Source organism: Arthrobacter sp. LAR12-1-1.1, assembly GCF_040676555.1.
Taxonomy (GTDB): domain Bacteria; phylum Actinomycetota; class Actinomycetes; order Actinomycetales; family Micrococcaceae; genus Arthrobacter.
In genome coordinates this window covers 1-55,433 of sequence record NZ_JBEGIG010000004.1, presented here as the reverse complement: position 1 = coordinate 55,433, position 55,433 = coordinate 1, and the positions used below count along the sequence as shown (strand labels likewise).

The 55,433-nt window shown below is 67.5% G+C and carries 53 protein-coding genes and 1 pseudogene (1 of these 54 running past the window's edge); 34 read left to right on the top strand and 20 right to left on the bottom strand.

Features of this window, described 5'->3' with window-relative positions:
- Positions 1-511: the 5' end (the start) of a LacI family DNA-binding transcriptional regulator gene (locus MRBLAR12_RS05435; RefSeq protein ID WP_364744152.1), read on the bottom strand. 521 nt of this gene lie to the left of the window's left edge; only the first 511 of its 1,032 coding nucleotides appear in the window; the start codon lies at positions 509-511; the stop codon falls past the left edge of the window.
- 172 nt (positions 512-683) lie between these two features.
- Here MRBLAR12_RS05435 and MRBLAR12_RS05430 point away from each other — a divergent pair, with 172 nt between their 5' ends.
- Positions 684-1,736, top strand: a complete 1,053-nt coding sequence (locus MRBLAR12_RS05430) for a Gfo/Idh/MocA family oxidoreductase (protein WP_364744149.1) — start codon at positions 684-686, stop codon at positions 1,734-1,736.
- Positions 1,737-1,767: 31 nt separating this feature from the next.
- Here the strand turns inward: MRBLAR12_RS05430 and arfB are convergent, their stop codons facing one another.
- Together arfB and MRBLAR12_RS05420 are read right to left on the bottom strand one after the other, a co-directional pair.
- Positions 1,768-2,190: an alternative ribosome rescue aminoacyl-tRNA hydrolase ArfB gene (arfB, locus tag MRBLAR12_RS05425; protein ID WP_364744146.1), complete on the bottom strand. Its 423-nt coding sequence runs from the start codon at positions 2,188-2,190 to the stop codon at positions 1,768-1,770.
- 163 nt (positions 2,191-2,353) lie between these two features.
- Positions 2,354-2,584, bottom strand: coding sequence for a hypothetical protein (locus MRBLAR12_RS05420; protein WP_229996181.1), 231 nt, complete (start codon positions 2,582-2,584; stop codon positions 2,354-2,356).
- A gap of 418 nt (positions 2,585-3,002) precedes the next feature.
- Between MRBLAR12_RS05420 and MRBLAR12_RS05415 the strand changes: the two genes are divergently transcribed.
- Positions 3,003-3,779, top strand: coding sequence for a hypothetical protein (locus MRBLAR12_RS05415; RefSeq protein ID WP_364744144.1), 777 nt, complete (start codon positions 3,003-3,005; stop codon positions 3,777-3,779).
- 92 nt (positions 3,780-3,871) lie between these two features.
- Here the strand turns inward: MRBLAR12_RS05415 and MRBLAR12_RS05410 are convergent, their stop codons facing one another.
- From MRBLAR12_RS05410 to MRBLAR12_RS05400, 3 genes are read right to left on the bottom strand one after another with little or no spacing between them, the layout of a single operon-like run.
- A complete protein-coding gene (locus MRBLAR12_RS05410; RefSeq protein WP_364744141.1) occupies positions 3,872-4,831 on the bottom strand; it encodes an aldose 1-epimerase family protein in 960 nt (319 codons plus the stop codon).
- A 2-nt stretch (positions 4,832-4,833) separates the two neighbouring features.
- Positions 4,834-6,033 (bottom strand): ROK family protein, encoded by a 1,200-nt coding sequence (locus MRBLAR12_RS05405; RefSeq protein WP_364744138.1) that lies wholly within the window; start codon positions 6,031-6,033, stop codon positions 4,834-4,836.
- Between the two features lie 43 nt (positions 6,034-6,076).
- A complete protein-coding gene (locus MRBLAR12_RS05400; RefSeq protein WP_364744263.1) occupies positions 6,077-7,336 on the bottom strand; it encodes an FAD-binding protein in 1,260 nt (419 codons plus the stop codon).
- Positions 7,337-7,589: 253 nt separating this feature from the next.
- On the opposite strand from MRBLAR12_RS05400, the gene xylA reads away from it, so the two are divergent.
- The 3 genes from xylA to MRBLAR12_RS05385 are packed head-to-tail and all read left to right on the top strand — an operon-like array spanning position 7,590 to position 11,446.
- Positions 7,590-8,780, top strand: coding sequence for a xylose isomerase (xylA, locus tag MRBLAR12_RS05395; RefSeq protein WP_364744135.1), 1,191 nt, complete (start codon positions 7,590-7,592; stop codon positions 8,778-8,780).
- Positions 8,781-8,799: 19 nt separating this feature from the next.
- Entirely contained in the window at positions 8,800-10,326 is a 1,527-nt protein-coding gene (locus MRBLAR12_RS05390) for a xylulokinase (RefSeq protein WP_364744132.1), read from the top strand.
- Positions 10,310-11,446 carry a Gfo/Idh/MocA family protein gene (locus tag MRBLAR12_RS05385; protein WP_364744129.1) on the top strand — a complete coding sequence of 379 codons (1,137 nt, stop codon included), beginning with the start codon at positions 10,310-10,312 and terminating at the stop codon, positions 11,444-11,446. Before MRBLAR12_RS05390 ends, MRBLAR12_RS05385 begins: the two co-directional genes overlap by 17 nt.
- Here MRBLAR12_RS05385 and MRBLAR12_RS05380 read toward each other — a convergent pair.
- The gene (locus MRBLAR12_RS05380) at positions 11,443-12,510 is read right to left on the bottom strand and encodes a LacI family DNA-binding transcriptional regulator (protein ID WP_364744126.1); all 1,068 of its coding nucleotides are present in this window, start codon (positions 12,508-12,510) and stop codon (positions 11,443-11,445) included. The two genes, MRBLAR12_RS05385 and MRBLAR12_RS05380, sit on opposite strands and share 4 nt — an antisense overlap.
- 287 nt (positions 12,511-12,797) lie before the next feature.
- Between MRBLAR12_RS05380 and MRBLAR12_RS05375 the strand changes: the two genes are divergently transcribed.
- The 7 genes from MRBLAR12_RS05375 to MRBLAR12_RS05345 all read left to right on the top strand — a co-directional run bounded on the left by MRBLAR12_RS05375 (position 12,798) and on the right by MRBLAR12_RS05345 (position 20,084).
- Entirely contained in the window at positions 12,798-14,117 is a 1,320-nt protein-coding gene (locus MRBLAR12_RS05375) for an extracellular solute-binding protein (RefSeq protein WP_364744124.1), read from the top strand.
- Positions 14,118-14,121: 4 nt separating this feature from the next.
- Positions 14,122-15,024, top strand: coding sequence for a carbohydrate ABC transporter permease (locus MRBLAR12_RS05370; protein ID WP_364744121.1), 903 nt, complete (start codon positions 14,122-14,124; stop codon positions 15,022-15,024).
- Complete coding sequence (locus MRBLAR12_RS05365) at positions 15,024-15,926, top strand: carbohydrate ABC transporter permease (protein WP_364744118.1); 903 nt, start codon at positions 15,024-15,026, stop codon at positions 15,924-15,926. The genes MRBLAR12_RS05370 and MRBLAR12_RS05365 overlap by 1 nt, the downstream gene beginning before the upstream one ends.
- A gap of 64 nt (positions 15,927-15,990) precedes the next feature.
- Positions 15,991-17,229, top strand: coding sequence for a Gfo/Idh/MocA family protein (locus MRBLAR12_RS05360; RefSeq protein ID WP_364744116.1), 1,239 nt, complete (start codon positions 15,991-15,993; stop codon positions 17,227-17,229).
- 11 nt (positions 17,230-17,240) lie between these two features.
- Positions 17,241-18,245, top strand: a complete 1,005-nt coding sequence (locus MRBLAR12_RS05355) for a sugar phosphate isomerase/epimerase family protein (protein WP_364744114.1) — start codon at positions 17,241-17,243, stop codon at positions 18,243-18,245.
- Between the two features lie 40 nt (positions 18,246-18,285).
- Positions 18,286-18,987, top strand: a complete 702-nt coding sequence (locus MRBLAR12_RS05350) for a ThuA domain-containing protein (RefSeq protein WP_364744111.1) — start codon at positions 18,286-18,288, stop codon at positions 18,985-18,987.
- The gene (locus MRBLAR12_RS05345) at positions 18,972-20,084 is read left to right on the top strand and encodes a Gfo/Idh/MocA family protein (RefSeq protein WP_364744108.1); all 1,113 of its coding nucleotides are present in this window, start codon (positions 18,972-18,974) and stop codon (positions 20,082-20,084) included. Before MRBLAR12_RS05350 ends, MRBLAR12_RS05345 begins: the two co-directional genes overlap by 16 nt.
- Before the next feature lie 160 nt (positions 20,085-20,244).
- Here MRBLAR12_RS05345 and MRBLAR12_RS05340 read toward each other — a convergent pair whose 3' ends face one another.
- Positions 20,245-21,000 (bottom strand): FadR/GntR family transcriptional regulator, encoded by a 756-nt coding sequence (locus MRBLAR12_RS05340; RefSeq protein WP_364744106.1) that lies wholly within the window; start codon positions 20,998-21,000, stop codon positions 20,245-20,247.
- 213 nt (positions 21,001-21,213) lie between these two features.
- Here MRBLAR12_RS05340 and MRBLAR12_RS05335 point away from each other — a divergent pair, with 213 nt between their 5' ends.
- The 6 genes from MRBLAR12_RS05335 (at position 21,214) to MRBLAR12_RS05310 (ending at position 27,486) form a co-directional block, all read left to right on the top strand.
- Positions 21,214-22,587, top strand: coding sequence for an MFS transporter (locus tag MRBLAR12_RS05335; RefSeq protein WP_364744103.1), 1,374 nt, complete (start codon positions 21,214-21,216; stop codon positions 22,585-22,587).
- Between the two features lie 96 nt (positions 22,588-22,683).
- A complete protein-coding gene (locus tag MRBLAR12_RS05330) occupies positions 22,684-24,447 on the top strand; it encodes a dihydroxyacetone kinase family protein (protein ID WP_364744100.1) in 1,764 nt (587 codons plus the stop codon).
- The gene (locus MRBLAR12_RS05325) at positions 24,444-24,914 is read left to right on the top strand and encodes a ribose-5-phosphate isomerase (RefSeq protein WP_229994700.1); all 471 of its coding nucleotides are present in this window, start codon (positions 24,444-24,446) and stop codon (positions 24,912-24,914) included. Before MRBLAR12_RS05330 ends, MRBLAR12_RS05325 begins: the two co-directional genes overlap by 4 nt.
- Positions 24,898-25,758, top strand: coding sequence for a triose-phosphate isomerase family protein (locus MRBLAR12_RS05320; RefSeq protein WP_229994699.1), 861 nt, complete (start codon positions 24,898-24,900; stop codon positions 25,756-25,758). The genes MRBLAR12_RS05325 and MRBLAR12_RS05320 overlap by 17 nt, the downstream gene beginning before the upstream one ends.
- 62 nt (positions 25,759-25,820) lie before the next feature.
- Positions 25,821-26,621, top strand: coding sequence for a sugar phosphate isomerase/epimerase family protein (locus MRBLAR12_RS05315; protein WP_364744260.1), 801 nt, complete (start codon positions 25,821-25,823; stop codon positions 26,619-26,621).
- Position 26,622: 1 nt separating this feature from the next.
- Positions 26,623-27,486: a phosphogluconate dehydrogenase C-terminal domain-containing protein gene (locus MRBLAR12_RS05310; protein ID WP_364744097.1), complete on the top strand. Its 864-nt coding sequence runs from the start codon at positions 26,623-26,625 to the stop codon at positions 27,484-27,486.
- A gap of 163 nt (positions 27,487-27,649) precedes the next feature.
- Here the strand turns inward: MRBLAR12_RS05310 and MRBLAR12_RS05305 are convergent, their stop codons facing one another.
- From MRBLAR12_RS05305 to MRBLAR12_RS05295, 3 genes are all read right to left on the bottom strand, one after another.
- On the bottom strand, positions 27,650-28,291 hold the full coding sequence (locus MRBLAR12_RS05305; RefSeq protein ID WP_364744094.1) for an NADPH-dependent F420 reductase: 642 nt from the start codon (positions 28,289-28,291) through the stop codon (positions 27,650-27,652).
- 222 nt (positions 28,292-28,513) lie between these two features.
- The gene (locus MRBLAR12_RS05300) at positions 28,514-28,663 is read right to left on the bottom strand and encodes a hypothetical protein (RefSeq protein ID WP_364744093.1); all 150 of its coding nucleotides are present in this window, start codon (positions 28,661-28,663) and stop codon (positions 28,514-28,516) included.
- 99 nt (positions 28,664-28,762) lie between these two features.
- A complete protein-coding gene (locus MRBLAR12_RS05295; RefSeq protein ID WP_364744090.1) occupies positions 28,763-30,145 on the bottom strand; it encodes an LssY C-terminal domain-containing protein in 1,383 nt (460 codons plus the stop codon).
- 110 nt (positions 30,146-30,255) lie between these two features.
- Here MRBLAR12_RS05295 and MRBLAR12_RS05290 point away from each other — a divergent pair, with 110 nt between their 5' ends.
- Complete coding sequence (locus MRBLAR12_RS05290; RefSeq protein WP_364744087.1) at positions 30,256-31,602, top strand: sensor histidine kinase; 1,347 nt, start codon at positions 30,256-30,258, stop codon at positions 31,600-31,602.
- The gene (locus MRBLAR12_RS05285; RefSeq protein WP_364744084.1) at positions 31,595-32,275 is read left to right on the top strand and encodes a response regulator transcription factor; all 681 of its coding nucleotides are present in this window, start codon (positions 31,595-31,597) and stop codon (positions 32,273-32,275) included. Before MRBLAR12_RS05290 ends, MRBLAR12_RS05285 begins: the two co-directional genes overlap by 8 nt.
- A 127-nt stretch (positions 32,276-32,402) precedes the next feature.
- Here MRBLAR12_RS05285 and MRBLAR12_RS05280 read toward each other — a convergent pair whose 3' ends face one another.
- Both MRBLAR12_RS05280 and MRBLAR12_RS05275 read right to left on the bottom strand, forming a co-directional pair.
- Complete coding sequence (locus tag MRBLAR12_RS05280; protein WP_364744081.1) at positions 32,403-33,851, bottom strand: S8 family peptidase; 1,449 nt, start codon at positions 33,849-33,851, stop codon at positions 32,403-32,405.
- Between the two features lie 120 nt (positions 33,852-33,971).
- On the bottom strand, positions 33,972-35,330 hold the full coding sequence (locus tag MRBLAR12_RS05275; RefSeq protein WP_364744079.1) for an ammonium transporter: 1,359 nt from the start codon (positions 35,328-35,330) through the stop codon (positions 33,972-33,974).
- A 377-nt stretch (positions 35,331-35,707) separates the two neighbouring features.
- On the opposite strand from MRBLAR12_RS05275, the gene MRBLAR12_RS05270 reads away from it, so the two are divergent.
- Positions 35,708-36,796: an LLM class flavin-dependent oxidoreductase gene (locus MRBLAR12_RS05270; protein ID WP_364744076.1), complete on the top strand. Its 1,089-nt coding sequence runs from the start codon at positions 35,708-35,710 to the stop codon at positions 36,794-36,796.
- A 49-nt stretch (positions 36,797-36,845) separates the two neighbouring features.
- Here MRBLAR12_RS05270 and MRBLAR12_RS05265 read toward each other — a convergent pair whose 3' ends face one another.
- The 3 genes from MRBLAR12_RS05265 to MRBLAR12_RS05255 form a co-directional block, all read right to left on the bottom strand.
- Positions 36,846-37,850, bottom strand: a complete 1,005-nt coding sequence (locus tag MRBLAR12_RS05265; RefSeq protein ID WP_364744074.1) for a CapA family protein — start codon at positions 37,848-37,850, stop codon at positions 36,846-36,848.
- Positions 37,851-37,882: 32 nt separating this feature from the next.
- Positions 37,883-38,125, bottom strand: a complete 243-nt coding sequence (locus tag MRBLAR12_RS05260) for a DUF2630 family protein (RefSeq protein WP_229994688.1) — start codon at positions 38,123-38,125, stop codon at positions 37,883-37,885.
- A 157-nt stretch (positions 38,126-38,282) separates the two neighbouring features.
- On the bottom strand, positions 38,283-40,157 hold the full coding sequence (locus MRBLAR12_RS05255; RefSeq protein ID WP_364744071.1) for a Na+/H+ antiporter: 1,875 nt from the start codon (positions 40,155-40,157) through the stop codon (positions 38,283-38,285).
- 173 nt (positions 40,158-40,330) lie between these two features.
- Here MRBLAR12_RS05255 and MRBLAR12_RS05250 point away from each other — a divergent pair, with 173 nt between their 5' ends.
- The 3 genes from MRBLAR12_RS05250 to MRBLAR12_RS05240 all read left to right on the top strand — a co-directional run bounded on the left by MRBLAR12_RS05250 (position 40,331) and on the right by MRBLAR12_RS05240 (position 41,812).
- On the top strand, positions 40,331-40,897 hold the full coding sequence (locus MRBLAR12_RS05250) for a type 1 glutamine amidotransferase domain-containing protein (protein WP_364744070.1): 567 nt from the start codon (positions 40,331-40,333) through the stop codon (positions 40,895-40,897).
- A gap of 180 nt (positions 40,898-41,077) precedes the next feature.
- A complete protein-coding gene (locus MRBLAR12_RS05245) occupies positions 41,078-41,491 on the top strand; it encodes a VOC family protein (protein WP_364744067.1) in 414 nt (137 codons plus the stop codon).
- A 102-nt stretch (positions 41,492-41,593) separates the two neighbouring features.
- Positions 41,594-41,812, top strand: a complete 219-nt coding sequence (locus MRBLAR12_RS05240; RefSeq protein ID WP_229994684.1) for a hypothetical protein — start codon at positions 41,594-41,596, stop codon at positions 41,810-41,812.
- Between the two features lie 177 nt (positions 41,813-41,989).
- On the opposite strand, the gene MRBLAR12_RS05235 is transcribed toward MRBLAR12_RS05240, so the two are convergent.
- Positions 41,990-42,724, bottom strand: a complete 735-nt coding sequence (locus MRBLAR12_RS05235) for a GAF and ANTAR domain-containing protein (protein ID WP_364744064.1) — start codon at positions 42,722-42,724, stop codon at positions 41,990-41,992.
- Positions 42,725-43,073: 349 nt separating this feature from the next.
- On the opposite strand from MRBLAR12_RS05235, the gene MRBLAR12_RS05230 reads away from it, so the two are divergent.
- Positions 43,074-44,438: a phosphoribosyltransferase gene (locus tag MRBLAR12_RS05230; RefSeq protein ID WP_229994682.1), complete on the top strand. Its 1,365-nt coding sequence runs from the start codon at positions 43,074-43,076 to the stop codon at positions 44,436-44,438.
- 4 nt (positions 44,439-44,442) lie between these two features.
- Here MRBLAR12_RS05230 and MRBLAR12_RS05225 read toward each other — a convergent pair whose 3' ends face one another.
- Together MRBLAR12_RS05225 and MRBLAR12_RS05220 are read right to left on the bottom strand one after the other, a co-directional pair.
- Positions 44,443-45,138, bottom strand: coding sequence for an SRPBCC family protein (locus MRBLAR12_RS05225; RefSeq protein WP_364744061.1), 696 nt, complete (start codon positions 45,136-45,138; stop codon positions 44,443-44,445).
- A 10-nt stretch (positions 45,139-45,148) separates the two neighbouring features.
- Positions 45,149-45,622 (bottom strand): universal stress protein, encoded by a 474-nt coding sequence (locus MRBLAR12_RS05220; RefSeq protein WP_229994680.1) that lies wholly within the window; start codon positions 45,620-45,622, stop codon positions 45,149-45,151.
- Positions 45,623-45,807: 185 nt separating this feature from the next.
- Between MRBLAR12_RS05220 and MRBLAR12_RS05215 the strand changes: the two genes are divergently transcribed.
- Both MRBLAR12_RS05215 and MRBLAR12_RS05210 read left to right on the top strand, forming a co-directional pair.
- Positions 45,808-46,680 (top strand): NAD-dependent epimerase/dehydratase family protein, encoded by an 873-nt coding sequence (locus tag MRBLAR12_RS05215; protein WP_364744058.1) that lies wholly within the window; start codon positions 45,808-45,810, stop codon positions 46,678-46,680.
- Between the two features lie 20 nt (positions 46,681-46,700).
- Positions 46,701-47,732 (top strand): aldo/keto reductase, encoded by a 1,032-nt coding sequence (locus MRBLAR12_RS05210; protein WP_364744055.1) that lies wholly within the window; start codon positions 46,701-46,703, stop codon positions 47,730-47,732.
- A gap of 34 nt (positions 47,733-47,766) precedes the next feature.
- Here the strand turns inward: MRBLAR12_RS05210 and MRBLAR12_RS05205 are convergent, their stop codons facing one another.
- Positions 47,767-48,516: a FadR/GntR family transcriptional regulator gene (locus MRBLAR12_RS05205; RefSeq protein WP_229994677.1), complete on the bottom strand. Its 750-nt coding sequence runs from the start codon at positions 48,514-48,516 to the stop codon at positions 47,767-47,769.
- Between the two features lie 140 nt (positions 48,517-48,656).
- Between MRBLAR12_RS05205 and MRBLAR12_RS05200 the strand changes: the two genes are divergently transcribed.
- The 7 genes and pseudogenes from MRBLAR12_RS05200 to MRBLAR12_RS05170 all read left to right on the top strand — a co-directional run.
- Positions 48,657-49,952: an ABC transporter substrate-binding protein gene (locus tag MRBLAR12_RS05200; protein WP_364744052.1), complete on the top strand. Its 1,296-nt coding sequence runs from the start codon at positions 48,657-48,659 to the stop codon at positions 49,950-49,952.
- 128 nt (positions 49,953-50,080) lie between these two features.
- Positions 50,081-51,034, top strand: coding sequence for a carbohydrate ABC transporter permease (locus tag MRBLAR12_RS05195; RefSeq protein WP_229994675.1), 954 nt, complete (start codon positions 50,081-50,083; stop codon positions 51,032-51,034).
- Positions 51,031-51,924 carry a carbohydrate ABC transporter permease gene (locus tag MRBLAR12_RS05190; RefSeq protein WP_229994674.1) on the top strand — a complete coding sequence of 298 codons (894 nt, stop codon included), beginning with the start codon at positions 51,031-51,033 and terminating at the stop codon, positions 51,922-51,924. The genes MRBLAR12_RS05195 and MRBLAR12_RS05190 overlap by 4 nt, the downstream gene beginning before the upstream one ends.
- Positions 51,925-51,931: 7 nt before the next feature.
- Positions 51,932-53,080: a galactonate dehydratase gene (gene dgoD / locus MRBLAR12_RS05185; protein WP_364744048.1), complete on the top strand. Its 1,149-nt coding sequence runs from the start codon at positions 51,932-51,934 to the stop codon at positions 53,078-53,080.
- A 52-nt stretch (positions 53,081-53,132) separates the two neighbouring features.
- Positions 53,133-53,804 (top strand): bifunctional 4-hydroxy-2-oxoglutarate aldolase/2-dehydro-3-deoxy-phosphogluconate aldolase, encoded by a 672-nt coding sequence (locus MRBLAR12_RS05180; protein WP_229994673.1) that lies wholly within the window; start codon positions 53,133-53,135, stop codon positions 53,802-53,804.
- Positions 53,804-54,838, top strand: coding sequence for a sugar kinase (locus MRBLAR12_RS05175; RefSeq protein WP_364744045.1), 1,035 nt, complete (start codon positions 53,804-53,806; stop codon positions 54,836-54,838). The genes MRBLAR12_RS05180 and MRBLAR12_RS05175 overlap by 1 nt, the downstream gene beginning before the upstream one ends.
- A gap of 78 nt (positions 54,839-54,916) precedes the next feature.
- Positions 54,917-55,433: pseudogene (locus MRBLAR12_RS05170) on the top strand (bifunctional D-altronate/D-mannonate dehydratase); the annotation flags it as partial.

Sequence of the window (55,433 nt, the reverse complement as noted above, 5' to 3'; positions counted from 1 at the left end):
CGTCAACCACGATGTCCGCTCCGGGCAGGGCGGGCTCCCGGGTGCCGGCGAGGACCACCGGCACACTGGCGATGGCGGCCTCCAGGGCGGCTTCCTCTGAGGTGGTGCCGACCACCACAATGCCGTCGATGCGCTGCTCCAGCAGGGTTTCCACGGAACGGCGGCCCACCCGGTGGTCGGTGTAGGAATCGACGAGGACGGGGGAGACGCCGGCTGCGTGCAGCGTCGCGCTCAGGCCCTCGAGGAGTTCGACAAACCAGGGATTCCGGAGGTCGTTGAGCAGCACGCCGACAGTGCCGCTGTGCGGGCTGGAAAGCCCGCGGGCAAGCTGGTTAGGCCTGTAGTCGAGCTCGGCCATCGCGTCCAGGACGGCCTGCCGGCGGCCGGCGCCGACGTTGGAGGATCCGCCCAGCACCAGGGACACGAGGGATTTGGACACCCCGGCGCGCTCGGCGACGTCGCGGATGGTGGGCCGGCGGGGCGGTTGGCCGGGGGCCGGCGGGTGGTTCATGGCGCTCCTCCTCTGGATGCCGTCCCAGCATAAGGGGTTGACGAGCGTCACCGACAAAGTCCATTATGGACCGGTCCAAGTGGTTGTCCAATAGTGTTTGTCCAGCAGTGAGGAATTGTTATGAGTGCACCACAGTCGCCGAAGCCGGCCCGCCCCGAGACAGGAGGCTGACGTGCTGCGCTTCGCCCTCCTGGGGGCCGGTTTCATCGGTTCCGTTCACGCCGCCAACCTCGCCGCCCATCCCGGCGTCGAATTTTCCCGCGCCTATGACATCGACCAGAACCGAGCCAAGGCCCTGGCTGACACGCACGGAACCCGCACCGCCCGGGACCTGGACGAGGTGTTCGACCCCGAACAAATTGACGCGGTCTTCATCGCCTCCTCCACCGACACCCACGCCCAGCACTTGGTCCGCGCCGCCGACGCCGGGCTGGCCGTATTGTGCGAGAAGCCGATTGACCTGGACCTTGACCGGGCCCGGGAGGCCGCCGCCCACGCAGCCGGCCGCGCCGTCCCGGTCATGGTCGACTTCAACCGCCGCTTCGACCGCGACTATGCCGAACTTAAGCGGGTCATCGACGCCGGTGAGATCGGCGACGTCGAACTCCTCCAGCTCACCACCCGCGGGCCGGCCCTGCCGCCGCTGTCGTACATCGCCACATCAGGCGGCCAGATGCGAGACCAGACCGTGCACTTCTTCGACCTCGCCCGCTGGCTCACCGGGCTGGACCCGGTGGACGTTTTCGCCGTCGGCTCCGCCCTGTCCGATCCCCGCCTGGCCGAGTACGACGACGTCGACACCTCCGCGGTCACGCTCCGGCTGCCCACCGGTGCGCTGGTACAGATCGACAGCGTCCGGCGCACGGGCTACGGCTACGACGAGCGGATCGAGGTCATGGGCTCCGCGGGCCTGGTCGAGGCAGGACGCCGCCGCACCGGAGCCGTGTCCAGGTACCGCGCAGGTCAGGTGGTGGACGACGGGCTGCACCCCGGCTGGTTCGAACGCGTCCAGCCCACCTACGCCGCCGCCCTGGCCCACTTCGTCGCCGCGGTGGAAGGCGGAACGACCCTGACGCCCTCGCTCGACGACGGGCTCAAGGCCCAGGCCATCGCGGAGGCCGCCACCCGCTCCCTGCACACGGGCCGCTCGGAGCGGATCGAGTACACGGCCATGACTGCCTCCGGGCACGTTAACGGCGCCCACCCCACGGCGGCCCGCTCATGACCGGGAACCGCTCGCTCTCGACTGGCCGGCGCTAATCGAGGGACGGCCGCTTTCGTTGCTGTTTCGTCGCCGCCCGCCGTTCCTTTGCGGCGAGGCGCCGGCGGTTCGAGCCCCTGGTCGGTTTGGTCGCCCGGCGTCGGGCAGCATCGGGAGCAAGACCCTCTGCCACGAGGTCGGCGAGCTTGGCCAGGGCGATCTCGCGATTGCGCAGCTGGGAGCGCCGCTCGGAGGCGGTCACGGTGATCACCCCGGTGATGAGGCGCGGTCCGAGACGCGTGACCAGCATCAGCCGTTGGCCGTCCGAAAGCGCCGCCGAGGCGGCGACGTTCCACGAGAGTTCGACGCGGCTGTCCGAGGTATTGACGTGTTGACCGCCTGGCCCGGACGAACGCGAGAACCGCCAACGCAATTCCGGCGCGGGAATCGTGAGCGCAGGCGATATCTCCAGATCCATGCAACTAGCGTCGCACGATATGGGCGCGATCGAAGCCCTCATCCCCGCGCAGGCTCAGCATGACCATCTCATGACAGTGCCCGTCCGCACGCTGAACTCCCAGAGAGCGATCCTGCGCTGTGAGCCGGTTTGGTGAACCTCAGCGGCACGGACCAGTCTCCGTCTATGAGCTCGCCGGCTCTTCACGCCGTTCGAGCGTCTGTCCGTACGGGACATCGCGGCTTACAGCGACGGTGTAGCTGGTGTATCCGTGCTGGGTAACGAGGATGCCGTGGCGGCATTCCTTCATGGCGTGTTCGCGGGCGATCTCTACGGCGGCGTTCAGGTCGTTTTCGACGGTATCCGGGTCGTGGGCGGTGATTTCCAGGACGACGTCCGAGTGGCGCTTGATCATCGTGGTCTCTTTCTAGGCGGGATGTGCCGGGGTCCTCAGCGGGCACGGGTTTCCGGGGTCCGGGCATACCCGGGGAGGCGGAAAGCGGTGGTTCCAGAGGGGTTGCCCGACATTCTCTAATGGGGCGGTGGCCGGCCGAAGTGTCTGGCGGGCTGGATCGGCGGAAGCAATCTCCTGCGGATCTGTAGCCAGTGTGGATGATCGGCGGACCGGGCGCAATACCAAAGTCCGAAAAAGTCGGCTGTGGCGGTTCCGTGCCCGCCCCTCCTTGAGTGCTGGCATTACGCAACGGCCGCTATCAGGAGGCCCAGGCAATTGCCGCTGCAACGTGCCGTGGCCTCGCGCGGGCAATCGGGGTAGCCTGCGCTTAGGCGCACACACTGCGAACCTGCACGTCGGCACGAAGCGGGCGATGCCCATGAAGAAGTTCGGAACACAAGACGGCCACAGCCCGCGGCCGGCGGCTTCGGCCGAGTCGGGGCGCCCGTCACCGCCCCGTGGCCCGTTGCGCCTTGCCGCCACGCTGGCGTTTGCCGGCTTCGCGGTGTCGGTGATTGCCGGGCTGCTCCATGCCGATACGGCCACCGCGAACGACCATCCGGCGACGTTCGCGGAGTACGCCCGCAGCGGCATCTGGACTGCCGTCCACTTGGGGCAGTTCGCTGGCATGGCGCTTCTCATCTCCGGGCTGCTGGTCCTGCTGGTGGTCCTGAAAGCGCCGGACGGAGCCTTGGCCTGGGCGGCCCTCTTCGGTGCGGTGGCAGCGGTCGCCGCACTGGCACTGTATGCCTCCCTCCAGGCCGTCGACGGGGTTGCCCTCAAGCACGCCGTGGACGCCTGGGCTGCCGCCGCGGAGCCGGAGAAAACCGCCCGGTTTGCGACCGCCGAGGGCATCCGGTGGCTGGAGTGGGGCATGCGCAGCTACCAGAGCTTCGTGCTGGGCGCGGCCCTGCTCCTGACCGGTGCCGTGGTTGTCGGGGCACGCCGCGTCTCCGCGCTGATCGGCTATCTCATGGCGCTCTCCGGGTTGGCGTACATTGCCCAGGGCTGGATTGTCGGGGCCGAAGGCTTCTCCTCGGCGAACACCACTCCCACGCTGGCCGGGATTGTCCTGATCCTGATGTGGTCCGTGTGGCTGCTGGTCAGCGCCTGGTTCGGGAAGGACGCGCAGGCCCGGAACCGGAGACGCGGGTAGCGGGCCCGCACCCGGCGAGTTCGCCGGAAACCTGCCCAGTCGCCGGAACATTCCGGCGAGCTCGCAGGCTTCCGGCGAACTCGCCGGGCCTCTCAGGGCAGCTGGTAGCGGATACCCCAGCTGAGACGCCACGTCTCGCCGGGGGCCAGCCAGCGCAGTCCTTTGCCGCTGTTCAAGGCATCGGCCGGGGCCGTCATGGGCTCCACCGCCACCGCTGTGACCAGGCCGCCGTCGGTTGGGAAAATGCGGGTCGTGAAGGCCTGGACATAGCCGAAGGACGCATCCATGAACAGTTGCACCTGGCTGCCGTCCGGGGCTTCCAGATAGTGAAGCGAGCTGCCGTCCGGTTCCCGGCAGACGTCGCTCCACGCATCATCGAGGGTGACGTCGCCCACACGTTGCCCTGCCCGGAAGTCGTGCCGGGTCCCGCGGACGGCTGCGGTGGCACCGGTCGGGTTCAGCCGCTCATCGACCTCGATGTGCGTGTCGGCATTGATGAACAGCGTCAGGTCTTCCGTGGGCACAGCGCCCAGCCTGAGGAACGGGTGCGCCCCGACGGCCACCGGGGCTGCCCGGCTGCCCGTATTCGTCAGGCTGTGGGTGACAAGAAGCCCGTCCTCCGCGAGTTGGTAGTGGACCGCCGTCGCGAGTTCAAAGGGGTAGCCCGGTGCGGGTGCGACATCGGCCGCCAGCGTGATGCTGTCCGCCGACCGGTGCGCGACCCTGTATGCGGCGCCGGACAGCAGCCCGTGCAGGGCGTTGCCGTTGACGGGTTCCGTGATCTCCAGTTGCTGCGGGACGCCGTCGTAGGTCCACTTTCCGTCCGCCACCCGGTTGGGCCATGGCACCAGGACCCAGCCCGCGCACGACGGCGGTCCGGCCGCGGCGGGGTAGTCCTGCAGGAGGGCGATGCCGTCGATTTCGAGGGCCCGCAGGCTGGCGGCGATTTCCGTCACGACTGCTCGTTGGCGGCGGCCTCCCAACACAGCCTGCAGTTCGTAGTTCTCGCCCATCGGTGCCAGGCTCTGGTGCTGCACTGTCTGGTTCTGCATAGTCAGCCTGTCTGGGACGTGGGTGCGGGCAGGGTGGCGGTGGTTGTGCCGATGCCCGCGGGATCGGCCAGGAACTGTGCGAAGGCCAGCTCTGCAGCCCCGATCATCATCAGATCGGATCCGAGCGCCGCACGGTAGATCTTGACCTGGCCCGCGGGACCGTCCATTGCCTGGGACAGCAGCGTTCCGATCAACGACGTCGGCGCGAGCGCATGCAGCGTCCCCAGGAAACCGTCCAGGACGATTGCCTCTGGGTTGAAAATGTTCACGGCATTGCGCAGGGCAATGCCCAGATACAGCAACTGTCGGGCGACTTCGTCGTTCACCTCGGCACTGCTGCTGTTCGCGAGGGCGTTTTCGAGGTCCGCGGTGTCGCCGCGGGTCAAGCCGGCCAGCTCGAGGAGGCGGGATTGGGAGACTTCGGTTTCCAGGCAGCCAGTGGCACCGCAATGGCAGGTCTTGCCTCCCGTGCGCACAAAGGTGTGGCCGAGTTCCCCGGCGTAGCCGGAGGCCCCCCGGAGCAGCTGCCCGTCGGAGATGATCCCGCCGCCAATGCCGCTGGCGCCGCCGTTGAGGTAGATCAGGTTCCCCTGCCCGGCACCCGCCCCGAAAATCTGCTCGGCTTCGGCGCCCAGCGAGGCGTCGTTGGCGGCGAGGCACGGGTAGCCGGTGGCCTCGCTCAGCATCCGGGCGACCGGCTCATTGCGCCAGCCCAGGTGCGGTGCATGCCGCACCACGCCGTCGTCGCGGTTGACCAGGCCGGGCACGGCCACGCCGATTCCGGTGATCCGGTAAGAGACATCCAGTTCGGAGCGCATCCCGGCCATGACAGCCGAGGCGATGTTCACCGCTTCCCGGGCGCTCGGGATCCGTTCGGTTTCGAAGCGGATTTTCTTTTGCACCTTCCCGCCGAGGCTCACCAGGCCGATGGTCACGGCGTCGATTTCCGGGTTGACGGCCAGCGCCGCAACCGACGGGCTGGGATGGACCTCCGGGCTGGGCCGGCCAACCTGCCCCTCGCCGGCGGGAGCCGTTTCATAGACCACGCCCAGGGAGACGAGCTGCCCGATCAGCGTCCCGACGGTGGAGCGGTTCAGCCCTGTGTGCCGGGTCAGCTGGGCGCGGCTGAGTACGCCGTGGTGATGGACGAGGGAGGTCAGCAGCGACAGATTGTTCCGGCGCGACGGATCCGGTTCGCTCACAGGCGCGGAAGCATGGGTACGTGGAGGCATCATCGTGACACTATCAGCGGCCGAACACCGTGCGGTCCAGGAATGAGTTACGGAATTTTCCGGCCGGATCCAGCCGGCCAGCCAGCGCGGTGAAGTCGGCAAAGCGGGGATACAGCGGGGCGATGCTGGCCGCACCGCCGTGGAACAGTTTGCCCCAATGCGGTCTGGCGGCGAACGGGGCCAGCTCCGCTTCGAGGAGGGGCAGGATTGCGCTGACCGCCGGCTCATCCTGGCGCCAGGTGAAGTGCAGGCCGATCCCGTCCCTGCCGTAGTTGGGGCTGAGCCACAGCTGGTCTGCCGCTATGGTGCGGATTTCCCCGACCAGGAGCAGGGGAGTGACCACGCTGGAGAGCTTGCGCATCGTGCGGATGGCCGCCACGGCATGCTCCCGCGGGATCAGGTATTCGCTCTGCAGCTCGTCGCCTTTGCTGGGCGTGAATTCCATCCGGAAGTGGGCGACCCTGTCGGACCACGGTCCCGGAATGCCGAGTTGCTGCGTGCAGTTGCTTCCGGACACTCCTGGTAGCGGGTGCCGGGCCTGGGTGGCCGGCGTGCCGGAGAAGAATTCCGGCAATCCGGCGGGTGGCGCCGCCTGGTCTGTGCGGTTCTTGAGCCACGCCTGACCCACTGTGGCCCCGCTCCAGTCGGTGAACAGGCTCACGCTGTAGGCCGAGGACGTGACGTCATCGAAACTCGCCAGGACCTGTTCCCAGTCCAGGCCTTCAAAGACACTCTGGGCAATCTCGAAGCTGGGCTCAATATCCAGGGTCAGGCGGCTCACAATGCCCAGTGCCCCCAGCCCCACCACCATGCCGGCAAAGTCGGCGTCGCCACGCCTGGCCGTGACCACTGTGCCATCCGAGGTGACCAGCTCAAGCGCCGCCACGGCCGTGGCGAGATTGCCGTTGCCATCCCCGGAGCCATGCGTGGCGGTGGCGACAGCTCCCGCAACCGAAATGTGCGGCAGGGAGGCGAGGTTGTGGAGCGCGAAGCCGTGGCGCTGCAGCTCCGCCGCGAGCGTCCCGTAGCGCGTACCACCACTGACCGTGACGGTCATGTTCTGGACGTCGATGCTGATGCCGGCATCGAGCCTGTCCAGCACCACCAGGGTCCCGGCGGTATCTGCAATGTCATTGAAGGAATGGCGGGACCCCAGCGCGCGGACCTTCCCGGCGCCGGCCACCAAGTCCTGCAGTTCCGCCACGCTGGCCGGATGGGCTATCCGCGCTGCCTGGTAGCCGTAGTTCCCCGCCCAGTTATGCTCGGTCACCATCTGATCAATCACGGTTGAATCCTTTACTCCAGGGCCTCATTGCCAGACGAGCTGCCGCATCGACTGCGATATTTGCTGTTGTTCACAACATAACAGCTGTTCATGAAATCCGCTAGAGAACAACAAAGTCATCCCGATATCTTCGCAAGCATGTGGTTGACACCACAGAAATCCATAATATGTTTGTGTATAGAACAATTCATTCTGAACCCAACGCACAGCAACCAGCCACACCTACCCCTCGGAGCATTCAATGGCGATTCAGCCCACCCGTGAAGACAAGTTTTCCTTCGGCCTCTGGACGGTGGGCTGGGAGGCCCAGGACCAGTTCGGCTCAGCCACGCGCCCGCCGCTGGACACGGTCGAGGCCGTCAACCGGCTCAGCGACCTCGGCGCCTACGGCATCACCTTCCACGACAACGACCTCTTTCCCTTCGGTTGCTCCGCGGCTGACCGCCAGCGGGAAATCGACCGGCTGACGGGCGCACTGAAGGCCACCGGGATGATCGTCCCGATGGTCACCACCAACCTGTTCAGCCACCCGGTCTTCAAGGACGGCGGCTTCACCAGCAACGACCGCGGCGTTCGGCGCTTCGCCCTGCGCAAGGTGCTGGACAACATCGACCTCGCCGCCGAGCTCGGTGCCGAAACCTTTGTCATGTGGGGCGGGCGCGAAGGCAGCGAATACGACGCCGCCAAGGACATCCGCGGCGCCCTGGAACGCTACCGCGAAGCCGTGAACCTGCTGGGCGACTACGTCACGGACAAGGGCTACAACATCCGGTTCGCCATTGAGCCCAAGCCCAACGAACCCCGCGGCGACATTCTGCTGCCCACCCTGGGCCACGCCCTGGCATTCATCGAAACGCTCGAACGCCCCGAACTGGTGGGCATCAACCCCGAAACCGGGCACGAGCAGATGGCCGGCCTGAACTTCACCCACGGGATCGCCCAGGCGCTCTACCAGGGCAAGCTCTTCCACATCGACCTCAACGGCCAGCGCAGCATCAAGTTCGACCAGGACCTGGTGTTCGGCCACGGCGACCTGCAGAACGCGTTCTCCCTGGTGGACCTGCTCGAAAACGGCGGCCCCGACGGCGGCCCCGCCTACAACGGTCCGCGCCACTTCGACTACAAGCCCAGCCGCACCGAGGACATCGACGGCGTGTGGGACTCCGCCGCCGCCAACATGCAGACCTACCTGCTGCTCAAGGAACGCGCCAAGGCCTTCCGTGCAGATCCCGAGGTCCAGGCCGCGCTGCAGGCCTCCCGCGTGGCGGAAATCAACGAACCCACACTCAACCCGGGCGAAGGCTACGAACAGCTCCGCGCCGACCGTGCTTCCTACGAGGACTTCGACGCCGACGCCTACTTCGGCGGCAAGGGCTTCGGCTTCGTGAAGCTGCAGCAGCTCTTCATCGAGCACCTGCTCGGCGCCCGCTGATCCCGTGACGGCTGCTCCCATGACACTCGTTGCCGGCGTCGACTCCTCCACCCAAAGCTGCAAGGTGGTGGTCCTGGACGCCGGCAGCGGCACCCTGGTCCGCGAGGGCCGGGCCGCCCACCCGGACGGCACGGAAGTGCACCCCGACCACTGGTGGCGGGCCTTGTCCGCAGCATTCGACGACGCCGGCGGGCTGGCGGACGTCAGCGCGCTCTCGGTGGGGGGCCAGCAGCACGGCATGGTGCTGCTGGACCACGCCGGTGACGTCGTGCGGCCGGCGCTGCTGTGGAACGACACCCGATCGGCGTCGGCCGCGGCCGCACTCACCGACGAAGTGGGGGCCGACGACTTCGCACGCCGGACCGGACTGGTCCCGGTGGCCTCCTTCACCATCACGAAGGTCCGCTGGGTCCGGGACCACGAGCCGGATCTGGCCGACCGGGTGGCGGCCGTCGCGCTGCCCCATGACTGGCTGACCTGGCGGCTGCGCGGCTACGGCCCGGCAGCCTCCAGCCCCCTGGGCCCGGACCTCGAACAGCTCACCACCGACCGCTCGGACGCCAGCGGAACCGGCTATTGGAGCCCCTCGGCCGGGGAATACGATCTTGGACTGTTCAAGATCGCCTTCGGCCGGGACGCCAGGGAGGCCACCGGGAACGCCGGGCCAAGGGAACCCGGAACCGTTATTCTGCCGCGGGTTCTCGGCCCCGGCGACACCGCTGGAGCCATCCACCCCGGCTGCTTCGGATCCTCTGCTGAACGGCCAGCCCCGGCGGGTTTCGGCCCGTCGGAATCCGGGCCCCGGATCCTGCTGGGCGCCGGTGCCGGAGACAATGCGGCCGCCGCCCTGGGACTGGGGGCGCAGCCCGGAGACGTGGTGGTGTCCGTGGGCACCAGCGGCACGGTGTTTTCGGTGACCTCGCGGGCCGTCGCCGATCCCAGCGGCACGGTGGCAGGTTTCGCGGACGCCAGCGGTGAGTACCTGCCCATCGCCGTCACGCTGAATGCAGCACGGGTGCTCAGCTCCGTGGCCGGCGTCCTGGGCGTGGACTTTGACGAACTGTCCCGTCTTGCCCTGGACGCCGAACCCGGCGCCGGTGGCGTGGTGCTGGTGCCGTACTTCGAAGGTGAGCGCACGCCCAACCTGCCCCACGCCAAAGCAAGCCTCCACGGGCTCAGCATTGCCTCCAGCACACGGAGCAACCTTGCCCGGGCAGCCATCGAAGGCATGCTGAGCGGACTGTCCGGCGGGCTCGATTCCCTCCGGGCGCAAGGCGGCGCCGCAACACGCCTCCTCCTGATCGGCGGCGCCGTGCAGAACCCTGCGGTGCAGTCCATCGCGGCCCAGGTCTTCGATCTGCCGGTCGTGATCCCCAGCCCGGGGGAGTACGTGGCCCGGGGCGCCGCCGTCCAGGCGGCGTGGGCCCACAACGGCAACCGTCCGGATTGGCCTGTCGCGGTGGACGCCGCACCCGCCCCGGACTTCCACCCGGTAATACAGCAAAACTACCTGAGGGCGAGCAGCCACATTGACCCCGGCAACTGAGCCACTGCTTGCCCGAACTCCACTGCTTGCCTCCGGCCACCACGACCCGCTCCGTGCCTCCGGCGAACCTGTCCGCTGGGGAGTTGTCTCCACCGGCAGGATCGCGTCCACTGTCACGAGCGACCTCGCCCTGTTGCCGGACGCAGTCCTGCACGCCGTCAGTTCCAGGTCCCGCGCCGGCGCGAAGGAATTCGCCGCCAGGCACTGCTTCCGCCACGCCTACAGTGACGACGGAGGCCTACCGGGGTACGTACGGCTGATCCAGGACCCCGACGTCGACATCGTGTACGTCGCCACACCGCACGCCAGCCATTTCACCGTGGCCAAGGCGGCGCTCGAGGCCGGCAAGCACGTGCTGTGCGAGAAGCCGATGACGCTCAACGCGCGGGACGCCGCTGTCCTGGCCGGGCTGGCCAGGCGCAAAGGGCTGTTCCTGATGGAGGCCGTATGGTCCCGGTTTCTTCCCAGTGTGCAGCGGGCGGCGGAGATCATCGCGTCGGGGGAACTGGGCGAGATCCGGTCGATCCAAGCGGATCTTGGCTTCCCGGCGCCCCGCCATCCGGAGGCCCGCCTGTGGCAGCGGGCGGCAGGGGGCGGCGCGTTGATGGACGTCGGCGTATATCCGCTGACCTGGGCGCTCATTGCGTTGGGGGCGCCCCAGTCCCTGACGGCCGCAGCCCACATCACCGGCGACGGAGTGGATGCCGAAACTGCTGTCACCCTCTCCTATCCCTCGGGGGCCCGCGCCCAGTTCATGGTGTCGCTGACCACCGTGTCGGCGCAGGCAGCCACGGTGTCCGGCACGAAGGGCCTAATGCGGTGCAACGCACCGCTGTTCAACCCGACGGAGCTGGCCCTCACCTTCGGCTCGGGAGAGACCCGGCTGGAGACCTTTATGCCTGCGGGGCATGGGTACACCTATCAGCTGCGCGAGGTGCTCCGCTGCCTTCAACTCGGGCTGGCCGAGAGCCCAACTATGCCGCTGGCCGACACACTGATGGTCATGTCGCTGCTCGATGAAGCCCGGCGGCAGGCTGGAATCACCTACCCGTCGGACTCGTCGGAGGCCACGAACCGGCTCACGGCGGAGGCGGGCGGCAGCCTGTGCCGGGAGGACTAGTGACGCGGCGTTCCCGGCTCCGGGTTCCCGAGAGCAGGAGGCGCCGTCGATTCCCGGACCACAAGGTGGGTGGCGAGCTCGACTCGTCGCGAGTCGAGCTCCTCGCCGTTGGCCTGCCGGAGGACGGCGCGCAGGGCGGCGCGGCCCATCTCCTGCAGTGGCTGCGTCACGGTGGTCAAGGCCGGGATGGACTGCTCCGCCTGGTACGTGCCATCGAAGCCCACTAGGCTCAGGTCTTCCGGGATCCGCAGTCCGTGCCTCCGGGCTTCGGCCAGGACGCCGAGGCCGATGCTGTCACTCCCCGCGAAAATGGCTGTCGGTGGCTCGGGGAGGGCCATAAGGGTCTGGAGGCTGCGAATTCCGTGTTCCGGGCGGAACTTGTCCAGCAGGACGTAGTCGGGCCGCACCTGGACTCCGCCGGCCATGAGTGCCGCCATGTAGCCATGGAGGCGCGCCTGGTTGCATTCGGCCGATTCCGGTCCTCCGACGTAAGCGATCCGCCGGTGGCCGAGGCCGAGCAAGTGCTCCGTAGCTTCCTTGCCGCCCGCCCAGTTGGTGGCACCCACGCTGACAACCTCCGGCGGCGGCGGGTTGAGCGGATCGATCACCACTACCGGGATGTGCCGCCGGCGGAAGGCGCTCAGCTGTGCCGTGCTGAAGCCGGAAGTCACCACAATCAAACCGAGCCGGCCTTCATCCAGGATGCGTTGGGCCCGCCGCTCCGGACTGAGCGTCATGGCCGCAGGGTGCCCGGTCACATCGATCAGGACTTGGACGTCAATGGAGGCGGCTTGCTCCAGCACTCCGTTCAGGACCTCGACGGCGTACGCGGAGTACAGCGAGTCGAACACCACTTCCACAATCCCGGTCCGGCCCTCGGCGTGTTTGCGCTGGTGCGTGGACTGGTAGCCCAGCTGCTCAAGTGCCGCCAGGACCTTGGTGCGCGTGCTCTCGGCAACGTCCTCCCGTCCGTTGATGACCTTGGAGACCGTGGGTGAGGAGACGCCGGCCTCCCGGGCGACGGCGGCAAGCGTGGGCCTGCCGGAACCCTGGACTGTTGACACGATGACTCCTGTACTTTCGAAATATTTCGATATGGAGAAGTCTCACCTTGTTTGCCTGGGGCGTCAAGTCTATTTGATCCAAGTGAACCAACGTTTCCGATTTTGCTCTTGACTGTGACTGTTGTCACCACTACTTTAGTTTCAGAAGTCGCAAACTTTTACGAAACTTTTCGAAGCTTAGCTCCACCCCATCAGCAGCGGCAGCGCAGCCTTCCTTGTGAGGGTTGGGCTGCCACTCTCACAACCGGGCCATCAGCGCAGACCCCGGAGGACGAATGGAATCCCAGATGAAAAATCGTACGTTTCGCAGTGCCGCAATGGCCCTCTCGGCCGCCGCAGTTTCGATCAGTCTGGCCGCCTGCGGCTCCAGCGGCCCGGCAGGAACTGCCGCCAGCGCAGACTCGGCCACAATGTGGGGGCTGACGGGCGGCAACCAGCCCGTCCTGCAGAAGTCCGTCACTGACTGGAACTCCGCCCACCCGGATTCGTCCATCAAGCTCGATTTCTTTGCGAACGACGCCTACAAGACCAAGGTGCGCACCGCTGTCGGTGCCGGCCAGGGCCCCACCTTCATCTATGGCTGGGGCGGCGGCGTGCTGAAGTCCTACGTGGACGCGGGACAGGTGGATGACCTCTCCGGGTTCCTGGCGGACAACCCCGAGGTCAAGGACCGTTACCTTCCGGCGGTGCTCAAGAACGGCGTCCTCGACGGCAAGACCTATGCCTTGCCGAACAACAATGTGCAGCCTGTGGTGCTCTACTTCAACAAGGACGTTTTCGACAAGGTGGGCGCCGAGGCGCCCAAGACCTGGGAAGAGCTGATGGCACTCGTGCCGAAGTTCAAGGACGCAGGCATTGCCCCGTTCTCACTCGGCGGCCAGTCCAGGTGGCCGGACCTGATGTGGCTGGAGTACCTCGTTGAACGCATCGGCGGCCCGGAGGTCTTCGCCAACATCGCGGCCAACAAGCCCAACGCGTGGTCCGACCCCGCGGTCACCGAGGCGCTGACCAAGATCCAGCAGCTCGTGGACGCGGGCGGCTTCGCCAACGGCTTCTCGTCCATCGCGGCGGACAGCAACGCCGACCAGGCGCTGCTGTACACCGGCAAGGCGGCCATGATCCTGCAGGGCGGCTGGATCTACCAGAGCATGAAGAAGGACGCCGCCGACTTCGTCAAGAGCGGCAAGCTCGGCTACACCACCTTCCCCACGGTTTCCGGCGGCAAGGGGGACCCGACCAACGTGGTGGGCAACCCGTCCAACTTCTGGTCCGTCTCCTCGAAGGCCACCGACGGCCAGAAGAAGGCGGCCCTCGAATACGTCAAGAGCGGCATGTTCTCGGACAGCAACGTCCAGGGCCTCATCGACTCCGGGGCCGTGCCGGTGGTCAAGGGCATCGAAAGCAAGCTCGCAGCGTCCCCGGACAAGGACTTCCTGACCTACGTGTATGGCATGGCCAAGAACGCCCCGAGCTTCACGCTCTCCTGGGACCAGGCTCTGAGCCCGGCGCAGGGTGACGCCATGCTGGCCAACCTCGACCAGATCTTCCTGAAGAAGATCACCCCGGAGCAGTTCGTCGCCACGATGAACGCGACGGTCGGAAAGTAATCCAGTGTCCACCACATCCGGTTCTTCCCGACGGGCCCTCCAGCCGGGCCCGTCGGGGTGGCTGGCCGCGCCAGCCCTTGCCTTCTTCCTGCTCTTCGCCATCATTCCGCTGATCGGCGTCTTGTTCCTGAGCTTCACCTCGTGGGACGGCCTGGGCGAGATCAAGCTGGACGGGTTGTCCAGCTGGACAACTGTCCTGACGGACCCCGTCACCGGCAACGCACTGCTGGTGACGGCGAAGATCATGTTCTTCTCGTTCATCGTCCAGGCACCCATCAGCCTGCTCTTGGGGGTCTTCACCGCCGCGGGCCAGAAGTATCGGGCGGCCTTGGCCGTCCTGTACTTCGTGCCGCTGCTGTTGTCCTCGGCCGCCGTCGCCATCGCGTTCAAGGCCCTCCTGGACCCCAACTTCGGCCTGGGCGCCGGGCTTGGCCTGCCGATCCTGGCCCAGGACTGGCTGGGCAATTCAGACCTGGTGCTGTTCGTCGTCGTCTTCGTCATCGCCTGGCAGTTTGTCCCGTTCCACACGCTGATCTACCAAGGCGGCGTGCGTCAGATCCCCGCGTCGCTGTACGAGGCCGCGCAAATCGACGGTGCCGGACGGGTCCAGCAGTTCTTCAACATCACGCTGCCCCAGCTGAAGTACACCATCATCACTTCCTCCACGCTCATGGTGGTCGGATCCCTGGCGTACTTTGACCTCGTCTTCGTCCTCACCGGCGGCGGTCCCGGCTACGCCACGCGGCTGCTCCCGCTGCACATGTACCTCACCGGGTTCAAAGCCAATGACATGGGCGCAGCGAGTGCCCTCGGCGTCATCCTCGTCGTGATCGGTCTGGCTCTCGCCCTGCTGCTGCAGAGGCTGGGCGGCAAGAACCGCAACGCAAGCCAATTGGAAGGTGCCTGATGGCTTCCATCACCCAGCTCCCCGTCCCACCCGCGGCCCCCGCCCGCCCCGCAGTCAGGCCGCGTACGCGGACCAAGGGGCCGGGACGGACACGCCCCAACTTCCTCGGCGGCCTCGGCGGGTGGCTCTGGCTGGCCATCATCATCGTCCCCGTCTACTACGTGGTGGTGACGAGCCTGAAAAACCAGGCGGGGTTCTTCACTTCCAACCCGATGATGCCGCCCGCAGAGCCCACCCTGGACAACTACAAACTGGTGGTCGAGAACGACTTCGCCAGATACTTTGCCAACAGTCTCATCGTCACAGTGGGCAGCGTTGTGCCGGCACTGCTGGTTTCCTTCATGGCTGCCTACGCGATCGTCCGCGGCAAGAGCAGGTTCCTCAACTGGACCAACAACCTGTTCCTGCTGGGCCTGGCCATCCCGCTGCACGCCACCATCATCCCCATCTACTGGATGATCACGCGCGCCCATATGTACGACACCCTGCTGGCGCTGATCCTGCCTTCCATCGCCTTCGCCATCCCGATCTCCGTGCTGATCCTGTCCAATTTCATGCGGGACGTGCCCAACGAACTCTTCGAATCCATGCGGCTGGACGGCTGCTCCGACTGGGCCATGATGTGGCGCCTGGCGCTGCCCATGACCAAACCGGCCGTCATCACGGTGGGAATCTACAACGCCCTGCACGTCTGGAACGGCTTCCTGTTCCCGCTGATCCTGACCCAAAGCCCGGCCACCCGGGTGCTGCCGCTGTCCCTGTGGACGTTCCAAGGGGAATTCAGCGTCAACATCCCGGCCGTCCTCGCCGCCGTCGTGCTCGCCACGCTGCCGCTGCTGGTGGTCTACATCATCGCCCGGCGCCAGCTGCTCAGCGGCCTCACCGCAGGCTTCAGCAAATAGCGTGCGGGGCCCTTTTCCTGGGGCGCCGCCACCGATCTCCACCCGTCTTTCGAAAGGATTACCGATGACTGACCCGACGAGCCTGCGTGTGGGGATGGTGGGCTATGCGTTTATGGGGGCCGCCCATTCGCACGCGTGGCGGAGCGCGCCGCGGTTCTTTGACCTGCCGCTGCACCCGGAACTGACCGCGGTCGCGGGCCGGAACCCCGACGGGGTGCGGGCCGCGGCGGCGAAGCTGGGCTGGGAATCCTATGAGACGGACTGGCGGGCGTTGATCGAGCGGGAGGACATCGACCTGATCGATATCTGCACCCCGGGCAACACGCACGCCGAGATCGCGATCGCGGCGCTCGAGGCCGGCAAGCATGTCCTGTGCGAGAAGCCGCTGGCGAACTCCGTGGCCGAGGCCGAACGGATGGCCGCGGCCGCGGAGGCCGCGGCGGCCCGGGGCGTGTACTCGATGTGCGGGTTCAGCTACCGGCGCACCCCGGCCCTGGCCCTGGCCCGGCGGATGGTCGCCGAGGGCCGGCTCGGGCAGATCCGGCACGTGCGGGCCCAGTACCTGCAGGACTGGCTCACCGACCCGGACGCGCCGCTGACCTGGCGGCTGGACAAATCCAAGTCCGGCTCCGGCGCGCTCGGGGATATCGGGGCGCACAGCATCGATGCCGCCCAATGGATCACCGGACTCAACATCACCGGGGTCTCGGCGCTGATGGAAACCTTCGTCAAGGACCGGCCCCTGGCCGGGGACCTCGTGGGCCTGGGCGGGCACGGCGCCACCGGCGCCGAGCGCGGGCCGGTCACCGTGGACGACGCCGCCATCTTCACCGCCCGCTTCGCCGCCGCCAACGGCGGGGAAACAGCCGCCAACGGCGGCGGAAGCGGCGGTTCATCTGCCGGGACCGGCGCCGGGCCGGTCGGGGTGTTCGAGGCCACCCGGTTCGCGCTGGGCCGGAAGAACGCCATGCGCCTGGAACTGAACGGCACCGCCGGGTCGCTGGCCTTCGACTTCGAGGACATGAACGCCCTGTCCGTCTACGACGCCGCCGACGGCCCCGACGCCGGGTTCCGCAAGATCCTGGTCACCGAACCCGAACACCCCTACACCGGGAACTGGTGGCCCACCGGCCACGGACTGGGCTACGAACACCTCTTCACCCACCAGGCGGTCGACCTCATCCACGCCATCAACGCCGGCCGGCCCCCGGCACCGTCCTTCGCCGACGCCCTCCAGGTCCAAAAAGTCCTCGCCGCCATCGAAACCAGCGCCCACAACGACAGCCACTGGCACCACGTCTGAGAGGAAACACCATGACACGACCCATCACCCTCTTCACCGGCCAGTGGGCCGACCTGCCGTTCGAAGAGGTGGCGCGGCTCGCCGGCGAGTGGGGCTTTGACGGCCTGGAGATCGCCTGCTGGGGTGACCACCTGGACCCGCAGCGGGCCGTCGAGGACGACGCATATCTCCAAGGCCGGCTGGACATCCTGGACAAGCACCAGCTCAAGGTCCATGCGATTGCCAATCACCTCACCGGACAGGCCGTCTGCGACGACCCGATCGACGAGCGTCACGAGGGTATTCTTCCTGCCCACGTGTGGGGCGACGGCGACGCCGAAGGGGTCCGCACCCGCGCCGCCGAGGCCATGAAGACCACGGCCCGCGCGGCCGCCAGGCTTGGCGTGCAGACCGTCACCGGGTTCACCGGATCCTCGATCTGGAAATGCGTTGCCATGTTCCCGCCCGCCTCGGACGCCATGATCGAACGCGGCTACCAGGACTTCGCAGACCGCTGGAATCCGATCCTCGACGTCTTCGACGAGGAAGGGGTCCGTTTCGCCCTCGAGGTACACCCGTCCGAAATCGCCTACGACTACTGGACCGCCAAGCGCACCTTGGAAGCCGTCGGCCACCGGGAGAGCTTCGGCTTGAACTTCGACCCGTCCCACTTCCTCTGGCAGGACCTGGACCCTGTCATGTTCCTGCAGGACTTCGCCGACAAGATCTTCCACGTCCATGTCAAGGAATCCGTCCGGCAGCTCAACGGCCGCAACGGACGGCTCGGCTCCCACCTGCCCTGGGCCGACCCGCGCCGCGGGTGGGACTTCGTCACGGCCGGCCACGGCGACGTCAATTGGGAACCGATATTCCGGACCCTGAACGCCATTGGATATCGGGGACCCACCAGCGTCGAGTGGGAGGACGCCGGCATGGACCGCCTGGTCGGCGCACCGCAGGCCCTAGCTCTGGTCAAGGAACTTGCCACGATCACACCGCCCGCGGCCGCGTTCGATGCGGCCTTCGCCGCCCGCTGAGCCAGCCGCGACCACAACAAACCAACAACAGAGGAACCCCATGACAATCGACCAAAAAACCGCCCTCGTGGTGCGCGGCGGCTGGGACGGGCACCAGCCCGTTGCGGCCACCGAGGAATTCATCCCGTACCTGCAAGCCAACGGCTACGAGGTCCGGGTGGAGGAATCGCCCAAGATCTACGCCGACGCCGACTTCATGGCGGGCGTGGACCTGATCCTGCAGTGCGTGACCATGTCCACCATCGAAAAGGACGAGTTCGAGGGGCTCCGGGCCGCCGTCGAAAACGGCACAGGCCTGACCGGCTGGCACGGCGGCATCGCGGATTCTTACCGGGACACGTCCGACTACCTGCACCTGATCGGCGGCCAGTTTGCCTGCCACCCGGGCAAGCACCCGGACGAGCGCACGGGCGGGCAGCCCGACAACTACGTCCCGTACACAGTCAACATGCTCCCGGCAGCCGCCGAGCATCCAATCACTGCCGGTCTCGACGATTTCGATCTCGTCACCGAACAGTACTGGGTCCTCGCCGACGACTACATCGACGTCCTGGCCACCACCACCCAGAAAGTCCGCGAATGGGACCCTTGGCACCGCGAGGTCACCTCGCCCGCCATCTGGACCCGGCAATGGGGAAAGGGCAGGATATTCGTCTGCACCCCGGGACACCGCGTCGAAATCCTCCAGGACAGCAATGTCCGCACCATCATCGAAAGGGGCCTGCTGTGGGCAAGCCGGTAAACGTTGGAATCATCGGCTGCGGAGCCATCATCGTCCAGTACCTGGTGAACTTCCGCCGGCTCGAGGACATCAACCTCGTCGCCGTCGCGGACCTGGATCCTGCCCGGGCGCAGGCTGTGGCCGACTCGTACGACGGCGTCCGGGCGCTCACAGTGGACGCGCTCCTGGCGGCCGACGACGTCGAACTCGTCCTGAACCTGACCATCCCGGCAGCCCACGCCGAGGTCGCACTGCGGGCGATTGCCGCCGGCAAATCCGTCTACGGCGAGAAGCCCCTCGCGGCCACAACCGCGGAGGCCCGGCAGGTCCTGGATGCTGCCCGGACGGCCGGCGTCGCGGTCGGCTGCGCCCCTGACACCGTGCTCGGCACCGGGATCCAGACCGCCCGGAAAGCCATCGACGACGGGCTGATCGGCAGGCCCATCTCCGCGACCGCCACGATGGTCACGCCCGGGCATGAGCGCTGGCACCCGAACCCGGACTTCTATTACCAGCCCGGTGGCGGCCCGCTACTGGACATGGGACCGTACTACGTCTCGGCCCTGGTCACGTTGCTCGGACCCGTGGTCTCGGTGATCGGCGCCGCCAGCCACACCCGCGGTGAACGGACCATTGGATCGGGCCCGCGCGCAGGCCAGAGCGTGCCGGTGGCGATCGATACCCACGTCACCGGCGTCCTGGTCCACGCCTCGGGGGCCTTGTCCACGCTGGTGATGAGCTTCGACGCCGTGAAGACCAGGAGCCCCAACATCGAAATCCATGGGGAACGCGGGTCCCTCGTGGTCCCGGATCCCAACCACTTCGACGGCGACGTCCAGCTCTTCGCCCTAGGCGCGGAGGACTGGCAGGCCCTTCCGGTTTCTGCCGGCTATGAGGACTCGGGGCGCGGCTTCGGCGTCGCGGACTTCATCCGCACCCCGGCCGGCCAGGAGCCACGGGCAGGCGGAGTCCTGGCATTCCACGCCCTGGAAGTGATGGAGTCCGTGCTCGAGTCGGCGCACACGGGAACGCCTGTCCGGATCGCCAGCACAGCAGTCCGGCCCGCTCCGGTCGAACTGGCTGCCATCGCGGAGTCTCCCGTGGCGGTCACCTCGTAGCGTCCGCTCGGCTGCTCCCTCCCAGCCCGCCCCACCCGTGCCCGGCCGAAATCGCCGGAAACCCACGAGTTCGCCGGAACGTTCCGGCGAGCGCGCAGGATTCCGGCGATTTCGCGCGCCCGGGGGAGACGCGCCCGGGAGATGACGCGGGGAAGAAGCCTCAGTCCGTGGCGGCCTGGTCGGCGTCGAACCCGGCCAGGAGGCGCCGGGACGCCGTGTCCATGTGGGAGCGCATGGCTGCCGTCACGGCGGCCTCGTCCCTCGATTCCAGGGCCCGGAAGATTTCCCGATGCTCGGCCAGGGCCGCGGCCGCGTGCCCTTCATCCGTCAAGGCGCGGTCTACCCAGATGCGCAGGAGCGAGCGGATGCTCTGCAGCAGTTCCTGCAGGACCTGGTTGCCGGAGGCGGCGGCAATCTCGCGGTGGAAGGCGGCGTCGGCCTCCACGAACGTGGCGAGGTCATCGAGGCTGTGTTCCATGGTGGCCAGATTTTGGCGCATCCGGTCCAGGGCGTCGTCGGTGGTCCGCTGGGCCGCCAACTGGCCGGCCTGAACCTCAAGTCCGCCGCGCAGTTCCACGAGTTCGCGTGTGCGCGGGGCGCCCAGCATGAGGCCCCAGCTCAGCGTGCGGGGGAGGAGCTCGGAAATGCCGTCGCGAAGGTAGGTTCCGGAACCGGGGCGGACGATGACAATCCCGAGGATCTCCAGTGCTGCGAGGGCTTCGCGGACCGCGGAGCGTCCCACCCCCAGCGAGGCGGCGAGCTGGCGTTCGGCCGGCAGGCGGGTCCCGACGGCGATCTCGCCGCTCGTGAAGTACCCAAGAAGGCGTTCCGCGACCTCGGATACAACCGAGCCTTGCTCCATGGAACCGAGTGCGGCACTTATTTTGGCCGTTGAAGCGGCGGAATTTACGGACACCTTCACAGCGTAACAACCCGGACCAGCCGAGCCATGCAGAGGTCCGTCTGTGAAATAAACATGTCAACCGGTTGACCAATTTGGGATGAACGCCTTATGGTTTTTATCACACGCTTAGTTAGGGCCTGGCCAGTCCTCCGGACTACGCGATGAGACCAATCCCCAAGCTTCCAGCGCAGGAAGCGGTCGGGACATCAACATCTAGGAGTCAATGTGGACACCACTCAGTCAGTGGTCGAAAGATCTGCAATCAAGAAGGTGGCAGTGCGGCTGGTGCCGTTTGTCGCTCTCATGTTCTTCATCAACTATCTCGACCGCACGGCCATCTCCTTCGCCGGCCCCAACGGCATGAACGCCGATCTCGCCCTCTCGGCGGCCCAGTTCGGCTTCGCCTCCGGCGTCTTCTTCATTGGCTACATCCTGCTGGAAGTCCCCAGCAACCTTGCCCTGCACAAGTTCGGCGCCCGCCGCTGGCTGGCCCGCATCATGGTCAGCTGGGGTATCGTCTCCCTCCTCTTCACTTGGGTGGGCAGCGTGGAGCAGCTCTACGTCCTGCGCTTCATCCTGGGTGTGGCCGAGGCCGGATTCTTCCCCGGCGCCATCCTCTTCCTCAGCCTGTGGGTCCCGTCCCGTCACCGCAGCAAGATCCTGGCCCTGTTCTACCTGGCCCAGCCGCTGACTACCGTCATCGGAGCCCCGCTTGCCGCCCTCCTCATCCAGCAGCATGGCCTCTTCGGCCTCGAAGGCTGGCGCGTCATGTACTTCGGCGTGGCCATTCCCGCCATCCTGATCGGCATCGCGGCCTGGTTCTACCTCGCGGATTCCCCGGCCAAGGCCAAGTGGCTGAGCGCTGACGAGAAGACCTGGCTGACCGGAGCGCTGGAGAAGGAAAAGAACGCAACCGCCGCCAGCAATAACCACGGCAGCGTCCGCACCGTCTTTGGCAACGGCCGCGTCTGGATGCTCGCCCTGATCTACTTCGGCTTCATCTACGGCCTGTACGCGCTCGGTTTCTTCCTGCCGACCATCATCTCCGGCTTCGAAGGCCTGTACGGCGCAAAGTTCGACGTCTTCCAGAAGGGCCTGATCACGGCCATCCCGTACCTGCCGGCAGCCTTTGCCCTGTACTTCTGGTCCAAAGACGCCACTAAACGCGGTGTGAAGACTTGGCACATCGCCGTCCCCGCCCTCGTCGGCGGCCTGAGCATCCCGCTGGCACTCTTCGCGGGATCGCCGGCGGCGACGATCGCGATCATCACCCTCACTGCGATGTCCATCTTCGCGGCCCTGCCGAACTTCTGGACGGTCCCCACCCAGTTCCTCACCGGCGCCGCGGCCGCCGCCGGCATCGCCCTGATCAACACCGTGGGCAACCTGGCAGGCTTCAGCGCCGGCTACATCACCGGCTGGCTCAAGGACTGGACCGGCAGCTACAACGTGCCCATGCTCGTGGTGGGTGGCTTCATGATCCTTTCGGCCATCCTCATGGTGGTGCTTGCCCGCAGCGGTGCTGCCAATGGAACGGCCGTCGACGTCGCCCCCAATGCAGGGGAACCCGAAGCCGCGGAGTCAGCTGCCGCCCGCTAACGGACGCAGCGCGCTCCCAACAATCCGGTGCCCGCCGCGTGCCACACAGCCGCGGCGGGCACCCACCAGCAGCTTTCCCTCTTCCAGGAGTACCCCATGACCCGCCTGTTCAATGACCCCGCAGCCTTCGCTGACGAAATGATCGAGGGCTTCGTCGCCTCCCACAGCCGCTGGGTCAGTCGCGTTTCCGGCGGCGTCGTCCGCAACACCCAAAGCACCCCCAGCACCGTGGCGCTCGTGATTGGCGGCGGCTCCGGCCACTACCCCGCATTCGCCGGACTCGTCGGCCAGGGCCTGGCCCACGGCGCCGCCATGGGCAATCTCTTCGCCTCCCCGTCCGCGCAGCAGATCTACAACGTGGCGAAGGCCGCCAACAACGGCGGCGGCGTCCTTCTGGGCTACGGCAACTACGCAGGCGATGTCCTGCACTTCAACCAGGCCCAGGCCCGGCTCCGCGCCGAAGGCATCGACTGCCGCAGCATCGCCGTCACAGACGACGTCTCCTCCGCCCCGCCGGCCGAGCATGCCAAGCGCCGCGGGATCGCCGGCGACCTTACGGTCTTCAAGGTGGCCGCCGCCGCTGCCGAGGCCGGCTACAGCATGGACCGGACCATCGAGATCGCCGAGCGCGCCAACCACCGGACCCGCTCCTTCGGCGTGGCTTTCACCGGTTGCACCCTGCCCGGGGCGGACCACCCGCTCTTCTCCGTCCCCGAGGGCCGGATGGCCGTCGGGATGGGCATCCACGGCGAACCCGGTATCGGGGAGACAGACATCCCGACGGCGGACGAGCTCGCCGAGCTCCTGGTCGCCAAGCTCCTCACCGAAATCCCCGAGCGCCTGCCCGGCGAAGCCGCAGGCGCTGCTGCCCGGTCCCGCGTGGTCCCCATCCTCAACGGCCTCGGCAGCGTCAAATACGAGGAACTCTTCGTCGTCTACCGCCGCGTCGCCCAGCTCTTGGCCGAAGCCGGACTGGAAGCCGTGGACCCGCAGGTGGGCGAACTCGTCACGAGCTTCGACATGGCCGGCACCTCCCTCACTCTCTTCTGGCTCGACGAGGAACTCGAAACCCTCTGGCACGCCCCCGCCGACGCCCCGGCCTTCCGCCGCGGCGCCGTCACCGCGGACGCCCTCGAGCCCGCCGACTTCACCGACCCGGCCGAGATCGAAGCGTCCATCCCGGATGCCTCCGACGAATCCCGCGCCGGCGCCATCCGGGTTCTGGCCGCGCTGGGCGCCGCGAAGAACGTCGTGGACGCCAACGCCGAGGAACTCGGCCGGATCGACGCCGTCGCCGGCGACGGCGACCACGGCATCGGCATGGAACGCGGCGTCCGTGCCGCCGTCGACGCCGCTGCGGCCGCCGTCGCCCGCGGCGCGGGAGCCGCGACCACTCTTCACCTCGCCGGAGATGCCTGGGCAGATAAGGCCGGCGGCACCTCCGGTGCGCTGTGGGGCATGGCCTTGCGGGCGGTCGGGGATGCGCTCGGAAACACCAACGCCCCCGACGCCGGCGCTGTCGCCGCCGGAGTCGCAGGCGCCGCGGCCGCAATCATGGACTTCGGCAAAGCCACACCGGGCGACAAGACCCTGGTGGATGTCCTGGTCCCGTTCCGCGACGCCCTCGCCGGCGGCGTGGACGCCGGGCAGTCCCTTGCTGACTCCTGGGGCGCCGCCGCCACCGTTGCGCAGCAGGCCGCGGAAGACACCGCCCAGCTTCTGCCCCTCATGGGACGCGCCCGCCCGCACGCCGAGAAGAGCCTCGGCACGCCGGACGCGGGAGCGGTGTCCATGGCACTGATCGTCCGAGCAATTCACAACACCCTCGTCGAGGAAAAATCTGTCAAGGAGAACGCATGAGCGCCAAGCTGCGCCTGGTCATCGGGTCTGACGACGCCGGATTCGAATACAAGGAAGCCCTCAAGGCGGACCTGGAGGCCAACGGGCTGGTCGACTCCGTTACCGACGTCGGAGTGGATGCCACCAGCCACACCCCCTACCCCTCCGTGGCCATCGCCGCCGCCGAACTCATCGCCTCCGGCGAGGCGGACCGCGCCCTCCTGGTCTGCGGCACCGGCCTGGGCGTGGCCATCGCGGCGAACAAGGTCCCGGGCATCCGCGCCGTCACAGCCCACGACAGCTTCTCGGTGGAACGCTCCGTCCTGAGCAACAATGCCCAGGTCCTCACCTTCGGCCAGCGCGTCGTCGGCCTGGAACTCGCCCGCAGGCTCGCCCGCGAGTGGCTCACTTACACCTTCGACGAAACCTCGGCCTCGGCCGAGAAAGTCACACTGATTAAGGACTACGAGGGTGTCACTTCCTGCTAACCCCGCCGCACGCGGGACAGACACAGCCGCCGGCCGTGCCGCCGACACACGGCCCAGGGCCGTCATCGGCGTCAGCCTGAAAATGTACTTCGGCTACCAGCGCACGCTGGACTACTGCCGCGAGGTCGCCGCCGTCGCCCTGTCACACCCTGCCGTGCAGAGCGGCGAGATCGAACTGTTTGTCCTGCCCGCACTGCCGGCACTGCCGGATGCAGCCCGGATCCTCGGCGTGGCCGGGGCCGGCGCCGGCGCGCAGGACATTTTCTGGGAAGACGAAGGCGCCTACACCGGCGAGGTTTCCGGCCGGACGGTCGCCGAACTCGGCGGACGCTACGCCGAAGTTGGCCATGCCGAGCGGCGCCGGATCTTCGGCGAGGATGACCGGACAATCGGACTGAAGACCGCCGCCGCTTACCGCAACAGACTCACCCCGGTACTCTGCGTCGGGGAGCTGCAGCCCGGCTCGGTGGAGGAAGCCATCCGGCACTGCATGGCGGACATAGACGCCGCGCTCAACCGGGCACGGTCCCTGGGACCGGCAACCCGGACCATCGTGGCCTACGAACCGCAATGGGCCATCGGGGCCCCGGAGCCCGCCACGCCGGAGTACATCAGCGCCGTCATCGCCGGACTGGACGCGCACCTGCGCGCCCTGCCGGGCCAGACCGAGAGCAGGGTCATTTACGGCGGCAGCGCCGGACCCGGCCTGATCAGCCGGCTGGACATGTCCGTCGCCGGGCTGTTCCTGGGCCGCTTCGCCCACGACCCGCAGGCGCTCAGGACCATCCTGGACGAAACCGCCGCACGCCTGGGACTTCTGCTGACGGCGGGTGGCCGGCCATGAGCTCCACCACAAGGCTCAGTTCCAGCATTGGCGAGGGCTCGAGCATCGGCCAGGATTCAGGAATCCGTTCAAGAATCGGGCTCAGCAGCTACGCCTTCTTCTGGCAGCTCTCGGACCGGGTCGCCGCACCCCTGACCCTCCACGAAGCACTGGCCGAGACTGCAGCCCTGGGCGTGGACCTCTTCCAGATCTGCGACTACGCCCCGCTGGAAACCATGACGGACGCCGAACTGGAAGCCGTGCGGGCCACGGCCGATGCCCTGGGGATCTCCCTGGAGCTCGGCACCAAGGGCATCCGGCCGGAGCATCTGCGGAAGTTCCTGCGGATCGCCGGGATCCTGGGCGCGCCGCTTTTGCGGACCATGTTCAACGTCCCGGGCCACACCCCGGACGCGGACGAGGCCGTGGCCGTCTTCACCGGGGTCCTGCCCGAGTTCGAGGCGGCCGGGGTGAAGATCGCCGTGGAGACCTACGAACAGGTCCCCACCTCCCGCGTCCTGGACGTCATCGCCCGGGTGAACAGCCCCTCCCTGGGCATTTGCAGCGATCCCGCCAACACCGTGGCGGCGCTGGAATCCCCGCGCGAGGTGATTGACGCCGTCACGCCGTATGTCCTGAACATGCACATCAAAGACTTTGCGTTCAGCCGCAAGGAGGGGTGGGTCGGGTTTACCTATTCCGGCGCTCCCCTCGGCGAAGGCCTCCTGGACTATGCCTACATGGCCCGGAAGCTGCAGCCCAAAGAAAGAAATATCAACCAGATCATCGAGCACTGGCTGCCGTGGCAGGCCTCCGAAGAAGAGACCATCCGCCTCGAAAAGCAGTGGACCCAGCAAAGCCTCGATTTCCTAAGGAGTAACTGAAATGTCAGCAGAACAATTGACCGTCGCCGTCATCGGAGCCGGAGGCAAAATGGGGCTGCGTGTTTCAGCCAACCTCCAGAAGAGCGCCCACACCGTCTTCTACAGCGAAAACTCGCCGGCCGGCCAGGACCGCGTCCGCGCCGAAGGCCGGGACATCAGCACCACCGAGGACGCCATCAAGGACGCCGACGTCGTGATCCTCGCCGTCCCGGACACCGTCCTGGGTGTCGTGTCCCACGGCGTAGTTCCCCAGATGAAGTCCGGCGCCATCCTGCTCACCCTCGACCCGGCCGCCGCCTACGCCGGCCTGCTCGCCAAGCGCGACGACGTCGTCCAGGCCGTGGCCCACCCGTGCCACCCCTCGGTGTTCCTCGAGCGCACCACCAAGGAAGAATGGGCCGACACCTTCGGCGGCCAGGGCGCCCCGCAGAACGTGGTTGCCGCGATCGACGAGGACGCCACCGAGGCCGCCCGCACCGCCGCCGAGGCCACCATCAAGGTCATTTACGCCCCGGTGATCGACGTCCACTGGGTCACCGTCAAGCAGCTCGCCATCCTCGAGCCCACCCTCGTGGAGACCGTCGCCTGCATGATCGGCACCCTGCTCAAGGAAGCCCTGCACGAGACCGTGCACACCGCCGGCGTCCCGGAGGAGGCCGCCAAGGCCATGCTGTTCGGGCACGTCCAGATCGCCCTGACCAACGCCCTGCGCGGATCCAACCCGTTCTCCGAGGCCTGCGAAATCGCCATCCAGTACGGCAAGGACACCATCATCAAGGACGACTGGAAGAAGATCTTCGACGACTCCGAGCTCGACTACGTCATCGCCAAGATGCTCAAGCTCGAGCCCGCCGTCCAGAGCTGACCTAGCGGACTATGCCGCCGGCCCAAGCCCGGCCGAATTCGCCGGAAACCTGCCCGCTCGCCGGAAAGTTCCGGCGAGTTCGCAGGATTCCGGCGAGTTCGGGCGGTGGGCGGGGCGGGGCTGGGATCGACAGGGCGTGGCGGCTGGGCCGGCGTCGGGAGAGTCAGATGGTGCGCGGGGCCTTGGCCAGGTTCTCGGCCAGCTCGGCCGCGTTCTGCCGGATCACGTAGGCAGGGCGGTCCCGTTCCGTGCGCCAGCTTTCGGACAGCGGGCCCATATTGACGGTGTCGAAGCCGAATTCGTCATAGAGCCTGGTCGCAAGCTCAGCCGCTTCCGGGAAATCGCTCGCCGTGGCAAGGGCCCGGCGGTTGGGTGTGCCGGCCGGTGCGCCGTCCGTGGTGATCTGGGAGGACCTGATGTGGTTGAAGGCCTTGGCCACTTTGGACTGAGGCAGGTGCTCCTGCAGCAGGCCAGAGGTGGTGGCCTCGCCGGTATCCAGGGCGGGAAAATGCCCGTCCCTTTCCCAGTAGTAGTTGTTGGTGTCGAGGACGACCTTGCCCGCCAGCGGCTCCACGGGCACGTCCTGGATGCTTCTAAGCGGCACGCTGACGACGGCGAAGTCGCCGGCAGCTGCCGCTTCGGCCGGCGTTGCGGCCCGGGCTTTGGGCCCCAGTTCGGCGACGAGGTCCACCAGGGTTCCCGGCCCCCGCGAGTTGCTGATCACGACGTCGTAGCCGAGCTCCACGGCCTTGCGCGCGAGCTGGCCGCCAATGTGTCCTGCACCGATGATTCCGATTGTTGTCATGTCGGGGCCAACACGCAGGCAGGCGGAGATATTTCGCCCGTCACCGGCTGTGTGCGCCCGGGACCGTCAGGGCACTGGCTGAACCAAACCCGGCCGAATTCGCCGGAAACCTGCGAGCTCGCCGGAAAGTTCCGGCGAGCTCGCACGTTTCCGGCGAACTCGTGCGTCGGCGAAGCTACGGCCCTGTCCCGCCCGTGCGTCGGCGAGGCTATTGGCGATGTACTAGGGCGTGGTGCCCGGTTCGTCGTCGATGTCCGGGCCTTCTGCCGCGTCCTGGGAATGGGCCCGGTCGTCAAAGGGTTCAGCCGTTGCATCACCCTCGGCGGGGGTCTCGCTATGGGCGCGCTCCGGCGCCTGTGAGTCTTCGCTCATGTCCGCTCCTCTGCTGGGAATCCTGCGGTGGTTGTCGGCTTTTGAACATCTAGCTCCCGCAGCAAGAGGGCTGTCAAGACCTCCCCGATGTGTGGGGATTCAGAACGGTGCCTGGCCGCCGGGACGGCTGGAATCCCGCTTGGGTTCCTTGCGGGGGCGCAGGGCATAGTCGCGGGACCGTTTACTCGAGAGCGCCAGAAGCAGCAGGATGTCCAGGGCCAGGCCAGGCAGATTGGACTGCAGCGTGATGTCGGGACCGCCATGGAAGACATCGAACGCCTGAAGGCCGATGGCCACCGTGCTGAACGCCATGACCACGGTTCGGGCACAGTTCTGGCCTAGGAACACAAACCAGGCCAACAGGACATAGCCGAAGGCAAGGACCAGGACAACCGCCGTTGCGCCGGTGACGGCCATTTCCGCCTGCGCCTCCGTGATGCCCGGGCCGGCTGCGGGCTGCACCAGGGAGCTCACGTGCGCGTCCCGGAAGAGCACCATGGACATGGCCAGCAGGGCAGCCGCCGCGGCACGGGCACCGACGAAGACCGCCCCGACAATAGTGGTCGCCGGGCGCCTGTTGCGGCTGTCGCTCGGGGGCCTGTCGCTCGGGGGCCTGTCGCCCGGAGGCCGGACCGCCGCGGCCCGCTCGGCGGTCCGCCGGAGATCAACGATCGGCAGATCGCCGTCGGTAATGATGGTGTCGCCGCCGCCGTTGCGCGCGTGATAGCCGGTCGAAAAGTCGCGAATCACCCGGAGCCCGGCCGCGGGGTCCGCCCCGGTGATGGCTCCGACGACGTGGTCGCGTTCGGCGTCGGTGTGCTCGTCGATCTTGTGGGTGATCTGGAGCGTAAACAGGGAAAGCCCGACGCTGCGGTCGTACGTACCGGCGGCCAGCCAGTCGACTGTCAGCCCGCCGGGCAGCAGCCAGCCGGGCGGGCAGCGCCAGAAACGGACGTGGTGGCGTTTGCCCGGGGTGCCGTCGACTTCCTGCTGGTAGGCAAAATCCTGCTGGCGGCCGAACAGGAACAGCGGACTCACAGGGGCCTGAAGGTAGCTGCGGCGCAGGAGGGTGGAGGAGACGATTCGCCTGCTGCTGGCCAGCGTCACGTCGTCGGCAAGCGTCCAGCCCGCGGAGTGCATCACGGCGTGAATCTGCGGTTCTGTTCCCAGCAGGGCGACGTTCACGGGATCGCCGAGCAGCCCGTCGCTGGTGCGCGCCCGGCCGATGAAGTAGTCCGGAACGTAGAGCCGGGTCAGGATCCGGTGGAGACGGGGGAGCACCAGATAGGCGAGCAGACCCCAGAAGATGAAGAGGAACCAGACCTGGGCCCAGCCCCATTGGAAGCTCAGCTGAACCAGCAGGGAGGTCAGCCACACGGCCGAGATGCCGCCCACCACGAAGAAGACGGTGTCCAGGGCTGAATACGGCACCGCCTCGGCGGGGGCCGAGACCTCAACCGCTGCCTTGGTCATGGCGGTCATACTACGCGCACCAGCGGCGGCTGGCTCGAAAGATGAATCTTCTGGCTCAAAGGCTGAGCGCGGCCGGATTTGACCGTCTGGTGCCCGCACCCGTGGATAGGGTGACAGGCATGGAAGCACTACTGAAAGTCATGCGGCATTGGGGCGCCCCCGCGGCGGCCGTTCTCTTTTTCACGCTGTGGTGCGTGGCCGAGGCCGGCAGAATGGGGCCAGGCCTCCACACATGGGAGGGGACGTGGCCGCTGATCCTCATGACGGCGGCCATCGCCCTCGCCGCCTGGAAGCCCTATGTGTCGCTCGGATTCACGGCAGGGCTGCTCGCGGGCCAGCTCGGGAACGCCATTCCCGCGATGCACGCCAACCACTGGGCCATCTACCTCGGGTCGTTTGTGGCACTGGCTTTCATCCAGTGGACGGCCGGGCGCAGGACACGCTTCATCGCGGCCGGCGCCAATGTGGTGTTCGCCGGCGCCATGACATTCCTGATGCTGTCGTGGCGTTACAGCGCCGGCGTGGGTTGGTTTCCGCCGCTGTACATGGGCGACCGGTGGACGTTTCGGGCCTTCGGCTGGCAGCTCTTTTCGCTGCTGCTGCTGATCGCGGCAGCATGCGCCGCCGTCGGGCTGGCGCTGGCTCTCTTCGAGGAGCGCGGCAGCCTCTTCCGGGCCCGGACCATGGCCCAGACCAGCCTCCGCGAAGCCGAGGTGGAACTGATCGTGGAGCAGGAGCGGACGCGGATCGGCCGGGACCTGCACGATGTCCTGGCCCATTCCCTCGCCGTGATCGCGGCACAGGCCGATGGCACCCGCTACCTGAGCAAGGACCAGCCGAGGGCCGTGTTGAACGCCCTGGAAAACATCGCGACGTCGGCCCGGAGCGCCCTGGTGGACGCGCAGCGCGTCATCGAGGGAGTGCACGACGACGGCGTGGTCACGCCCCAGCCCCAGCTCAGCGACGTCGGGCCGCTGGTCGCGCGCATGCAGGACAGCCTCGCAATCGAACAGAGCGAGTCCGGTGCACCCGCGGGGCTCTCCGCCGGGCAGCAGCTCGCGGTCTTCCGGATCATCCAGGAATGCCTGACCAACGCCCTGAAGCACGGTGGCCGGGGGACCGCAGTGCGGCTGCACCTGGACTGGAGCGGCCCCGGGCTGACGCTGCATGTGGCATCGGGGATCCCGGCCGCGGCGGACAACCCGGACCGCGCCGCTGAAACGCGGGTGGGCCGCGGCCTCGCGGGGATGCGGGAACGCGCCCACCTCGCAGGGGGCTGGATGACGGCCGGCCCCGACGGCGAGCAGTACCGGGTGACCGTCTTTATCCCCTACGGCACCATGATTGACGGCAGGATGATTGCCGACGCCGGCGCCGTCACCGGCGCGGAGCCAGTCCTGGTTCCCGCGGGAAGTCCTGCAGCACGCCCGGACGTGTCGCTTGGGGAGGCCGGCGACCGTGGCTGATGCCGGGGCGGCCATCACTGTGGCGATCGTCGATGACCAGGCGCTGTTCCGTGCGGGAATCCGGATGCTGGTGGAAAGCCAGCCGGACATGGCGATGTCCTGGGAAGCCGGCGACGGCGCGCAGGCGGCGGCATTCGCCGTCGAACGGTGCCCCGATGTGATGCTCATGGACCTGCGCATGCCGGTCCTGGACGGCATCGGCGCCACGCGGCGGATCGTGCAGCAGGCGGAAGCCGCAGGCACCGGAGCGCCGAAGATCATCGCCTTGACCACCTTCAACCGGGACCAGGCGGTGGTCGACGCCGTGCACGCCGGGGCCAGCGGCTACCTGCTCAAGAGCGCGGAACCCGAGTTCCTGCTCGCCGCGATCCGGACCGTGTACTCGGGCTACTCCGTGATTGCGCCGGGATCAGTCCAGGATCTGTTCCAGCATGCGGCCCGGACCGTGCCGGCCGGGGGCCCGGACCTGTCCGTGCTGGAAGTGCTCTCGGCCCGGGAACGGGACGTCTTCCTGCTCGCGGCCAAGGGGCTGGCCAACGGTGAGATAGCCGGAAGCCTGTTCGTTTCCGAGGCGACCGTCAAGACACACCTCAGGAGCGTGCTGGGCAAGCTGGGGCTCGGGACGCGGCTTCAGCTGGTGGCCTTCGCCTATGAGCGCCGGCTCCTGGGCTGAAACCCGCGGCTGAAACCCGCCGCTGAAACCCGCGGCTGAGACCCGCCGCTGAAACCCGCGAACCGGCGGCCGAGACCCGCGCCTGAGACCTGCCAGACCCGCGGCCAGCGGCCTCAAGCCCGTTCCGTCAGAAGCTCGTCGTCTGCGTCAGATAGCCGTAGTACCGCGACCCGACCGGGTGGATGGGATCGCCGTCGAAACCGTAGTCGTGGTGCCGCTTCGAGTACGACTTCGTCAGGTCCAGGTACTGCTCCATGACGTGCTCGGCTGAACCCGTGCAGGCCTTCTGGCTGATGCACAGGGCCACGGACCCTGCCACGGCCGGGCTGGCGAAGCTGGTGCCGTTGCTTATGCTGTAGCCGCCGGGCCAGGTGGAGAGCATGCACACTCCGGGGCCGGAGACTGTGTGGGCCTTGTCCTTGCTTGTGGTGGCGAAGTTGGAGAAGAATGCCGACTGGTCATCCTTTTGCCCGTACTTCCCAAAGTCGTCGGGACCGCAGTTCGGGGCGGCGTCGCCACCGGCCTTTCCGTCGAAGTCGCCCATGGCGGTGGCGGTCAGGACCTGGTCGTAGGTGGCCGGAACGGTGTTGGCGAAGTCCTCACCGGCGTTGCCGGCCGCGACGGCGTACGTGACGCCGGCCCGGACAGAACGGCAGATGGCGTAGTGCATCGCGTCCGTGCCCTTGCCGCAGTTGGGTGTGTCCGGGGCGCCGCCGGCGATGCTGATGTTGGCCACGGCGATGTCGTTGTCCGGGTCATCGTCCTTCTGCGTCGAGGTCACCCAGTCGATCGCGCAGATCAGGCTCTGCTCGGAGATCAGGCCAGCGTCGTCAACCACCCGGACGGACCACAGCGGGGTGCCCGGAGCGGTCCCGATGACGCCCAGGCGGTTGTTCCGGGCGCCGATGACGCCCGCAACAAATGTCCCGTGCCCCAAAACATCAACAACAGGATTCACGTCCACGGGCGAGCCGGACTGGCAGTCAACGCCGCCCTTGACGTTCAGGTCCGGGTGGGTCGCATCGATGCCGCTGTCGATCACCGCGACGTTGACATTAATCCGCGAAGGACCTTTGTCGAGGGCCTTCCGGACGTCGGAGCTAGTTCCGGCGATCCGCTTCCGCCAAAACGGTGTCTCCTGGGTGGCCGCGGTCCCAAGATCCCGCGGTTGCTGGAATGTTCGGCCGGCAGTGACGAAGTCGACATTGGGGTCGGCCTTGAGGCGTTGCACCTGGGACGCGGTCAGGGCGGCGGAATAGCCGTTCACAGCGTTGCGGTAGACCTTCGACGCCGTGAATCCGTAGGCTCTTTGCTGGGCCGTAGCCGTGGCTCCGGCGTCCACGACGCCGTCCTTGAGCACCACAATGTAGTTTTGCGCCGTTTCAGCCGCGGAGGATGGGGCAGCCGCCGCCAGACCGAAGCAGGAGACCAGCGCAATGACTGTCAGCGAGGCCAGTGCGCGCCGGTACCGGAGTCGGTCCGGTCTGGGAAGGGCGCTGCCCCGGTGTCTGCGCGGGGCCCGCGCCACCGATGTTAGCTGCGGGTCTGACGCCTTGCGGCTGGCTTGGCTGAACATCGTGGCCTCCCATTAAGCGAGTTCGCTAATTCGAGTGCCCCCCGCCCATATCTTAAGCCTCCGGCCGGGTCTTACACACGGGACCTTTGGGAAAACTTGTGCCGCCGTTGGGCCGCTGCCTCAGACGAGGCTGCCTTCCTTTGCCGGCGCGGGCACGTTCTCCGGCGCCCTGTCGGCCGCGTGGGCTGCCGTCGCGGCATGGACGGCGTGCGCCGTGCGGACGTGGTGGCCGAACGGGTTGAACCGGCTGAAACCGAGTTCGGCAAACGCGTACGCGGTCTCGGCATGCTCGGACCGGTCGACTCCGGCGAGCTCGTCCTCGCGGCTGACCCGGAACCCGAGCGTCTTGTGGATGGTAAGTCCGATCACGGCCGTCCCGAGGCCGGACACCGCCACTGTGATGAGGACGGCCACGGTCTGCGCGATGAGCTGGTGCAGCCCGCCGCCGTAGAACAGCCCGCCGCCTGCACCGTCCACAGGGAGGGCAATGAAACCCAGGGCGAGCGTGCCGATCAGGCCGCCGCCGAGGTGGACGCCGACGACGTCGAGCGAGTCATCGAAGCCGAACTTGAACTTCAGGTCCACGAACACCGCACAGGCCGCTCCGGCCACGAAGCCCAGGCCCAGCGCGGCGAGCGGGCTGATGTTGGCGCACGACGGCGTGATCGCCACCAGGCCGGCAACGGCGCCGGACGCGGCGCCCAGGGAGGTGGGGTGGCCGTGGCGGACCTTCTCGACGACCAGCCAGCTGATCATGGCTGCGGCGGGGGCGGCCAGGGTGTTCACCCAGATCAAGCCGGCCTGCTCCACGGTGGTGGCGGCGCCGGCGTTGAAGCCGAACCAGCCGAACCACAGGATGCCTGCGCCGAGCATGATGAAGGGAATGTTGTGGGGGCGGTGGCCTGGGTCCTTGCCGAAGCCATGCCGGTTGCCCAGGATCAGGACCAAAACCAAGGCCGCGGTTCCGGACGCGATTTCCACCACGGTGCCGCCGGCGAAGTCGATGACCTGGCCGAAGACGGCGCTCACGGCACCGCCGGCACTCATGAGGCCGCCGCCCCAGACCATGAAGGCCAAGGGGCAGTACACGAGGGTGATCCAGATGGGAACGAACAGGGCCCAGGAGGTGAATTTCGCGCGGTCGGCGATGGCGCCGCTGATGAGGGCCACGGTGAGGATGGCAAACGTGGCGCTGTAGCCGGCCTTGATCAAGTCGGGCGAACCGATGAGGCCGCTCAGGCCGAAACTGGCGAACGGGTTGCCGAACACCCCGAGGACACCCTGCCCGGTGCTCATCGAGTAGCCCCAGAGGACCCACACCACGCCGACAATCCCGATTGAGACGAAGCTCATCATCATCATGTTGAGCGAGGCCTTGGCCCTGGTCATGCCGCCGTAAAAGAGGCCCAGTGCGGGGGTCATCAGCAGAACGAGCGCCGCCGAAACAATCATCCAGACACTTCCAGCAGTGAGTTCCACCGGGGTCCCTTCTCGTCAGTCTTCCGTACCGGGACACGTCGCCGCCGGCCCCCCGATCCGGATTCAATCGTCGCGGAGCCATGTTTCCGGCAGTGGGGCGAAAAGTTGCGGGCACGTTACGGGAATCGCGACGGCGTGAAGTTCGCGTGACCGGCATGTTTCAGGAATGTAAACGGGACCTCATGCGCCCGCCCGGCATGGTGCGGGCCGTCGGCGCCGACGGAGCGGAACGGCGCGGGCCATCGATAATTCCTGCGCCCCCGGCCGTGAGGCACCGGCGCGGCGGGTTTCCGGTGCCGTTTTGCCTCGGCGGGAGGTCCGCCACGGCCGCCGCCTGGTGCCAGGAATGAATTCAAATGCTTGAATGTTCAATAAATATGGACTTTGGTATCTTCACTTTTGGTGAGCTCTCCCGCAACAGCAGCACCGGCATGGCGCTGTCCCCGCAGCAGCGGCTGAAAGAGATCATCGATCTCGCCAAGTTGGCAGATCAGGCGGGCCTCGGGTTCCTGGGGTTGGGGGAGCATCATCGGCGCGACTTCGCCCTCTCGGCCCCGGAAATCGTCCTGGCCGCGATCGCCCGGGAAACATCCAATATCCGGCTGGGCACGGCCGTGACGGTGCTCTCCACCCAGGACCCCGTGCGGCTCTTTGAGCAGTTCGCCACGCTGGACCTGATCTCCGACGGCCGGGCCGAGATCATTGCAGGCCGCGGCGCGTTCGTGGAGTCCTATCCGCTGTTCGGCCACAAGCTCGAGGACTACGACGCCCTGTTCGATGAGAAGCTGCGCCTGCTGCTGGAACTGCGGGACAACGCCCGGGACAACGCCACAGTGCAGTGGTCGGGAAGACTGACTCAGAGCATCCCGGGCATGGACATCGCCCCGCGCCCGGTGCAGGCGAAGCTGCCGGTCTGGGTGGGCGTCGGCGGCACGCCGGCGAGCTTTTCCCGGGCGGGCAGGCTGGGGCTTCCCCTGTTTATCGCCCTGCTGTCAGGGCCGGCCCGTTTCCGCCGCCTAGTTGAGCTCTACCGCGAAAGCGCTGCCGAGGCCGGTCACGACGCCGGCGCTCTGCCGGTGGGGGCCGGCGGCCACTTCTACGCGGCGCCGACGTCCCAGCAGGCGCGCGACACGTTTTACCCCCACTACCGGGCCTACTTCGAACAAAACATGCCACGCCCCGTAGACCACTTCCCCCGTTCCACCTTCGATTCCTGGACCGAACCGGGCGGCGGGTTGCTGGTCGGGAGCCCGCAGCAGATCACCGAGAAGCTCCTGGAGATCCACCAGACGCTGGGGAACACGCGATATCTGGCCCAGATCGGCCTGGGCGGCCTACCGTTTGCCGAGACGGCCCGGTCGATTGAACTTCTGGCCACGGAGATCATGCCCGCCGTCAACCGGGAGGTCTCCGCCGGCCCGGCAACCAGTCTGACAAACAACCAGCCTGACAAGCAACCAGCCTGACAAGCAACCAGCCTGACAAACAGTCCGTCCGCTGGCCCACTACGCCGATTCAGTTCTGGTCCAGCGGAATCTCCAGGCAGCGGCCGGACGGGTTCCAGCTGCCCAGCGTGCCCAGGTGGCCGCTCAGCCGCTGCATCCGGGCGGCGATATCGGGCGCCGACCCCCGGGCCAGCCGGGCCTGGAATCCGGCGATGACCGTGGGATAGAGCCGAAGCGTGCGCGGTGCGCCGCCGTCGGTGTTGAGCATGAACACGAATGACTGGTCATTGCGCTCGACGGGGTCCACAGCATAGTCGTCAACGAAGTCGCCGGCGCTGTAAATAATGGGACGGTTCCGGTGGATCCCGACGCCGCGGAAAATATGGGGCGAGTGGCCGAAGACGAGGTCGGCTCCGGCCTCGATGAGGTCCCGGGCGAGGTCCTGGTGCCGGGGCGGGACGTCGTAGCCCCAGTTGCCGCCCCAATGGGCCGACACGATGAGGAACTGGACGCGGGCCTTGGTCCGCCTGACCAGGTCCAAAAGTCCGTCCAATCGTGCCCCGCCGCGCCGGGCGCCGCCGCCGGCGGCGGCATCCTCCACCGGAACGTAGTAGACCCCGGGGGTAGCGGTGCCGGCCTCCCAGTCGGGCTGGTTGTCCGTGAAGGCAAGGAATCCGACGGCGACAGCGCCTACGCGCCGCACCGCCGGGCGGCGGGCGGCGTCCAGGTCCGGGCCGGCGCCGGCATGCAGGATGCCGCGGCTGTCGAGGACCGGCAGCATTTCCCGGAACGCGTCCTGGCCGAAATCCAGGACGTGGTTGTTGGCGAGCGAGACGACGTCGATCCCGGCGGCGAGGAGACTGGCCACGTTCTTCGGGTCCGAGCGGAAGTGGAAGATCTTGCCAGGCTCGGGGCCGCCGCCGGACGCCAGGACGCACTCCAGGTTGGCAATGCGAACGTCCGCCTGCCTCAGGAGCTCCAGCGTGTCGCCCCACGGATAGGCAGGCCTGGCCGTTGCCAGGTGCCGGTTCACCAGACGGCCCAGCATGACGTCTCCCAGCAACGCAATTTGCATGGCCAGCCGGCCCGTCAGATCATGGTCGAGGGCTAGCTCTGGTAGCCCTCGACCTCGCTGACCGGCCGCACCTCCGCCTCGTCGGGGTTCTCGCCGTAGTCCTTTTTGGCGCGCCGCTGGCGGAGCAGGTCCCAGCACTGATCGAGCTGTTCTTCCACTTGCTGCAGCCTGAGGATGTCCGGCGCTCCGGTCCCGGCGGCTTGCGAGCCTTCGCGGAGGCCGTGTTCTTCCTCCACCAGGGCCTTGATGCGCTCCAGGATGTCTTGGTTGTCCACGGTGTCCTCTCTTCGTCCGACCGCGGCGGGTCCCCTTCTCTTCGCAGGGTCCCTTTCCAGCAGGTCCCTTCCAGCCTACGGAGGCGATGGAGCCGTGAACAGGGCTCGGCGCGGACTTACGGCACGCGGCGCGGCGCCGGCGTCCGGAGCCCTGGCCCTAGCCAAGGAGTTCGTCCGGGTAGCACCAGCGCCAGTCCTCGCCCGGCTCGACGCTGCGCATGACGGGGTGGCCGCTGAGCTGGAAGTGTTTGTAGGCATGGGTTCCCGGCGAGGAATCGCAGCAGGCCACGTTGCCGCACTCCAGGCACATCCGCAAGTGTACGGTCGTCGTTCCGTCGCGTACGCACGCGGCGCAGAAGGGGCCCGGCGGGACCGCCGGATCCGGGGCGGACTCCAGGTGGGGGCACACTCCTAGGGGCCGGGCGATCCCCTCGCCTCCGCGGCCGCCGTCCGTGTCCGGTTCTTCCAGTGCGGCGTCCAGCATGGACTCTTCGACATCGAGGCGGTCCAGGACGTTGACCAGGACCTCGTGCGCGTATCCGCCGCCGCGCCGCAGCTCGAGCACCTTGGCGCGCTCGGCGTCCAGCATGGCCAGCCGGAGTTGGGCGTAGCGCTGGCTGGGGGTGGCGGCTTCCGCGGACGGCCGTCCCAGCCGCTCCCACGCGGCCAGCCCGCGCTCCTGGGTACGCCGCTTCAGCATCGCCACGACTTCCGGCGGGTCGGCGTCCGAGCGCAGTTCCCGGAGCCGCTGCACGCCCGCCGCCGTCGCCATCTGCATAAGCGACGCCTCGTTGAGCGCGTCCTCGCGCGGGTCCGGACCCTTGACATGCAGCCACCGGACGAGGGCCGGGAGCGTGAAGCCCTGCAGGGTCAGCGTGCCGGCCACCACCACGAGGGCCATCAGGATCAGGACGGACCGGTGTTCCAGACCTGCCGGCAGGACCAGGACGGCGGCCAGCGTCACCACGCCGCGCATGCCGGCCCAGGAGACGATCGCCGCATATTGCCAGGGCGGCGCGGGATCCTTGCGCCGGACCGCGGGGATGAGCCGTGGCAGGTAGGTTGCCGGGAAGACCCAGACCGGGCGCAGGATCAGCACGGCCAGCAGCACCACGGCACAGCCGAGCCAGATCCGTTCGGGCCCCAGCGAGTCATCCCGGACGCCCTCGATGATGGTCCGGACCTGCAGCCCGATCAGGAGGAAGACAGAATTTTCCAGCAGGAACTGGACCGTGTGCCAATTGCTGCGCTGGCTCAGCCGGGCGGCCCCGTTCGGCATGGACGGCGCCTTGGTCCCCATGATCAGCCCGGTGACGACGACGGCCAGCACGCCGGAGGCGTGGATTGCTTCCGCAGGGAGGTAGGCCACGAGCGGGGCGATCAGCGACGTGGAAGTGTTGATGGCCACGTTGCGGATCCGCTTGCGGAGCGCCGTGAGCACGAAGGCGGCGGCGACACCCACCACCAGGCCCCCGCCGGCCGCAAGGAGGAAACCGCCGGCGACCTCCGCCGCGGAAACGGTTCCGGCGATGGCAGCGATGGCGGCGCGCAGGCAGATAAGCGCCGTGGCGTCGTTGACCAGCGATTCGCCCTCCAAGATGGTGACAATCCTCCGGGGCATGCCCACCTTTCGCGCAATGGCGGTCGCGGCCACGGCGTCCGGCGGTGCGACGACGGCACCCAGGGCAATGGCAGCTGCCAGCGGGATCTCGGGAAACAGCCAGGCGACCACCAGCCCGATGCCGATGGTGCCGAAGATGACGTAGCCCACCGACAGCAGGCCGATGGAGCGGCGGTTGGAACCGAAATCGAACAGCGAGGTCTGCAGCGCGGCTGCGTAGAGCAGCGGCGGCAACAGCCCGACCATAACGAGTTCGGGGTTCAGTTCGATGGTCGGGACAAACGGGAGGAAGGAACACACAACCCCGGCCAGCACCAGTAAGAGCGGGGCGGAGACGTTGATCTTGTGCCCCAGCGCGCTGCAGGCGCAGACAATGGCGACGAGGGCCAGCAGCCCGAGAGCAACTTCCATTGGCCCATTCTCTCAGCTTCACGCCCGGTGCCGGCGGGTCCCCGCAGCGCATCATCAGCTTGCTTATGACTTGGCGGGTTCCTAGAGTTGAACTGCAAGCCAAGTGAGAGTCTGCGCTGGCGCCGGGCACGGACGAATGCTGCCCGGACCGCGCCCCGGAACGAGGAGGACACATGTCAGAGCACAATATTTCGGGCAAGAAGGTCGCGTTCCTGCTCACAGATGGTGTGGAGCAGGTGGAACTGACCAGCCCGTGGGATGCCGTGAAGGAAGCCGGCGGCGTGCCAACCCTGGTCTCGCCGAAGAGCGGAAAGCTGCAAGGCTACAACGGCACCGAAAAGGGCCAGACCTTCGCCGTCGACCTCGCCGTGGCGCGGGCCGACGCCGCCGATTTCCACGCCCTCGTCATCCCCGGCGGCGTAATCAACGCCGATCACCTCCGCGTCGACAAGGACGCTCAGGCGTTTACCCGGTCCTTCTTCGAACAGCACAAGCCCGTCGCCTCCATCTGCCACGGCCCGTGGCTGCTCATCGACGCAGGCGTGGTCAGCGGCCGGAACGTGACCTCGTATCACACGCTCCAGACGGACCTCAAGAACGCCGGCGCGAACTGGACCGACGAGCAAGTCGTGGTGGACCAGGGCCTGGTGACCAGCCGCAGCCCGCGTGACCTCACGGCCTTCAACGCCAAGCTCCTTGAGGAAATCGCCGAAGGCGAACACGCCGGCCAGACGCCGTAGCCACTTTCCGCTCGTCACAGCGGCCGACGGCGGTGCGCAAACGCCGCCGCATTCTCTCGCCTTGTTCCCCTGCCGGGCACCTACCCATGCTGCCGGTTTTGCGGCAGGATATGCCCTGTAACGTGCACCGTCGTCGTTGCCGCACCGGCCGGCGCCCCCAAGCAGCAAGGAGTTTCGGACATGACTACGCTCAATCCCTACCTCGGCTTCCGCGACAGCGCGAAGGACGCCATGACCTTCTACCAGTCGGTATTCGGCGGGGAACTGACCATGAGTACGTTCGCCGAGTACCACGCCAGCGAGGACCCGGCGGAGCAGGAAAAGATCATGCATGCCCAGCTCCGGACGGACGGCGGCATGGTGCTCATGGGAGCCGACACGCCCAACAGCATGGACTACACCCCCGGCACCAACATTTCCGTGTCCCTTAGCGGGTCCGACGAAGCCGAGCTCCGTGGCTACTTCGACAAGCTGGCCGAGGGTGGCACCATCGCGATGCCGCTCGAAAAGGCACCGTGGGGCGATATCTTCGGGATGTGCAAGGACAGGTTCGGCGTGGACTGGCTGGTGAACGTCGGTTCCGAGCCCGCCTAGGGAAGGGCTGACGCCGGCGCGCCCCTGGCTCGTTGGGGCTATCCTGAATGCAGCCAGGACAGTGCGGGCACGAGTCAGTCCCCTGGCCCAGAGAGGCATGCAATGACCGAGAAGCTGCACCTCAGCCCGGAAGATGAATTCCCGGAAGACCTCAGCAAGGTCGCGGACAAGGATCTTCAGGTCCTCGACAGCCAAGTCGAGCGCCAGCTGGACTATGAGTACGTGGTGGAGGGGGAGCCGAATCCGGAGACGGAATTCCGGCACTATGACCTCGACGAGGAGTTCGAAGAGCGGGACAAGCGGGACAAGCCGGACACCTGAGCCGCAGGCGGCGGGCCACGCCGGCCACGTCTTCGCCTCGCGCGAAACGGCCGGCGGGTCCGCTCCCGCCCTCGTGCTCATCAATGGAATCGGCGCGCCACACCGCTCCCTGCGCCGGCTGCCCCAGCTCCAGGCCGGGAAACCGGGTCTGACCGCACAGGTTGGTCCTGGTCCGGGTTAGACCTCGAAGTGGGTCCGGGTGGGACCCTGGCCGAGTGCCTCGACCACCCCGGCCGCGACGACGTGGAGCTTGATGTTCCGGGCGCTGGACGCCGACTTCAGGAGCTCGAACGCTTCATCCTGGCTGCAACGGTTCTGCGCCATGATGATGCCGACGGCAACGTCGATAGCGGTCCGCGTTTCCAGGCTGGCCTTGAGGTCGGCGGCCGTCTCGCTGCTGTGCGCGAACCGGACCGCGAGCCGCAGGGCCATGGATGTCTGGTGGACGAAGTCACGGGCCAGTTCCGTGGCACGGTCATCGAACCGGCCCGGACGGTGCGAATACAGGTTCAAGGCGGCCTGGGTTTCGCCTTCGAGCAGGAACGGCAGCGCCAGAATGGACCGGAAGCCATGTCCGCGCACCATCGCGGCGTACTGCGGCCAGCGACCATCGAGATCAAGGTCCTCAACGTGGACGGTTTCCTGTTCCCGGGAAGCCGTCATGCAAGGGCCGTCCCCGAAGGTGTACTGGATTTCGTCCATGGCCTGCGCGGCGGGGCTGCTGCTGGCGACGGTGGCCGCCTTCCTTTGCCGCAGAAGGGTGATGCCGCACAGGATCTCGTCCCCGGGCTCGGACAGGCTGCGCGCGGACACCCTAGCGAGCTCGCAGAGGAAGTCCTCGACGTCGGAGCTGCGGAGCACCAGTTCCTGCAGCTGCTGGTTTATTGAATTTGCGGTTGACTCGCTGACCACTTGTCTGTTGTGCCGTTTCACTCAGGTCAAGACGACCCGGCGGCGCTCCCACCGCGGCAAATGGCGGATACGGCAGCGGCCGGATCGAAGAACAATCCAACGGCTCGCTGCAAAACCGTACCGAGAGAGTATATACATCCGAACCGCTGCCCGTCAGCCGCGGCAGCTCCGGCACGCAGGCCCAAAATCGGGCATAAAGGCCCTCACAGGGCTTCGGCCGCGGGCGGATAGTTGGAGGCAGCGGCCACCGGGTCCATTTCGGGTTTGGGGAACCCGCAGGAGCGCACCAGTTTCAGCAGCACACGACTGATGGCCGATGGCCCACGTTTCGACTTGAAAGCCATATCCCATGAGCATTTTTGAAGACAGGGTCGACGCCGGCAGGCAGCTCGGCCGTCGTCTGGCGGAACTGCGTGGCCAGGACATCGTGGTCCTGGGCCTGCCGCGCGGCGGCGTGCCTGTAGCCTTCGAAGTCGCCGCCGCCCTGGACGCTCCCCTGGACGTGATTGTGGTGCGGAAGCTCGGGCTTCCCTACCAGCCCGAGCTCGCCATGGGGGCGATCGGTGAAGGCGGTGCCAAGGTCCTGGACGAGCAGGTCCTGGCCCATTCACGGGTCAGCAGTGACGAACTGCAGGCCGTTGAGGAGCACGAGCGCGCCGCCTTGGAAAACCGGCTCGTCCTGTTCCGGAAGGGCCGGACCCGGCACGACCTGACCGGACGCATCGCGGTGATCGTCGACGACGGGATCGCCACCGGCTCCACTGCCCGGGTGGCCTGCCGGGTCGCCCGGAAACAGGGCGCGGCACGCGTGATCCTGGCGGTTCCGGTTGCCCCCGCGGAGACCCTCGCCAACCTGACAGAACCGGACGAAGTGGTCTGCCTGGCGACGCCGCGCCAGTTCACCGCCGTCGGTTACCACTACCGGGACTTCTCCCCGACGGACGACGACGAGGTGCTGCGACTGCTCGATCTTGCGGCCAAACGCGTCGAGACCTCGCCGCCGCCCTTCTGGGCCTCGGCGGCGGCCCGCGCCGACAGGGCCGCCGACGTCGACGAGGAAGTAGAGATCCCGTCCCGGGCGGTGCGGATCCAGGCACAGCTCCATCTTCCGGTCCCGGCCCGGGCCGTGGTGCTGTTCGCCCATGGCAGCGGCAGCAGCCGCCACAGCCCCCGGAACCGCTATGTGGCCGGTCTGCTGCAGCAGGCTGGACTCGGTACGCTGCTGCTGGACCTGCTGACCACCGCGGAGGAGCGCAGCCGCGCCAACGTCTTTGACATCGAACTTCTGGCCCGCAGGCTGTCCTCAGCAACGGACTGGCTTTCCACCCGGGCAGACACGGCCTCTTGCGCTGTGGGTTACTTCGGGGCGAGCACGGGCGCCGGGGCCGCGTTGTGGGCGGCGTCGGAGCCGTCGGCGCGAATCGCGGCTGTCGTCTCCCGCGGGGGCCGCCCCGATCTCGCCGGCCCGCGGCTGTCTGCCGTGACAGCGCCCACGCTCCTGATTGTGGGCAGCTTGGACCACGAGGTCCTGGAGCTCAACCGCCGGGCGAAGGCGATGATGCGCTGCCCCAGCCAGCTCGCTGTCGTGCAGGGGGCGACGCACTTGTTTGAAGAACCTGGCACGCTCGCGGCCGCGGCCATCCTTGCACGGGACTGGTTTGTCGACTACATGCTGCCGCCGGACGGTGCCAGCGCGCGGGCCACGGGCGTCTGAACAGTCAGGCGCCGTGCGCCTTGCGGCCCTCAGCTCTGTCACGGATGCCCAGGAGCATCCGCCGCTCCATCAGGAACTGCACCGGTTCCAGCAATGCGCGCAGGGCCAGCCCCTCGGCCAGGGGCGAGTAGTCGTACCGGGTGCGGGACAGGAGCCTGGTGGCCTGGGGGCCCGCAGGCCGCAACACGAACGTCCAGCCGATGTCGAGCCGGCGCCCGGTAGGACGGACGCCGGCGGGCGACATCTTGCCCGTGCGAAAGTCGATGGATCCGCCCAGCGCCAGCACAGCCCCGGACTCGAGACGCCTGACCGGCAGGCCGCCGTCGGGGGACAACGGGACGATGTCGCCGACTTCCAGGCGCTGCAGTTCCGGGACAATCCTGTCTGCACTCCGGATGCCCAGACCCGTGGTTTTTTCGAGCCAGTCGTAGGAGTAAAAACCGCCACGCCCGGCGCCCAACTGGACGAGCCAAGGCCAGACGTCTGTGACCGGGGCCGCAATAGTGACCGCACGGGTGCTTTGCATGCGCGGGGCGGGCACGATCTCGTCCCCGGCGAGCGGCCCGGCGGCCTCCTGGGTGGTGGATCCCCAGAGCAGGAGCCGCGGCCGGACAGCCAAGACGTAAGTGGCGCCGGCCCCGGCCGCCGCGAGCGCCGCGAGCGGTCCGCGCATCCGGCCGGGAACGTGCGGGCCGCTCACGCGAGGGACCTCATCCGCTGGTCCGGTGGTCCGGACGGTCGTCCGCTCCCTGGCCGACCACCATCACCGGACAATGGGCATGGGCCGCGCAGGCCCCGCTCACCGAGCCCATGACCTGATGGAGGAATCCGCCCTTCCCGCGCCTGCCCACCACGAGCAACTGGGCGTTCTGGCTTTCCTCGATAAGGACCTTGGCCGGAGCCCCGAACTTGACCGAGCGGGTGAGGCCTTCCGGACGCGAGTCGCCGAAGGCACGCTCCAAGGCTTGGTCCACGAGATCTTTGGCGGTCTCCTCCAGCTGCTCAAGGGTGGGTGTCCTGTCCTCCGGCAGGTGGGATGCAAGGAAGAAATCGGACGTCCCCAGGCACGTAATGACCTCAATCGGGACGTTGAGACTCGTGGACATGCGTCCGGCGAGGCGGAGCGCCGTCGTCGAAAATTCGGAACCGTCCACGCCCACGACAATGCGCTGATCACCGTTCATGGTCCCCAGCCTTCCCTGTGCTCCCGGGCCTGCCTAGGGTCGAAAGTCACGCGGGGACGGAGCGGGGCTGGGCACCGCGCCCGGCTCACCTTAGGGTGGAACGGTGACTGTCGGCACCGGACCGGATGCCGGACCATGAGCCTGACCATGACGGTCAGCCGAGCCTGCCACCCGAGGAGTTCCTGATGAGAGTTGCTGTTACCGGAGGAAGCGGAAAGCTGGGCCGAAGCGTCGTTCGGCGGCTGAGCGATGACGGGCACGAGGTGACCAACCTGGACCGGACGGGCGCGCGCAGCCGCGGGTTCACGGAGGTGGACCTGCGCAACTACGGCCAGGTGGTGGATGTGTTCCTTGGCCTGGAGGACCGCCACGCCGGCTTTGACGCGGTGGTGCATCTGGCCGCGATTCCTGCACCGGGCCATGCCCCTGATGCCGCCACATTCGAGAACAACATGCAGTCCACGTACAACGTGTTCCAGGCCGCCCGCCGGGCCGGGATCAAGAAAATCGTCTACGCGTCCAGTGAGACCGTGCTGGGGCTGCCGTTCGACGTCGACCCTCCCTACATCCCGGTGGACGAGGACTACCCGGCCCGGCCGGAAAGCACGTACTCGCTGGTCAAACACCTTGAGGAGCAGATGGCCATCCAGCTGACCCGCTGGGACCCGGACCTGAGCATCACCGGCCTGCGGTTCTCCAACGTGATGGACCCGGAGGACTATGAGGAGTTCCCCTCCTTCGACCACGACGCGGGGCTGCGCAAGTGGAATCTCTGGGGCTACATTGACGGCCGGGACGGTGCGCAGGCCGTTGCCCGCGCCCTGGAGCGCGGCAAACCCGGTTTCGAGGCGTTCATCATCGCGAACGAGGACACCGTGATGAGCCGCTCCAGCGCCAGCCTCGCGGCCGAGGTGTTCCCCAGCGTCAAGGTGGTCAAGGACCTGGGCGAGCACGAGACCATGCTTTCGATCGACAAGGCCAAGCGGCTGCTGGGCTACGCGCCCGAGCACACCTGGCGGACGTACCACTCGCTGCGCACCACCCCCACGGAAGACTGACCCCAAACTCGAGGAGTTCCATGCAATACCGCACCCTGGGCAACAGCGGCGCCGTCGTCTCCAACTACGCGCTGGGCACCATGACCTTTGGCGCCGAGGCCACCGAGGAGCAGTCCCGCACCATCCTGGACGACTACTTCGCGGCGGGCGGCAACTTCATCGACACGGCGGACGTCTACAGCTCCGGGGCGTCGGAGGAAATCATCGGCCGGTGGCTGGCGGACCGGCCGGATGTCCGGGACCGGGCGGTCGTGGCCACAAAGGGCCGCTTCCCGATGGGCCAGGCCCCCAACGACGTCGGGACTTCCCGCCGGCATCTGGTCCGGGCTCTGGATGACTCGCTGCGCCGGCTGGGCGTGGAGCAGATCGATCTCTACCAGCTGCACGCATGGGATCCGGTGACGCCCCTCGAGGAGACCCTCCGGTTCCTGCACGACGCCGTCACCAGCGGCAAGATCGCCTACTACGGCTTTTCCAACTTCCTGGGCTGGCAGCTGACCAAGGCCGTGCATGTGGCGAAGGCCCACGGCTGGAGTGCCCCGGTGACGCTGCAGCCGCAGTACAGCTTGCTGGTCCGCGAGATCGAGTCGGAAGTTGTGCCGGCCTCGCTGGACGCAGGGATCGGGCTGCTGCCCTGGTCGCCGCTCGGTGGCGGGTGGCTCTCCGGCAAGTACAAGCGCGATCAGGCGCCCGCCGGGGCCACCCGTCTCGGCGAAAATCCGAAGCGTGGGATGGAGGCCTGGGAGGCCCGCAACGCCGATCAGCGCACCTGGGACGTGATTGCCGAGGTGGAGGAAACCGCCGGGCGCCATGGCGTGAGCGCGTCCCAAGTGGCGCTGGCCTGGCTGGCGGACCGGCCGGCGGTCACGTCGGTGATCCTGGGCGCCCGCACCACCGCGCAGCTGGCGGACAATCTTGCGGCGGCGGATCTCCGGCTCACCCCGGGCGAGACGGAGCGGCTGACCGAGGTCAGCCGGCCGCGCGTCGGCGTCTACCCGTACGGGCCCATGGCCCAGGAGCAGCGCAGCCGGAAGCTCGAGGGCGGCCGCTAAAGAACGTTGTGGATGGGCTGGAAGTGACCCCGCGTTAGGTGGCTGGGGAGGCGGGGCCGCCGGCGTGATAGCTGGACCAGATGTCGCCCATTTCCTCGGTGGACTGCTCCACGATCCTGCTCATGGCGGCGTGCGCCGCGTCCGCCTCGCCGCGCTGAATGGCGCTGGCCACATCCACATGCAGCTGCAGGGCCTCGTGGTGTGGCAACTGCGGCATGAGGCCGTGCTCGGTGCGCCCAGTCAGCACCTCGGTGACCAGGTTGTGCAGCTGGGAAAACATGGCGTTGCCGGAGGCCCGGAGCACCGCCGCGTGGAAGTCGATGTCGAGCCGGAGGAACTCGTCCCGGTCCCCGCGCTGGCCGGACGCCCACAGCTTTGCGGCCAGGGACACGAGGTCGCTCCCGGCATCCCAGGATGCCCTCTCGGCGGCAAGGCGGGCAGCCTGCGGTTCAATTGCCCCGCGGAGCTCGTTCAGGGCCTGCAACTGCTCCAGCCGCCTTGAGGATGCGAGCCGCCAGCGGATCACTTGGGGATCGTACGCGTTCCATGATTCCTCCGGCTGCACCACCGTCCCCAGCCGCCGCCGCGACTCCAGCATTCCCTTGGAGGACAGCACGCGGGTGGCTTCCCGCACCACGGACCGGGAGACCTTGTGCTCGGCCTCAAGTTCGTCCAGACGCAGGATCGAGTGTGGTGCCAGCGTCCCTTCGGCGATGGCAAGCCCCAGGTTCTGGACCAGCACCGAATGCAGGTCTGCTGTTGGCTCCGCCTTTGGAGTTTTCATAAATAAATCATACGGGTGTGGCGCAAGGGGTTGTTTAAGTCTGCTTTATTTACCTAAGATCGCTTCCAGAGCAGATGTAAAGATGCATTTGCAGCCGGCTGGACAGAGACGCCCAGCCCTGAAAACCAAAGGAAGTCGTAATGAAGCGACGTTCGATTGCGAAGTACGCGGCTGTCGCCGCGGTCCTGTCCCTGGGGCTGACTGCCTGCGGCGGTGCCAGTGGCAGCACCGACGCCAAGACCGCCGGCACCGTGCGGGTCACCCTCGCGAACCACGTCTGGACCGAAGGCATCAAGGCGGCCATTCCGGAATTCGAGAAGTCCAGCGGACTCAAGGTCGAACTGACCCAACTGGGCGAAGACCAGCTCTCGGACCAGTACAACGTCAAGCTCAACGCCGGCAGCGACGAGATCGACGTGATGATGTACCGCCCGCTCCAGGAAGGCAAGGCGTTCGCGAAGAACGGCTACCTCGCGGACCTGACGTCCAAGGTCTCCTCGGACGCCACGTGGGACTGGAAGGACTACCAGGAGGGCCCGGTCAAGGCCACCACCGCTGACGGCAAGGTGGTCGGCGTCCCGATCATCACCGAGCGCGAAGTCCTCTACTACCGCAAGGACCTGCTGAAGGCCGCCGGCCTGGAGGTTCCCAAGACCATGGACGAGCTCGAAGCCGCGGCCAAGGCCATCAAGGCGTCCTCTCCGGACACGGCCGGCTTCGTGGCACGCACCGGCAAGTCCGCCGCCGTCACCCAGTTCTCCAGCTTCCTGTACAGCTTCGGCGGCGACTTCACCGACGCCAGCGGCAAATCCGCCGTCAACTCCGACGCCGCGAAGAAGGCCTATGCGTTCTACGGCGGCCTGATCAAGAACTACGGCCCCGCCAACGTCAGCACCGACATGAGCTGGCCCGAGGCGATGGCAATCTTCACCCAGGGCAAGGCTGCCTTCTACACGGAGGCCGACTCGCTCTACAAGAACGCCACCGACCCGGCCAAGTCCAAGGTCGCCGACACTGTCGGGTTCGCCGCACTGCCCGCCGGCCCCGCAGGTTCGAAGCCGTACAACATCCCGTCCTGGGGCCTTGCCATCAACCAGGCATCAAGCAACCAGGACAACGCCTGGAAGTTCATCCAGTGGGCCACCAGCAAGGAACGCACCCTCGAAGCACAGAAGGCCGGCGTCCCCGGACCGCGCGCCTCGGTCTGGGCTGACCAGGCCGGAACCTCCACCTACCCGAAGGACCTCGCCGAGGCCATCTCCGCCAGCGCCAAGAACGGCGTCGGGCACGACCGTCCCGAGGTTGTCACCGTAGGCAAGGCCCGCGAAATCGTGGGCGGCCCGATCGTCGCGACCATCACCGGCTCTGACGCTTCCGGCGCAGCCGACACGGCGCACGATGCCTTCCAGAAGTTCCTGGACAGCGAAAAGAAGTAGTGCGGCCGGCGCGCCACGCGCCTGACCCGCTACCCGCCTGACGCACCATCCAGCCCGGCGGGGCGGCAGTCCGCTGCCGTCCCGCCGCGGCCAGCTCTTCACTTCACCCCCAACTCCTTAGGTGAACCATGTCTGTATTGACCCCTCCCCGCAGCGCGCCATCCCGGAAGGCCGCCCGCACACCCAGTGCACGCGAGAACTTCTCGGGCTGGGCCAACCGGCACCGCAAGTGGCTCTTCGCCGCGCCCGCCATGATCTTCGTCGGCGTCCTGATCGTCTTCCCCCTGGCCTGGACCCTGTACCTGAGTCTGACCGATTCGCAGGGCTCGGTCCGGGCTGCCTCCGAGTTTGTCGGCCTCCAGAACTACCTCACGGTCCTGTCCGACGTCGAGCGCTTCTGGCCCGCCGTCGGCCGCACGCTGAGCTTCACCGGCGTTGCCCTCGTCTGCGAGGTGGTGCTCGGCATGTGCATCGCGCTGCTGCTGTGGCGCCCGTTCCGCGGCGAAAAGTGGGTCCGCGTGGCCATCCTGCTTCCGCTCGTCGCCACCCCCGTGGCGGTCGGCATGATGTGGCGGCTGATCTTCGATCCCAACATCGGCTTCGTCAACCAGCTGCTCGGCATGGTCGGCATCCCCGCACAGCCCTGGCTCTCCGGCCAGGACACGGCGCTCGGCACCACCATCTTCATGGACGTGTGGCAGTGGACCCCCATGGTGGTCCTGATCCTGCTGGCAGGGCTGACCTCCCTCTCCGAGGAGCCTGACGAGGCGGCCCGGATGGACGGCGCCAACGCCTTCCAGCGCTTCTTCTTCATTACCCTGCCCCTCATGATGCCGACCGTGATCGTCGCCATCCTGCTCCGGGGCATCGATGCCCTGAAGACCTTCGACATCCTCTACGCCACCAAGGGCAAGGGCGGCGGGTCCTTCCACGAAGTGGAAACGCTCAACGTCTACGCCTACGGGCTGAGCTTCGACTACAACCAGTACGGGCTCTCCTCCGCGGTGCTGATCCTGTTCTTCATGATCATCATCGGCTCCATGTGGCTGCTGACCATGCGCAAGAAAGCGGTAAGCAAATGACCGTACTGAAAGAAAACACCGAACCCCAAACCGCCCCCGCCGTGCCGGCCACGACGGAGCCGCGCCGGCGGAAGCCCGTGGGCACCCGCGCGTACAAGGTGTTCCGCGTAGCCGCGCTGGTGGCCGTGGTGCTGTTCCTGGTGGCCCCGCTGTTCTGGATGCTTCTGGCCTCGTTCAAGACCAACGTGGACATCTACGACACCGGCAAGTCGTTCTTCTTCACCCCTACGGGCGAGAACTACGCCAACGTGCTGCAGCGGAACAACTACTTCGTCTTCATCTTCAACAGCTTCTGGGTGGCCTTCGTTTCCACGGCGCTGTCGCTGGTCCTGGGCGTGCCGGCCGCCTACGCCATGAGCCGCTTCACCATGCACCGCTCGGCGCTCGTGGTCCTGATGGCCCGCGTCATCCCCGGCGTCTCGCTGCTGGTGCCCTGGTACTACGTCTTCTCCAACCTGAAAATGGTGGGCGGGTTCGAGGTGCTGATTCTCAGCCACATGTTCGTCTCGCTGCCGCTGATCGTGTACATCATGATGAGCTACTTTGATTCCCTGCCGCTGGAACTGGAGGAATCGGCCCAGGTGGACGGCCTGACCCCGATCGGCGCCTTCCGCCGCATCACCTTGCCGCTCTCCGTCTCCGGCATCGCCACCGCCGGCATCCTGTCCTTCATCTTCTCGTGGAACAACTTCATGTTCGCCCTGGTGCTCTCCGGCTCCAAGACCAAGACCCTCCCGGTCGCGATCTTCGACTTCGTCTCCTACGCCAGCATCGACTGGGGCGGACTGATGGCGGCCGCCACCGTGGTCACCATCCCGATCATGATCATTGCGCTCTTCACGCAGAAGTACATCGTTTCCGGCCTCACCGCCGGCGCGACCAAGGGCTAGGCAGCACATGACACTCATCAGCAGGATTGAAACGTTCCTCGTCGCGCCGCGCTGGCTCTTCGTCCGGATCGAGACGGACAGCGGGATCGTCGGGTGGGGCGAGGCGAGCTGCGAAGGCCGCAGCGAAACCGTGCGCACCGCCGTCGACCAGCTCTCGGAGCTGCTCATCGGCAACGATGCCCTGCGGATCGAGGACCACTGGCAGGTGATGACCAAGGGGTCCTTCTACCGCGGCGGGCCCATCCTGGCCAGCGCCGTGTCCGGCCTGGACCAGGCCCTTTGGGACATCGCGGGCAAGCACTTCAACACAACCGTGCACCAGCTCCTCGGCGGCCACGTCCGGGACCGGATCCGGATGTACGGCTGGGTGGGCGGGGACGAGCCCAACGAGGTGGCCGACCAGATCAGCGCGCAGCTGGCGGTCGGGCTCACGGCCGTCAAGATGAACGCCAGCGGCCGGATGAGCCCCATCGCCTCGGTGGCCGAGCTCGACGGCGTCGTCCGCCGGGTGGCCGCGGCCCGCGAGGTCCTCGGCGACCACCGCGACGTGGCCGTGGACTTCCACGGCCGCTTCAGCCTGGCCAACGCCCGCCGGGTGGCGCCGCTGCTGGAACCGTACCGGCCCTTCTTCCTCGAAGAACCGGTGGTCCCGGAAAACACGCACCTGCTGCGCGAGTTCACCTCTTCGACGACGACGCCGGTCTCCACCGGCGAGCGGCTCTACAGCCGGCAGGAATTCCTGCCCGCGCTGCAGGCCGGCATCGCCGTGGCCCAGCCGGATCTCTCCCATGCCGGCGGCATCACCGAGGTCCGAAAGATCGCCTCGCTCGCCGAAATCTACGAAGTCCAGCTTGCCCCGCACTGCCCGCTGGGCCCGCTGGCACTGGCCGCCTGCCTGCAGGTGGGTTTCGCGACACCCAACTTCCTGATCCAGGAGCAAAGCATCGGCATCCACTACAACCAGGGTGCCGAAGTCCTGGACTACGTGGTGGACAAGTCCCCGCTGAAGTTCGTGGACGGGCACATCGAGCGGCTCACCGGCCCCGGCCTGGGCATCGAAATCGACGAAGCCGTGGTCCGTGCCGCGGACAAGCGCGGGCATGCCTGGCGCGGTCCCGTCTGGCGGCACCCCGACGGTGCCTTCGCCGAGTGGTGAACACCGGAACGGTAACACTGCCCTGAACGCCCCGACTAAGGAGAAGCCTGACATGGAGAACAACCTGACGCCCGAACTGCTGCTGGCCGGCATCCGGGAAACCCGGCTGGTGGCAATTGTGCGCGGCACGGACGGGGCAGCCGCCGCCCAGGCAGCTCTCGCGGCGATGGAGGAGGGCTTCCGATACGTCGAAATTGCGCTCACCACACCGGGGGCGCTCGAGGCGATCCGCGAGGTCCGCGCGGCCGCCCCGGCGGACTGCTTCGTCGGCGCCGGAACAGTGCTGACGGCCCAGGACGTTGACCGGGTCGCCGAGGCGGGTGGCCAGTTCATGGTGACGCCGTCGCTGGCAGAGTCGATCGCCGAATCGGCCCGGCTGGGACTGCCGGTGCTGGCCGGTGCGCTGACTCCCAGTGAGGCCTACGAAGCCATGAACCGGGGCGCCACCGCGGTCAAGCTGTTCCCCGCCTCGATCGGCGGACCGGGCTACCTCAAGGCGCTCCGCGATCCCTTCCCCGGAATCCCGTTCATCGCCGTCGGCGGCGTCGGGCTGGGCGAGGCCGCGGGCTACTGGGAAGCCGGCGCCATCGCCGTGGGACTCGGCGGACCGCTGTTCGGCGACGCCGGCTCCGGCGGCGACCTCGCCCCGATGCGGGAACGGGCCCGCGGTTTCGTGGCCCTGGCCGCCGAATTCGGCCGCCCGCGCGCGGAGAGCCTGCGGTGATGGCCGCCGCCCACAACGCTCCCGCCCCGCAGGCCGTTGACCTTCTGACCTTTGGCGAGTCCATGGTCTCGCTGCGGTCCACCGGCCCGCTGTCCGCCGGCGGCAGCCTGGGCATGCACGTGGCCGGGGCCGAATCGAACGTGGCCGTCGGGGTCGCCCGGCTCGGGCACAGCGTCACCTGGGCCGGGGTGGTCGGCGCCGACCCGCATGGCGAGTACATCCTGCGGCAGCTGCGCGCCGAGGGGATCGGGCTGCGGCACCGGATTGACGCCGCGCGGAACACCGGCGTGATGTTCCTCGAACAACGCACGGCCGATGTCACCCGGGCCTTCTACTACCGCGCCGGTTCCGCCGGGGCCACCCTCGGACGGGACGACCTGGACCGTGCCTTGACGGACGGTGCCCGGATCCTGCATCTGACCGGCATCACTGCCGCCCTCAGTCCCGACGCCCGGAAGGCCGTGGAATACGCGGCCGAGCGCGCTGCCGCCGACGGCATGGAGGTCTCCCTCGATGTCAATTACCGCAGCAAGCTCTGGACCCGGGAGGAGGCCTGCGCTGTGCTCACGCCGCTCGCCGGGTATGCCAGCATCGTGATCGCCTCCGACGACGAACTCGGGCTGGTCGCTGCTGCTCCCGGGGCAGGCCAAGCTGGAACATGGGACGCCGACGCCGACGCCGACGCCGACGCGGACGCCGTCGAAACGGCGATGGCCACCCAACTGCTGGACCGCGGGGTCCGGGAAGTAGTGGTCAAACGCGGCGCCGCCGGCGCCGGCGTCCACACCGCCGACGGGCGCTGGGAGGCACCCGCCGTCCCCGTGACCAGCATCGATACCGTGGGGGCCGGGGACGCCTTTACCGCCGGCTACCTTTCGGCGCTGCTCGACGGCACCGACGTCGCCGGCCGCCTGGAGCGCGGCGTCCTGGCGGGAGCCTTTGCCGTCAGCACCGCCGGGGACTGGGAAGGCCTGCCGGGCCGCGCGGAACTTGCACTGCTCGGGAGCACACCGGGCGGAACCACGCAGCGCTGAGCCCACCCCGGGCGCCCATCCGGGCCGCCTGCCATTCACCGGCTAAGACACCCCCGTTAGACCAGAAAAGGACCTGTTGTGAAAATCATTGCCGCTGAAGTCTTCGTGACCAGCCCCTCCCGGAATTTCGTGACCCTGCGGATCACCACCGAGGACGGGGTGACCGGGATCGGGGACGCGACCCTGAACGGGCGCGAGCTCGCGGTGGCCGCGTATTTGAAGGAGCACGTCGCGCAGCTGCTGATCGGCAAGGACCCGCACCGGATCGAGGACACCTGGCAGTTCCTGTACCGGTCCTCGTACTGGCGCCGCGGCCCGGTGACGATGGCCGCGATCGCCGCGGTGGACATGGCTTTGTGGGACATCAAGGGCAAGCTGGCCGGCATGCCGGTTTACCAGCTCCTGGGCGGGGCGTCCCGGAACGGGCTGCGCGCCTACGGCCACGCCTCCGGCGCGGACCTCCCGTCCCTGTTCGATTCGGTCCGGGAGCACCTGGAACTGGGGTACAAGTCGATCCGGATCCAGACCGCGGTCCCCGGGATCAAGGCCGTCTACGGCGTCGCGGCCCAGGCGCAGGCCTCGGGCGAACGCTACG

What these genes read in the sequence shown, in the direction of transcription:
- MRBLAR12_RS05220 (WP_229994680.1), bottom strand. Translation starts at nt 45,622, where the DNA reads ATGAACGGTGATCAGCGCATTGTCGTGGGCGTGGACGGTTCCGAATTT.
- MRBLAR12_RS05270 (WP_364744076.1), top strand. Translation starts at nt 35,708, where the DNA reads ATGGACTTTGGTATCTTCACTTTTGGTGAGCTCTCCCGCAACAGCAGC.
- dgoD (WP_364744048.1), top strand. Translation starts at nt 51,932, where the DNA reads ATGACACTCATCAGCAGGATTGAAACGTTCCTCGTCGCGCCGCGCTGG.
- MRBLAR12_RS05295 (WP_364744090.1), bottom strand. Translation starts at nt 30,145, where the DNA reads ATGACCGCCATGACCAAGGCAGCGGTTGAGGTCTCGGCCCCCGCCGAG.
- MRBLAR12_RS05415 (WP_364744144.1), top strand. Translation starts at nt 3,003, where the DNA reads ATGAAGAAGTTCGGAACACAAGACGGCCACAGCCCGCGGCCGGCGGCT.
- MRBLAR12_RS05245 (WP_364744067.1), top strand. Translation starts at nt 41,078, where the DNA reads ATGACTACGCTCAATCCCTACCTCGGCTTCCGCGACAGCGCGAAGGAC.
- MRBLAR12_RS05280 (WP_364744081.1), bottom strand. Translation starts at nt 33,851, where the DNA reads ATGTTCAGCCAAGCCAGCCGCAAGGCGTCAGACCCGCAGCTAACATCG.
- MRBLAR12_RS05195 (WP_229994675.1), top strand. Translation starts at nt 50,081, where the DNA reads ATGTCTGTATTGACCCCTCCCCGCAGCGCGCCATCCCGGAAGGCCGCC.
- MRBLAR12_RS05265 (WP_364744074.1), bottom strand. Translation starts at nt 37,850, where the DNA reads ATGCAAATTGCGTTGCTGGGAGACGTCATGCTGGGCCGTCTGGTGAAC.
- MRBLAR12_RS05240 (WP_229994684.1), top strand. Translation starts at nt 41,594, where the DNA reads ATGACCGAGAAGCTGCACCTCAGCCCGGAAGATGAATTCCCGGAAGAC.
- MRBLAR12_RS05410 (WP_364744141.1), bottom strand. Translation starts at nt 4,831, where the DNA reads ATGCAGAACCAGACAGTGCAGCACCAGAGCCTGGCACCGATGGGCGAG.
- MRBLAR12_RS05310 (WP_364744097.1), top strand. Translation starts at nt 26,623, where the DNA reads ATGTCAGCAGAACAATTGACCGTCGCCGTCATCGGAGCCGGAGGCAAA.
- MRBLAR12_RS05175 (WP_364744045.1), top strand. Translation starts at nt 53,804, where the DNA reads ATGGCCGCCGCCCACAACGCTCCCGCCCCGCAGGCCGTTGACCTTCTG.
- MRBLAR12_RS05390 (WP_364744132.1), top strand. Translation starts at nt 8,800, where the DNA reads ATGACACTCGTTGCCGGCGTCGACTCCTCCACCCAAAGCTGCAAGGTG.
- MRBLAR12_RS05215 (WP_364744058.1), top strand. Translation starts at nt 45,808, where the DNA reads ATGAGAGTTGCTGTTACCGGAGGAAGCGGAAAGCTGGGCCGAAGCGTC.
- MRBLAR12_RS05355 (WP_364744114.1), top strand. Translation starts at nt 17,241, where the DNA reads ATGACACGACCCATCACCCTCTTCACCGGCCAGTGGGCCGACCTGCCG.
- MRBLAR12_RS05255 (WP_364744071.1), bottom strand. Translation starts at nt 40,157, where the DNA reads ATGGAAGTTGCTCTCGGGCTGCTGGCCCTCGTCGCCATTGTCTGCGCC.
- MRBLAR12_RS05250 (WP_364744070.1), top strand. Translation starts at nt 40,331, where the DNA reads ATGTCAGAGCACAATATTTCGGGCAAGAAGGTCGCGTTCCTGCTCACA.
- MRBLAR12_RS05305 (WP_364744094.1), bottom strand. Translation starts at nt 28,291, where the DNA reads ATGACAACAATCGGAATCATCGGTGCAGGACACATTGGCGGCCAGCTC.
- MRBLAR12_RS05350 (WP_364744111.1), top strand. Translation starts at nt 18,286, where the DNA reads ATGACAATCGACCAAAAAACCGCCCTCGTGGTGCGCGGCGGCTGGGAC.
- arfB (WP_364744146.1), bottom strand. Translation starts at nt 2,190, where the DNA reads ATGGATCTGGAGATATCGCCTGCGCTCACGATTCCCGCGCCGGAATTG.
- MRBLAR12_RS05420 (WP_229996181.1), bottom strand. Translation starts at nt 2,584, where the DNA reads ATGATCAAGCGCCACTCGGACGTCGTCCTGGAAATCACCGCCCACGAC.
- MRBLAR12_RS05375 (WP_364744124.1), top strand. Translation starts at nt 12,798, where the DNA reads ATGAAAAATCGTACGTTTCGCAGTGCCGCAATGGCCCTCTCGGCCGCC.
- MRBLAR12_RS05290 (WP_364744087.1), top strand. Translation starts at nt 30,256, where the DNA reads ATGGAAGCACTACTGAAAGTCATGCGGCATTGGGGCGCCCCCGCGGCG.
- MRBLAR12_RS05365 (WP_364744118.1), top strand. Translation starts at nt 15,024, where the DNA reads ATGGCTTCCATCACCCAGCTCCCCGTCCCACCCGCGGCCCCCGCCCGC.
- MRBLAR12_RS05210 (WP_364744055.1), top strand. Translation starts at nt 46,701, where the DNA reads ATGCAATACCGCACCCTGGGCAACAGCGGCGCCGTCGTCTCCAACTAC.
- xylA (WP_364744135.1), top strand. Translation starts at nt 7,590, where the DNA reads ATGGCGATTCAGCCCACCCGTGAAGACAAGTTTTCCTTCGGCCTCTGG.
- MRBLAR12_RS05200 (WP_364744052.1), top strand. Translation starts at nt 48,657, where the DNA reads ATGAAGCGACGTTCGATTGCGAAGTACGCGGCTGTCGCCGCGGTCCTG.
- MRBLAR12_RS05325 (WP_229994700.1), top strand. Translation starts at nt 24,444, where the DNA reads ATGAGCGCCAAGCTGCGCCTGGTCATCGGGTCTGACGACGCCGGATTC.
- MRBLAR12_RS05190 (WP_229994674.1), top strand. Translation starts at nt 51,031, where the DNA reads ATGACCGTACTGAAAGAAAACACCGAACCCCAAACCGCCCCCGCCGTG.
- MRBLAR12_RS05205 (WP_229994677.1), bottom strand. Translation starts at nt 48,516, where the DNA reads ATGAAAACTCCAAAGGCGGAGCCAACAGCAGACCTGCATTCGGTGCTG.
- MRBLAR12_RS05400 (WP_364744263.1), bottom strand. Translation starts at nt 7,336, where the DNA reads ATGGTGACCGAGCATAACTGGGCGGGGAACTACGGCTACCAGGCAGCG.
- MRBLAR12_RS05360 (WP_364744116.1), top strand. Translation starts at nt 15,991, where the DNA reads ATGACTGACCCGACGAGCCTGCGTGTGGGGATGGTGGGCTATGCGTTT.
- MRBLAR12_RS05230 (WP_229994682.1), top strand. Translation starts at nt 43,074, where the DNA reads ATGAGCATTTTTGAAGACAGGGTCGACGCCGGCAGGCAGCTCGGCCGT.
- MRBLAR12_RS05300 (WP_364744093.1), bottom strand. Translation starts at nt 28,663, where the DNA reads ATGAGCGAAGACTCACAGGCGCCGGAGCGCGCCCATAGCGAGACCCCC.
- MRBLAR12_RS05330 (WP_364744100.1), top strand. Translation starts at nt 22,684, where the DNA reads ATGACCCGCCTGTTCAATGACCCCGCAGCCTTCGCTGACGAAATGATC.
- MRBLAR12_RS05180 (WP_229994673.1), top strand. Translation starts at nt 53,133, where the DNA reads ATGGAGAACAACCTGACGCCCGAACTGCTGCTGGCCGGCATCCGGGAA.